The sequence below is a fragment of the Flexivirga alba genome (assembly GCF_042661025.1).
Taxonomy (GTDB): Bacteria; Actinomycetota; Actinomycetes; order Actinomycetales; family Dermatophilaceae; genus Flexivirga; species Flexivirga alba.
This window is the reverse complement of sequence record NZ_JBHSWH010000001.1, coordinates 452,730-507,248: the sequence shown is the minus strand read 5'-3', so window position 1 is coordinate 507,248 and position 54,519 is coordinate 452,730. Positions and strand designations below refer to the sequence as shown.

At 67.3% G+C, this 54,519-nt stretch carries 59 protein-coding genes and 3 pseudogenes (2 of these 62 running past the window's edge); 40 read left to right on the top strand and 22 right to left on the bottom strand.

Annotated features, from left to right (window positions below; genetic code table 11):
* The 3 genes and pseudogenes from ACFQDH_RS02530 to ACFQDH_RS02520 form a co-directional block, all read left to right on the top strand.
* Window positions 1–166 carry the end of an amidohydrolase family protein gene (locus ACFQDH_RS02530; RefSeq protein WP_382398158.1) on the top strand. The gene continues 680 nt to the left of window position 1, outside the view, so only the last 166 of its 846 coding nucleotides appear in the window; its start codon lies off the left edge, out of view; it ends in the stop codon at window positions 164–166.
* A pseudogene (locus ACFQDH_RS02525) lies at window positions 163–411 on the top strand (aldo/keto reductase); the annotation flags it as partial. The gene ACFQDH_RS02530 and the pseudogene ACFQDH_RS02525, both read left to right, overlap by 4 nt.
* A 113-nt stretch (window positions 412–524) precedes the next feature.
* Entirely contained in the window at window positions 525–1,133 is a 609-nt protein-coding gene (locus ACFQDH_RS02520; protein ID WP_382398156.1) for an aldo/keto reductase, read from the top strand.
* Window positions 1,134–1,193: 60 nt separating this feature from the next.
* Here ACFQDH_RS02520 and ACFQDH_RS02515 read toward each other — a convergent pair whose 3' ends face one another.
* On the bottom strand, window positions 1,194–3,533 hold the full coding sequence (locus ACFQDH_RS02515) for a 5'-nucleotidase C-terminal domain-containing protein (RefSeq protein WP_382398154.1): 2,340 nt from the start codon (window positions 3,531–3,533) through the stop codon (window positions 1,194–1,196).
* A 191-nt stretch (window positions 3,534–3,724) separates the two neighbouring features.
* Between ACFQDH_RS02515 and ACFQDH_RS02510 the strand changes: the two genes are divergently transcribed.
* On the top strand, window positions 3,725–4,633 hold the full coding sequence (locus tag ACFQDH_RS02510) for a carbohydrate kinase family protein (protein ID WP_382398152.1): 909 nt from the start codon (window positions 3,725–3,727) through the stop codon (window positions 4,631–4,633).
* Complete coding sequence (locus tag ACFQDH_RS02505; protein ID WP_382398150.1) at window positions 4,630–5,568, top strand: pseudouridine-5'-phosphate glycosidase; 939 nt, start codon at window positions 4,630–4,632, stop codon at window positions 5,566–5,568. The genes ACFQDH_RS02510 and ACFQDH_RS02505 overlap by 4 nt, the downstream gene beginning before the upstream one ends.
* Here ACFQDH_RS02505 and ACFQDH_RS02500 read toward each other — a convergent pair.
* Window positions 5,556–6,170, bottom strand: coding sequence for a CGNR zinc finger domain-containing protein (locus ACFQDH_RS02500; protein WP_382398148.1), 615 nt, complete (start codon window positions 6,168–6,170; stop codon window positions 5,556–5,558). The genes ACFQDH_RS02505 and ACFQDH_RS02500 overlap by 13 nt on opposite strands.
* An 83-nt stretch (window positions 6,171–6,253) precedes the next feature.
* On the opposite strand from ACFQDH_RS02500, the gene ACFQDH_RS02495 reads away from it, so the two are divergent.
* From ACFQDH_RS02495 to ACFQDH_RS02480, 4 genes are all read left to right on the top strand, one after another.
* On the top strand, window positions 6,254–6,805 hold the full coding sequence (locus ACFQDH_RS02495) for a hypothetical protein (protein ID WP_382398146.1): 552 nt from the start codon (window positions 6,254–6,256) through the stop codon (window positions 6,803–6,805).
* Between the two features lie 73 nt (window positions 6,806–6,878).
* On the top strand, window positions 6,879–7,640 hold the full coding sequence (locus ACFQDH_RS02490) for a class I SAM-dependent methyltransferase (protein WP_382398144.1): 762 nt from the start codon (window positions 6,879–6,881) through the stop codon (window positions 7,638–7,640).
* Window positions 7,641–7,688: 48 nt separating this feature from the next.
* Window positions 7,689–7,913, top strand: coding sequence for a hypothetical protein (locus tag ACFQDH_RS02485; RefSeq protein WP_382398142.1), 225 nt, complete (start codon window positions 7,689–7,691; stop codon window positions 7,911–7,913).
* Window positions 7,885–8,976 carry a serine hydrolase domain-containing protein gene (locus ACFQDH_RS02480; RefSeq protein WP_382398140.1) on the top strand — a complete coding sequence of 364 codons (1,092 nt, stop codon included), beginning with the start codon at window positions 7,885–7,887 and terminating at the stop codon, window positions 8,974–8,976. The genes ACFQDH_RS02485 and ACFQDH_RS02480 overlap by 29 nt, the downstream gene beginning before the upstream one ends.
* 25 nt (window positions 8,977–9,001) lie before the next feature.
* Here ACFQDH_RS02480 and ACFQDH_RS02475 read toward each other — a convergent pair whose 3' ends face one another.
* Window positions 9,002–10,249 carry a hypothetical protein gene (locus tag ACFQDH_RS02475; RefSeq protein ID WP_382398138.1) on the bottom strand — a complete coding sequence of 416 codons (1,248 nt, stop codon included), beginning with the start codon at window positions 10,247–10,249 and terminating at the stop codon, window positions 9,002–9,004.
* 70 nt (window positions 10,250–10,319) lie between these two features.
* Window positions 10,320–11,186, bottom strand: coding sequence for an alpha/beta fold hydrolase (locus ACFQDH_RS02470; RefSeq protein ID WP_382398136.1), 867 nt, complete (start codon window positions 11,184–11,186; stop codon window positions 10,320–10,322).
* Window positions 11,187–11,286: 100 nt separating this feature from the next.
* Here ACFQDH_RS02470 and ACFQDH_RS02465 point away from each other — a divergent pair, with 100 nt between their 5' ends.
* From ACFQDH_RS02465 to ACFQDH_RS02455, 3 genes are all read left to right on the top strand, one after another.
* Window positions 11,287–11,910 carry a GntR family transcriptional regulator gene (locus tag ACFQDH_RS02465; protein ID WP_382398134.1) on the top strand — a complete coding sequence of 208 codons (624 nt, stop codon included), beginning with the start codon at window positions 11,287–11,289 and terminating at the stop codon, window positions 11,908–11,910.
* Window positions 11,907–13,262, top strand: a complete 1,356-nt coding sequence (locus ACFQDH_RS02460) for an MFS transporter (protein WP_382398132.1) — start codon at window positions 11,907–11,909, stop codon at window positions 13,260–13,262. Before ACFQDH_RS02465 ends, ACFQDH_RS02460 begins: the two co-directional genes overlap by 4 nt.
* Window positions 13,263–13,673: 411 nt before the next feature.
* Window positions 13,674–14,366 carry a hypothetical protein gene (locus tag ACFQDH_RS02455; RefSeq protein ID WP_382398130.1) on the top strand — a complete coding sequence of 231 codons (693 nt, stop codon included), beginning with the start codon at window positions 13,674–13,676 and terminating at the stop codon, window positions 14,364–14,366.
* 145 nt (window positions 14,367–14,511) lie between these two features.
* Here the strand turns inward: ACFQDH_RS02455 and ACFQDH_RS02450 are convergent, their stop codons facing one another.
* Window positions 14,512–15,036 carry an inorganic diphosphatase gene (locus tag ACFQDH_RS02450; RefSeq protein WP_382398129.1) on the bottom strand — a complete coding sequence of 175 codons (525 nt, stop codon included), beginning with the start codon at window positions 15,034–15,036 and terminating at the stop codon, window positions 14,512–14,514.
* A 339-nt stretch (window positions 15,037–15,375) separates the two neighbouring features.
* Between ACFQDH_RS02450 and ACFQDH_RS02445 the strand changes: the two genes are divergently transcribed.
* The 11 genes from ACFQDH_RS02445 (at window position 15,376) to ACFQDH_RS02395 (ending at window position 26,311) form a co-directional block, all read left to right on the top strand.
* Window positions 15,376–16,635, top strand: coding sequence for a D-alanyl-D-alanine carboxypeptidase/D-alanyl-D-alanine-endopeptidase (locus tag ACFQDH_RS02445; protein WP_382398128.1), 1,260 nt, complete (start codon window positions 15,376–15,378; stop codon window positions 16,633–16,635).
* Between the two features lie 110 nt (window positions 16,636–16,745).
* Window positions 16,746–17,570: a class I SAM-dependent methyltransferase gene (locus ACFQDH_RS02440; protein WP_382398127.1), complete on the top strand. Its 825-nt coding sequence runs from the start codon at window positions 16,746–16,748 to the stop codon at window positions 17,568–17,570.
* A 15-nt stretch (window positions 17,571–17,585) separates the two neighbouring features.
* Window positions 17,586–18,629, top strand: coding sequence for a zinc-dependent metalloprotease (locus ACFQDH_RS02435; RefSeq protein ID WP_382398126.1), 1,044 nt, complete (start codon window positions 17,586–17,588; stop codon window positions 18,627–18,629).
* A 9-nt stretch (window positions 18,630–18,638) separates the two neighbouring features.
* Window positions 18,639–19,700: a tRNA lysidine(34) synthetase TilS gene (gene tilS, locus ACFQDH_RS02430; RefSeq protein ID WP_382398125.1), complete on the top strand. Its 1,062-nt coding sequence runs from the start codon at window positions 18,639–18,641 to the stop codon at window positions 19,698–19,700.
* 4 nt (window positions 19,701–19,704) lie between these two features.
* Window positions 19,705–20,256, top strand: a complete 552-nt coding sequence (gene hpt / locus ACFQDH_RS02425) for a hypoxanthine phosphoribosyltransferase (RefSeq protein WP_382398124.1) — start codon at window positions 19,705–19,707, stop codon at window positions 20,254–20,256.
* Window positions 20,257–20,448: 192 nt separating this feature from the next.
* Entirely contained in the window at window positions 20,449–22,482 is a 2,034-nt protein-coding gene (gene ftsH / locus ACFQDH_RS02420) for an ATP-dependent zinc metalloprotease FtsH (RefSeq protein WP_382404798.1), read from the top strand.
* A complete protein-coding gene (gene folE / locus ACFQDH_RS02415) occupies window positions 22,460–23,047 on the top strand; it encodes a GTP cyclohydrolase I FolE (RefSeq protein ID WP_382398122.1) in 588 nt (195 codons plus the stop codon). Before ftsH ends, folE begins: the two co-directional genes overlap by 23 nt.
* Window positions 23,047–23,898, top strand: coding sequence for a dihydropteroate synthase (folP, locus tag ACFQDH_RS02410; protein ID WP_382398120.1), 852 nt, complete (start codon window positions 23,047–23,049; stop codon window positions 23,896–23,898). Before folE ends, folP begins: the two co-directional genes overlap by 1 nt.
* Window positions 23,891–24,784, top strand: a complete 894-nt coding sequence (gene folK, locus ACFQDH_RS02405) for a 2-amino-4-hydroxy-6-hydroxymethyldihydropteridine diphosphokinase (protein WP_382398118.1) — start codon at window positions 23,891–23,893, stop codon at window positions 24,782–24,784. Before folP ends, folK begins: the two co-directional genes overlap by 8 nt.
* A complete protein-coding gene (locus tag ACFQDH_RS02400; protein ID WP_382398116.1) occupies window positions 24,778–25,269 on the top strand; it encodes a DUF3180 domain-containing protein in 492 nt (163 codons plus the stop codon). Before folK ends, ACFQDH_RS02400 begins: the two co-directional genes overlap by 7 nt.
* Window positions 25,270–25,297: 28 nt before the next feature.
* Window positions 25,298–26,311 (top strand): GNAT family N-acetyltransferase, encoded by a 1,014-nt coding sequence (locus ACFQDH_RS02395; RefSeq protein WP_382398114.1) that lies wholly within the window; start codon window positions 25,298–25,300, stop codon window positions 26,309–26,311.
* A 130-nt stretch (window positions 26,312–26,441) separates the two neighbouring features.
* On the opposite strand, the gene ACFQDH_RS02390 is transcribed toward ACFQDH_RS02395, so the two are convergent.
* The gene (locus tag ACFQDH_RS02390; protein WP_382398112.1) at window positions 26,442–26,771 is read right to left on the bottom strand and encodes a VOC family protein; all 330 of its coding nucleotides are present in this window, start codon (window positions 26,769–26,771) and stop codon (window positions 26,442–26,444) included.
* A 115-nt stretch (window positions 26,772–26,886) separates the two neighbouring features.
* On the opposite strand from ACFQDH_RS02390, the gene ACFQDH_RS02385 reads away from it, so the two are divergent.
* Complete coding sequence (locus tag ACFQDH_RS02385; protein WP_382398110.1) at window positions 26,887–27,735, top strand: sigma-70 family RNA polymerase sigma factor; 849 nt, start codon at window positions 26,887–26,889, stop codon at window positions 27,733–27,735.
* Window positions 27,736–27,809: 74 nt separating this feature from the next.
* Here the strand turns inward: ACFQDH_RS02385 and ACFQDH_RS02380 are convergent, their stop codons facing one another.
* Together ACFQDH_RS02380 and ACFQDH_RS02375 are read right to left on the bottom strand one after the other, a co-directional pair.
* A complete protein-coding gene (locus ACFQDH_RS02380; protein WP_382398108.1) occupies window positions 27,810–28,709 on the bottom strand; it encodes a DUF6801 domain-containing protein in 900 nt (299 codons plus the stop codon).
* A 158-nt stretch (window positions 28,710–28,867) separates the two neighbouring features.
* Window positions 28,868–29,698 carry a DUF6801 domain-containing protein gene (locus ACFQDH_RS02375; RefSeq protein WP_382398106.1) on the bottom strand — a complete coding sequence of 277 codons (831 nt, stop codon included), beginning with the start codon at window positions 29,696–29,698 and terminating at the stop codon, window positions 28,868–28,870.
* A 187-nt stretch (window positions 29,699–29,885) separates the two neighbouring features.
* On the opposite strand from ACFQDH_RS02375, the gene ACFQDH_RS02370 reads away from it, so the two are divergent.
* A complete protein-coding gene (locus ACFQDH_RS02370; RefSeq protein WP_382398104.1) occupies window positions 29,886–30,635 on the top strand; it encodes a sugar isomerase domain-containing protein in 750 nt (249 codons plus the stop codon).
* Window positions 30,636–30,645: 10 nt separating this feature from the next.
* Here ACFQDH_RS02370 and ACFQDH_RS02365 read toward each other — a convergent pair whose 3' ends face one another.
* Window positions 30,646–31,806 carry an NADH-quinone oxidoreductase subunit D gene (locus ACFQDH_RS02365; protein WP_382398102.1) on the bottom strand — a complete coding sequence of 387 codons (1,161 nt, stop codon included), beginning with the start codon at window positions 31,804–31,806 and terminating at the stop codon, window positions 30,646–30,648.
* Window positions 31,807–31,830: 24 nt separating this feature from the next.
* On the bottom strand, window positions 31,831–32,823 hold the full coding sequence (locus ACFQDH_RS02360; RefSeq protein WP_382398100.1) for an EamA family transporter: 993 nt from the start codon (window positions 32,821–32,823) through the stop codon (window positions 31,831–31,833).
* A 99-nt stretch (window positions 32,824–32,922) separates the two neighbouring features.
* On the opposite strand from ACFQDH_RS02360, the gene ACFQDH_RS02355 reads away from it, so the two are divergent.
* The 3 genes from ACFQDH_RS02355 (at window position 32,923) to ACFQDH_RS02345 (ending at window position 35,607) form a co-directional block, all read left to right on the top strand.
* Complete coding sequence (locus ACFQDH_RS02355; protein ID WP_382398098.1) at window positions 32,923–33,495, top strand: CGNR zinc finger domain-containing protein; 573 nt, start codon at window positions 32,923–32,925, stop codon at window positions 33,493–33,495.
* Between the two features lie 196 nt (window positions 33,496–33,691).
* Window positions 33,692–34,537 (top strand): DUF8017 domain-containing protein, encoded by an 846-nt coding sequence (locus ACFQDH_RS02350; protein ID WP_382398096.1) that lies wholly within the window; start codon window positions 33,692–33,694, stop codon window positions 34,535–34,537.
* A gap of 44 nt (window positions 34,538–34,581) precedes the next feature.
* Window positions 34,582–35,607 (top strand): DUF8017 domain-containing protein, encoded by a 1,026-nt coding sequence (locus tag ACFQDH_RS02345; protein ID WP_382398094.1) that lies wholly within the window; start codon window positions 34,582–34,584, stop codon window positions 35,605–35,607.
* Window positions 35,608–35,613: 6 nt separating this feature from the next.
* Here the strand turns inward: ACFQDH_RS02345 and ACFQDH_RS02340 are convergent, their stop codons facing one another.
* Together ACFQDH_RS02340 and ACFQDH_RS02335 are read right to left on the bottom strand one after the other, a co-directional pair.
* Window positions 35,614–36,198, bottom strand: coding sequence for an SAM-dependent methyltransferase (locus ACFQDH_RS02340; RefSeq protein WP_382398092.1), 585 nt, complete (start codon window positions 36,196–36,198; stop codon window positions 35,614–35,616).
* Window positions 36,195–36,563, bottom strand: coding sequence for a hypothetical protein (locus ACFQDH_RS02335; protein WP_382398090.1), 369 nt, complete (start codon window positions 36,561–36,563; stop codon window positions 36,195–36,197). Before ACFQDH_RS02335 ends, ACFQDH_RS02340 begins: the two co-directional genes overlap by 4 nt.
* 63 nt (window positions 36,564–36,626) lie before the next feature.
* Here ACFQDH_RS02335 and ACFQDH_RS02330 point away from each other — a divergent pair.
* The 6 genes and pseudogenes from ACFQDH_RS02330 to ACFQDH_RS02305 all read left to right on the top strand — a co-directional run bounded on the left by ACFQDH_RS02330 (window position 36,627) and on the right by ACFQDH_RS02305 (window position 41,105).
* Window positions 36,627–37,516 (top strand): annotated as a pseudogene (locus tag ACFQDH_RS02330) (Rossmann-like and DUF2520 domain-containing protein).
* Window positions 37,517–37,524: 8 nt separating this feature from the next.
* Window positions 37,525–38,382, top strand: a complete 858-nt coding sequence (gene panC, locus ACFQDH_RS02325) for a pantoate--beta-alanine ligase (protein ID WP_382398088.1) — start codon at window positions 37,525–37,527, stop codon at window positions 38,380–38,382.
* A gap of 71 nt (window positions 38,383–38,453) precedes the next feature.
* The gene (locus tag ACFQDH_RS02320) at window positions 38,454–39,953 is read left to right on the top strand and encodes an AlkA N-terminal domain-containing protein (protein WP_382398086.1); all 1,500 of its coding nucleotides are present in this window, start codon (window positions 38,454–38,456) and stop codon (window positions 39,951–39,953) included.
* On the top strand, window positions 39,950–40,456 hold the full coding sequence (locus ACFQDH_RS02315) for a methylated-DNA--[protein]-cysteine S-methyltransferase (RefSeq protein WP_382398084.1): 507 nt from the start codon (window positions 39,950–39,952) through the stop codon (window positions 40,454–40,456). Before ACFQDH_RS02320 ends, ACFQDH_RS02315 begins: the two co-directional genes overlap by 4 nt.
* Before the next feature lie 9 nt (window positions 40,457–40,465).
* Window positions 40,466–40,651, top strand: a complete 186-nt coding sequence (locus tag ACFQDH_RS02310) for a hypothetical protein (protein WP_382398082.1) — start codon at window positions 40,466–40,468, stop codon at window positions 40,649–40,651.
* Window positions 40,652–40,781: 130 nt separating this feature from the next.
* Complete coding sequence (locus ACFQDH_RS02305; RefSeq protein ID WP_382398080.1) at window positions 40,782–41,105, top strand: histone-like nucleoid-structuring protein Lsr2; 324 nt, start codon at window positions 40,782–40,784, stop codon at window positions 41,103–41,105.
* Between the two features lie 93 nt (window positions 41,106–41,198).
* Here the strand turns inward: ACFQDH_RS02305 and ligD (ACFQDH_RS02300) are convergent, their stop codons facing one another.
* Window positions 41,199–42,122 carry a non-homologous end-joining DNA ligase gene (gene ligD / locus ACFQDH_RS02300; protein WP_382398078.1) on the bottom strand — a complete coding sequence of 308 codons (924 nt, stop codon included), beginning with the start codon at window positions 42,120–42,122 and terminating at the stop codon, window positions 41,199–41,201.
* Entirely contained in the window at window positions 42,103–43,149 is a 1,047-nt protein-coding gene (gene ligD / locus ACFQDH_RS02295; RefSeq protein WP_382398076.1) for a non-homologous end-joining DNA ligase, read from the bottom strand. Before ligD (ACFQDH_RS02295) ends, ligD (ACFQDH_RS02300) begins: the two co-directional genes overlap by 20 nt.
* A gap of 82 nt (window positions 43,150–43,231) precedes the next feature.
* On the opposite strand from ligD (ACFQDH_RS02295), the gene ku reads away from it, so the two are divergent.
* The 6 genes from ku to ACFQDH_RS02265 all read left to right on the top strand — a co-directional run bounded on the left by ku (window position 43,232) and on the right by ACFQDH_RS02265 (window position 48,580).
* Window positions 43,232–44,188: a non-homologous end joining protein Ku gene (gene ku, locus ACFQDH_RS02290; RefSeq protein ID WP_382398074.1), complete on the top strand. Its 957-nt coding sequence runs from the start codon at window positions 43,232–43,234 to the stop codon at window positions 44,186–44,188.
* 215 nt (window positions 44,189–44,403) lie between these two features.
* A complete protein-coding gene (locus tag ACFQDH_RS02285; RefSeq protein WP_382398073.1) occupies window positions 44,404–46,935 on the top strand; it encodes an ATP-dependent Clp protease ATP-binding subunit in 2,532 nt (843 codons plus the stop codon).
* A 133-nt stretch (window positions 46,936–47,068) separates the two neighbouring features.
* Complete coding sequence (locus ACFQDH_RS02280; RefSeq protein ID WP_382398071.1) at window positions 47,069–47,581, top strand: amino-acid N-acetyltransferase; 513 nt, start codon at window positions 47,069–47,071, stop codon at window positions 47,579–47,581.
* Window positions 47,582–47,618: 37 nt separating this feature from the next.
* Entirely contained in the window at window positions 47,619–47,819 is a 201-nt protein-coding gene (locus ACFQDH_RS02275; protein WP_382398069.1) for a COG4315 family predicted lipoprotein, read from the top strand.
* A gap of 2 nt (window positions 47,820–47,821) precedes the next feature.
* Complete coding sequence (locus ACFQDH_RS02270; RefSeq protein WP_382398067.1) at window positions 47,822–48,133, top strand: hypothetical protein; 312 nt, start codon at window positions 47,822–47,824, stop codon at window positions 48,131–48,133.
* Window positions 48,134–48,223: 90 nt separating this feature from the next.
* Complete coding sequence (locus ACFQDH_RS02265) at window positions 48,224–48,580, top strand: UBP-type zinc finger domain-containing protein (protein ID WP_382398065.1); 357 nt, start codon at window positions 48,224–48,226, stop codon at window positions 48,578–48,580.
* Window positions 48,581–48,583: 3 nt separating this feature from the next.
* Here the strand turns inward: ACFQDH_RS02265 and ACFQDH_RS02260 are convergent, their stop codons facing one another.
* From ACFQDH_RS02260 to ACFQDH_RS02225, 8 genes and pseudogenes are all read right to left on the bottom strand, one after another.
* Window positions 48,584–49,552, bottom strand: a complete 969-nt coding sequence (locus ACFQDH_RS02260) for an ABC transporter ATP-binding protein (protein WP_382398063.1) — start codon at window positions 49,550–49,552, stop codon at window positions 48,584–48,586.
* 2 nt (window positions 49,553–49,554) lie between these two features.
* Window positions 49,555–50,385 carry an ABC transporter permease gene (locus tag ACFQDH_RS02255; protein ID WP_382398061.1) on the bottom strand — a complete coding sequence of 277 codons (831 nt, stop codon included), beginning with the start codon at window positions 50,383–50,385 and terminating at the stop codon, window positions 49,555–49,557.
* The gene (locus ACFQDH_RS02250) at window positions 50,382–51,113 is read right to left on the bottom strand and encodes an ABC transporter permease (RefSeq protein WP_382398059.1); all 732 of its coding nucleotides are present in this window, start codon (window positions 51,111–51,113) and stop codon (window positions 50,382–50,384) included. Before ACFQDH_RS02250 ends, ACFQDH_RS02255 begins: the two co-directional genes overlap by 4 nt.
* A gap of 274 nt (window positions 51,114–51,387) precedes the next feature.
* Window positions 51,388–51,570: a hypothetical protein gene (locus ACFQDH_RS02245; protein WP_382398057.1), complete on the bottom strand. Its 183-nt coding sequence runs from the start codon at window positions 51,568–51,570 to the stop codon at window positions 51,388–51,390.
* The gene (locus ACFQDH_RS02240; RefSeq protein WP_382398055.1) at window positions 51,557–52,384 is read right to left on the bottom strand and encodes an ABC transporter permease; all 828 of its coding nucleotides are present in this window, start codon (window positions 52,382–52,384) and stop codon (window positions 51,557–51,559) included. The genes ACFQDH_RS02245 and ACFQDH_RS02240 overlap by 14 nt, the downstream gene beginning before the upstream one ends.
* Window positions 52,381–53,323: pseudogene (locus tag ACFQDH_RS02235) on the bottom strand (ABC transporter ATP-binding protein). Before ACFQDH_RS02235 ends, ACFQDH_RS02240 begins: the two are co-directional and overlap by 4 nt.
* A 137-nt stretch (window positions 53,324–53,460) precedes the next feature.
* Window positions 53,461–54,273 carry a DUF4386 domain-containing protein gene (locus tag ACFQDH_RS02230; RefSeq protein ID WP_382398053.1) on the bottom strand — a complete coding sequence of 271 codons (813 nt, stop codon included), beginning with the start codon at window positions 54,271–54,273 and terminating at the stop codon, window positions 53,461–53,463.
* 62 nt (window positions 54,274–54,335) lie between these two features.
* Window positions 54,336–54,519: the end of a DUF4389 domain-containing protein gene (locus ACFQDH_RS02225; protein ID WP_382398051.1), read on the bottom strand. 539 nt of this gene lie beyond the right edge of the window; only the last 184 of its 723 coding nucleotides appear in the window; its start codon lies beyond the right edge, outside the window; its stop codon occupies window positions 54,336–54,338.

Below are 54,519 nucleotides of genomic sequence, written 5' to 3'. Positions count from 1 at the left end.
GGGCCGCACGATGTTCGGATCCGACTGGCCGGTCTGCTTGCTCGCGGGCAGCTATGACGAAACGATCGAGACCGCAACGCAGTTCACCGACCAGCTTTCGCCGGCCGAGGCCGCGGACGTGTTCGGCGAGACGGCGAAGCGAGTCTACCGGCTGGAGGTCGCATGAGACCTGTGTTCACCATGGCCGGTGCCACCGCTGCCACCGGTGGCGTCCTCGGCCTCGGCTGCGCACCGATCGGCAACCTCTACGAACGTGTCGACGACGACACCGCTCGGGCCACGGTGGATGCCGCCTGGGACGCCGGGATCCGCTACTTCGACACGGCGCCGCACTACGGGCTGGGGCTGTCCGAGCGCCGCCTTGGCGCGGCGCTCGCGGGTCGTCCGCGGGCGTCATACCAGCTGTCGACGAAGGTCGGCCGGTTGCTCGTGCCGAACCCAGAGCCCACTGAATCCGATCTGTCGGCAGGGGGTTCGACGTCCCGGGTGACGTCACTCGCCTCCGCGACTACTCACGCGGCGGCGTGCGAACCTCCATCGAGGAGTCGCTGCAACGGCTCGACACGGACCACCTCGACATCGCCTACATCCACGATCCCGAGGACTTCATGGATCAGGCCCTGGCCACGGCGATTCCCGCACTCATCGAGCTTCGTGAAGAGGGCGTGGTCAACTCGATCGGCGTTGGCATGAACTCCGTCGAGCCACTGCGCCGCTTCGTGCGGGAAACGGACATCGACGTGCTGATGGTCGCCGGTCGGTGGACTCTGCTGGACCGCACTGCGCGGGAGCTCCTGGACGAAGCCGCCGCTGGTGGCGTTTCGATCGCCGTGGCCGGCGCGTTCAACTCCGGTCTCCTGGCGACGAATTCGCCTGCCGACGATGCCACGTTCGACTACTTGCCCGCCAGTCAAGCCTTGGTCGCACGGGCTCGATCGATGGCGGCGGCCGCCACGGCGGCTGGGGCATCGCTCCCGGCGGCGGCGTTGCAGTTCGGCCTGCGACGCCCGGAGGTCGCCGCAGTGGTGGTCGGCCTGCGTTCACCCGGTGAGGTGCGTGCCGCACGCGCGAACTGGGACTGTCCGATCCCTGAGCAGCTCTGGCTGCAACTCGACAAGATCGCCGCGGGGTAGACGGACTGATGCCCCAGCGCCGGCGGTGGATCCGCCGGGGCTGGGGCATCGGTGGCGGTGCTACTCGACGACCGTGACGACGACCGGGTCAGAGGTCGCCACGCCATCCGACGCGGTGTAGCGAGCGGTGATGCTGTGCTCACCGACTGCGGCGTCCTTCGGCAGCCGGTAGTCGGCCTTGCCGGCACCGTTGGTGGCGACCGTGGCGACCAGCTTGCCGTTGTCGTAGAACTCGACCGAGACCTTCTTGGCCTTGCCCTGCTCAGGCGTGACCTGCGCGGTCACCTTGATGCCATTGCCCTTGCCGTAGTGCTGCACGGTGCCCTGTGCGTCGAGGCTGACCGTGGTCGAACTCACCGGCACAGCCTCGACCGGCACGCTCACCTGGGTCGTCGTGCCCGTGGTGTCGCCGGTGACGGTGAGCGCCGCAGTGCCGGCCGGAATGCCGTCCGGCAGAGTGAAACTCACGCTCGCAGTGCCGGTTTCGTCAGCCTTGTCGCCTGCGGTAACGGTGCTGTCCACCGGGAAGGAGCCGAGTGCGGTGTCACCCAGCTTGACCGTTACCGAGCTGTCCTTCGCGGTGCCCGTCGACATCGACAGCGAGGACAGGCCGAACGCAACCGTGTCACCCGCCTTGTACGACGCGGGCGCGCCGTCCGGGAAGTGCACGCCCACCGAGCGCTGCGAGTTGTCAACCGGCAGAGCGGCATTCGCAGCCTTGGCGGCCATGTAGTCGACCATGCCCTGCAGGTCGGTTTGGCCGGTGTCCTTCTTGGCGGTGCCGTTGGCCAGCTCGAAGAAGTTGTCACCGCCGGTTGCGAGGAACGAGTTGACCGTGACCGAGTAGGTGGCGCTGTCGTCGATCGGCGCGCCATTCAGCCACATCTGCTGGATGTGCCCGTTGATCGCACCGGCCGGGTCGTAGGTGTAGGTGAAGCCCTGCGAGATGCCCAGCCGCAGGAACGGCCGTGACGCGCCCGCCGGCTGCCACTGCTGCTCCAGGACCTGCTTGATCTGCGCACCGGTCAGGTTCATGTTGACCAGCGTGTTGGCGAACGGCTGCACGGTCGCTGCCTGCCGGTAGGTCAACACCGTCGGATAGCCGGCGTCGTTGTTGCCCACCATGTCGGCGCGAAGGCCGCCGGGGTTCATGAAGGCGATCTGTGCGGACCCGGTCGTAGACGACTCGGTCGCCCAGCGCTGCGCCTCGGCGACCAGGTTGCCCAGGGTGGACTCGCCGCCGCGGTTCTCGACGGCGGCGGAGTCCTTGGCCCGGTTGAACGGCGCCGCGATGTTGCCCAGCGGCTGCTTGCCGAGGACGTCCGCGTTCGCGACGGCCTTCGAGACGATCTGGCCGACCGCGCCGTCCGGTGTGTAGTTCGCGACCCAGATCTTCTTCGTGGGGTCGTCCGAGTTCGGGTCGTCGACCTCCTTGGTCAACGCCAGCGTGTTGGACTCGACTCCCGTCACCTGACCGGTCGGCGATACGGAGAAGTTCAACTGGTCCAGGTTGTAGCCGTACTGGCCGGCGGAGACGACCGGACGTTGGGTCACCTGACGCCCCGCCCAGCCGGGCACGTTGACCAGGCAGTTGTAGGTCAGGTGTGTGTGGCCGGAGATGACCGCGTCGACGTTGTCGTCGAGGCCGGTCACGACCTTGCCGAAGTCGTTGGCCGGGTCGGTGACGGAGGAGCAGTTGCTGTTGGGAGCACCCTCGTGCACCAGCATCACGACCAGCTGGGCGCCCTCGTTCTGCTTCAGGTTGTCGGCAGCGGTGTTGACCGCGCCGGCGATGTCGGTGATGTTCAGGTCAGCGATGCCGCCAGGAGACACCAGCTCGGGCAGGTGCTCGGTCACCGCCCCGACGAAGCCGACCGTGACGCCATTCAGCGTCTTGGTCCAGCTGGGTGCCAGGGCGTTGGAGCCGTCCTTCAGTTTCACGTTGGCGCCCAGGTACTTCCACTGCGCCCCGCCATACGGGTTGGTGCTCGCGTCGTATGGCGCCATCACGCGGTTCACCAGGTCGTTGTAGCCCTGGTCGAACTCGTGGTTGCCCACGGCAGACACCTCGAGGCCGGATGCGTTCAACGCGTCGATGGTCGGCTTGTCGTGCGCGATGAACGACTCGAACGTTGATGCGCCGATCAGGTCGCCGGCTGCGGCGAAGACTGTGTTGGGCTGCGTCGCGCGCAAGTTGTTCACGGCCCCGGCGAGGACCGCAGCGCCGGCCTCTTGGCCGTTGGCCTGGATGCGGCCGTGGAAGTCGTTGATGCCCAGGATCTGCACCTGGGTGTCACCGACCGCTGCGTCCGCGTGGCTCGACGTCGCCAGCGTCATACCGCTTGCCATGGCCAAGGCACCGACCACCGCGGTCCCTAGTCGGAATGCTCTCTTCGTCACGCCTGTCTCCTGCCGATCGTTGGACTCGGCAGTGACGCCCATACCACGTGTCTCTGCCAGAACTCGGAAGAGTAGTTCAACGAACGCTGTGAGCACCCCGGAATGGCGACAACCGATCTCGAGGTTCACCCGGCCGATGGCTGCCGTTCCCCTGGTCGAGTGCGGCGCCTGACCCCTGGCAGACTGCTCCCATGGGAACGGTCCTGGTCGTAGGTGGGGCCAACGTCGACGTCGTCGCCCAGTCGACGGCGCGCTTCACGAACGGCACGAGCAATCCGGGCCATGCCTACTCCAGCGCCGGCGGTGTCGGTCGCAACATCGCGGCCAACCTGGGGCACCTCGGAGTGCCGACGACACTCATCACCGCGTTCGGCAACGACACCTTCGGTGCGCGTCTGTATGACGAAACCGCTGCTGCCTCAGTCGATCTCACTCATTCGGTGGAGTTGGAGATGCCCAGCGGGAGCTATCTGGCGATGCTCGACGCCGACGGCGAGCTGGTCGGTGCCGTGGCGGACATGGCAGCTGCGGAGTCGCTCCGCGTGGAGCATGTGCCGCAGGACGTGGTCGCTTCCGCCTCGTATGTCGTGCTCGACGCCAACCTCTCCGCCGACGTACTCGAGCACGTATGCCGCACCGCTGCCGCGACCGGAGTGCCCGTCGTCATCGACCCGGTGTCGGTGCCGAAGGCCGACCGGCTGGCGCGCGTGCTCAAGGCCTGGCCGGTCCACACGATCACCCCGACCCGCGCCGAGCTGGTCACGCTGAGCGGCGAGAACGACCTGGAAGCGGGGGTCGCTGCCCTGCACAGCCTTGGGGTCGGTCGCGTGTGGGTACGTGAAGGTGCAAGTGGCTCAACGCTTTTCGGGCAACGGTTGAGCACCCATGTGCCCGCCATCGTCGCCGAAGTGCGCAATGTGACGGGCGCAGGTGATGCGATGGCGGCGGCATACGTCCAGGCACTGGTCGCAGGGATCGATGACGTGACCGCGGCTCGGCGCGGCGCCGCCGCGGCATACCTGACCATCACCAGTGAGCACACCGTCCGGCCGGACCTGTCTCCGGCGCTGATCGAACAGGTCCTGAAGGAGCATGAATGAACACCCCGCACCCCCGTTTGCAACTGACCGACGAAGTGCGCGATGCGCTCGCCGAGGGGCGCCCGGTTGTTGCACTGGAGAGCACGATCATCAGCCACGGGATGCCCTACCCGGACAACGTGACGATGGCGCGCGAGGTCGAAGCGCTCATCCGCGAGCAGGGTGTGGTGCCGGCGACGATCGCGGTCCTCGACGGCGTCCCGCGCATCGGATTGACCGATAGCGATCTCGAAATGCTAGGAAAGGCAGGCGAATCCGTCACTAAGGCAAGCGTTCGTGACCTCGCCTACGTCATCGCCAAGAGTGTCCACGGAGCGACGACGGTGGCTGCGACCATGCGGCTCGCTTCGTTGGCCGGCATCCGTGTCTTCGCCACCGGCGGCCTCGGCGGCGTGCACCGCGGCGCAGCGACCTCGATGGACCTGTCCGCGGACCTGACCGAGTTGTCCCGCACCCCGGTCGCCGTCATCTCCGCAGGTGTGAAGTCGATCCTCGACATCGGGCTGACGCTGGAGGCGATGGAGACGCTGTCCATCCCGGTCGTCGGCTACCAGACCGACGAATTCCCTTCGTTCTACTCACGATCCAGCGGGTATGACGTGCCGATGCGCGCTGACAGCCCCGAGGAGCTCGCCGCGATCATGGCGACCCAATGGGACCTCGGAGTGACGGCCGGCTTCGACATCGCCAACCCGATCCCGGAGGCGGACGAGATCCCGGCCGAGGAGATCTCCGGCATCATCACGCAGGCCCTCGCCGACATGGATCGGCTCGGCATCACCGGCAAGGACACCACGCCATACCTGCTCGGGCGAGTCGTGGAGCTGACCGGCGGCGCGTCGCTCACCGCCAACATCGCGCTGGTCAAGAACAACGCGCTGCTCGGCGCGCAGCTGGCGACTGCATACGCGAACCTCGCGGCTCAGTCGCGCTGACGTTGCGCGAATGCGGCCTGCTTGGCGCGGTTGCCACAGACAGACATCTGGCACCAGCGGCGGCGCCGTGAGGTGTTGAGGAAGAGCCAGCCGCAGTCCTCGCCCGGGCACGCAGTGATGAGTTCACGCCGGTCGTCGGTGAGCAAGGCGCCAGCTTCGATGAGGAACGCGTCGAGCGGGTCCTTGAGCGTGCCGTGCCCGCTGAATTCCCATTGGGCCGAGTCGATGTCGACCACGAAACGCTGTCGAGAGTGCGCCGCGCTGATCGCGTCGGCCAGGCGGTGTCGAGCGGCAGCGCTGGGCGATTCGGTGAACGCGGAGTAGAGGTCCGCCCGGAGCTTCCGTGTTCGGTCAAGTGTGTGCTCGACGCCGCCGGGGTCCTTCGCCGCGTGCTGGCGCAATGCGTCGCCGGTGTCTGCGGAGATGACGCCCGTGGTCACTGCGAGCAGCGCGAGCGCGTCATACGAACGCAGGTATTCGCCCCGCGGATCGGGAGGCCCGTGCCAACCGGCACGGGTGTTGCAGAGCTCGAGCGCCGGGTGCCCGCTCAGTGGCTTGGGCAGGACGACGCCGTCGACTTCGATCGTCCAGGGGGTTGACACGTGCACCATCTAACCAGTTCTATGCGATAACCAGTTAATCAAAGTCAGTGGTTAGGGGTATGGCGATGCGAATGTCACGAGGCGTGACGGCAACGATCGGAGCGGCGGCGCTCGCTGTGGGAGTGGTGCAAGCGGGGCCGGCAAGTGCGACGCCACGAGCGGCCGGGGACGGCATGGGCTGGCACTGGGTGCAGGAGGGATGGAAGCCTGCACTACAAGGTGACCAGGTCCTCCCGGCGGCCCGCTATTGCGGCACGTTCGACCTGAAGCTTTCCGCGGTCAGCCAAGACGTCCGTGGCAAGGTGCTGTCGCGTTGGGACAACGGCAACCCGAAGGACACCTACTACACCGGCCCGCTGACGACCCGGGCAGAGAACCTTACGACCGGCAAGGCGAAGAACTACGACATGGGCGGTGACGCCTGGGAGACCGACTATCCGACCGGCTACTACCAGACCTACCGGATGATCGGACCGGTCGGGATGGGTATGCCGCTCGGGGCGTCGAAGGGCCTGCCGCCGAGCGTCTACGTGATGAACGGCTATCACGTCGTGCAGTTCAACGCCGACGACAGCCAGCGCACCCTCACGGTGTCGGTCGGGACGGAAACCAACATCTGCGCCGCGGTGCGCTGACACACGTTGCATGCCGTACGACACCGCATGCAACAACTCCGGCCGCGCCGGCCGTGCGGCGTAACGTCCGTGTATGTCGTTCGACGTGTCCGCAGACGCCTACGGGCGGTTCATGGGCCGCTTCTCCGAGCGGCTGGCGGTGCCGTTCGTTGCGTGGTCGCAGGTGCGGCCGGGCCTGACGGCGTTGGACGTCGGCTGCGGCCCCGGCGCGCTCACAGCACATCTGGTCGAGGCGCTGGGTGCGGACAACGTGCGAGCGATCGACCCGTCGCCGTCGTTCGTCGCCGCGGCCCGCGAACGATTCCCGGGCATGGACATCCAGCAGTCGTCGGCCGCGTCGATCCCGTTGCCGGACAACGCCGTCGACCGCTCGATGGCACAGCTGGTCGTCAACTTCATGCCCGATCCGATCGCCGGTCTACGGGAGATGGCTCGAGTCACCCGGCCGGGCGGGCTGGTCGCGGCCTGTGTCTGGGACCTGGGGCCGCGGGGGCGCGCCCCGATTTCGCTCCTCTGGAAGGCGGTGCACGACCTCGACAGCACGTCGAGCGGTGAGGCATCGATGCCCGGGACTCGCGAGGGACAGTTGGCGATGCTCGCCGAAGACGCCGGGCTGACCGAGATCCAAGACGGCGAGCTGACCGTCAGTGCTCCCTTCCTCGATTTCGAGGATTGGTGGGAGCCCTACACGCGTGGCGTCGGTCCGGCCGGCCAGTACATCGCCGGGTTGGATGACGCCGGTCGCAAGCGGCTGCGGGATCGCTGCCGGGAGCTGTTGCCGGACCGTCCGTTCGAGATCAGCGCAACGGCCTGGTGCGTCCGGGGATCGGCCTGAGCCGGACCAGGCAGGGTCCCTGCCAGGAGGACCGTGCACAATGGATGGGTGATTGCCATCCTGTCCACGAAGCTCGACCAGAACAACGGGCATCCCATCGGGATGGGCGTCACTTTTTTAGGCATCTGTATCTTCATGATCGTCCTCTTCGCCCTGATCATCTGGGTCGGCAAGCAGCGCGACAAGCGCCGTGGCCCGAGGGAGGCTCCGCAGCTTCCCCTGTTGATCAAGAAGGACGAGGAGCGTGAGCGGCGCCGTAACGCCGGTCGCTGAGGCGATCGAGGCACTTGAGGCCGCGCGCGCTCGAGGGGAGATCCCCGGTGCCGTGGGCTTGCTCGCCATCGGCGACGAGATCCTCACGACATACGCCACGGGCTTCGCTGTCTTGTATGACGACTCCGGCGCTCTGCTGCCGGTCGACGACCGCGTCCCGATGCAGCCCGACACCGTCTTCGACGTTGCGTCGCTGACCAAACTCTTCACCGCGACCGTTGCGATGCAGCAGGTTGAGGCGGGCCTGCTCGACCTGGAAGCACCCGTCGACGGCTACCTGCCCGACTTCGCGGAGGGCGGCAAAGGCGGCATCACCGTGCGCCAATTGCTCACGCACACCAGCGGATTGGAGTGGTGGCTGCCACTCTGGCGTGACTGGGCGACTCGGGGTGCTCGCATCCACGCGGCGTTGACCCAGCCGCCGGCGACGGCGCCCGGGGAGACGTTCGTCTACAGCGACCTCAACCTCATCACCCTCGGCGTCATCCTCGAGCAACTCGGTGGGGCGCCGCTCGATGTGCTCGTCCGCGACGGCATTACTGCTCCGCTGCGCATGCGGGACACCGGTTTCATCACTCAGTTGGGACACGTTGCGCCCGGCCGTTTCGCCGCTACCGAGATCGAGGACGACGCCGGACGTGGAATGGTCCGCGGTGCGGTCCACGACGAGAACGCCTGGTCGCTCGGTGGGGTCGCCGGGCACGCGGGTGTCTTCTCCACGGCCAGCAACCTGCTGCGTTTCGCTCAGGTCTTCACCGGCGACGACCCGCGAATTCTGAGTGAGGACAGCGTGATTGCCATGACCACGAACCTCAACCCGGACCTCCCCGACGACTCGCACGGCATCGGGTTCGAGATCGACCAGTCGCGTTACATGGGCGAGCTGAGCGGTCCGCGCACCATCGGCCACACCGGATTCACCGGGACCTCGCTGGTCGCGGACCTGGCGGGCGGCGCCACCGCCATACTCCTGACGAATGCGGTGCACCCGCACCGCCCGAAGACGTCCATCAACGCACTCCGCGCGCGGTGGGCTACCGGGGTGGCGCGCTCACTGCGTTGACCGGCACGCCGTGGTCGAGCACCAGTCAGCGTGGGCCCCGGGCAACGCCCGGATTCTGCGACCCGGGCAGGCTCGTGGCGAGGTAGTCGAGCACATCGCTCGAGGCAGGGGCCGGGGCGAAGCTCAGGCCGTTCCAGGACACGTCGTCGCCGAAGTCCCACATGGCGGTGCCGATGTAGCGCGGGTCGTGCACCGCGCCGCTGAGTCGGATCGCTGCGACGGCGGCCTGCGTGTAGCTGAGCATCGGATATCCGGTTGCTCCGGATGCGTCAGGCTCGCAGCTGCCGACGGCATCCGGTCCCTCGGTGCACGTCGTGAACTCGTGCGCGGACGCGGAGGCTGGGATGCCGAATCCGTATCGGATGTGCAGCCGGTTGGCCCACTGCTTGGTGTTGCCGGCTTCCCGCCTGGCCGCCGAGGTGTAGTCGTCCAGATTGTTCAAGGTGCCTGCTGGTGCGTCGCTCAGGTCGTAGAGCGAGTCCATCAGGTAGCCGTTGCCGTATGTCGAGAGGATGTCGCCGACGTTCGCCGCCGACTCGGTGCCCGGCCGAATGGCCTCGGCGAAGGTGAACACGGAGTAGAACCGGCCGCGGGGATGGTCGACCTCGACGCAGCCGTACGGGTCGTCCGCCGGGTTGCCGGCGTGCTGACCGGCGAAGTCCTTCGCCAGTTGGAGATAGAAGAAGTACTGGCCGTTCTTGGTCGACACGTCGAACGGCTCGAGATCGAACTGAATGCCGTCGACGTGCGGGTCGGCGCACGCCTGCGCGGCGACCTTGTCGGCGAACTCGGCCGCCAGACTCGGGCTCAGCTCGTTGAAGCCCTGCAGGTAGCCGTTGGCGTCGGTGCGACCGTCGATGATCGGGGAGATGGTGAAGGAGCCCGGGTCGGCGGCAGCGAAGGCGTCGTAGTAGGCGGCCGTCCTCGCGGGACCACCGCCGGCCTCGGTGTAGAAGGAGTAGAGATCTCCGGCGGTGCAGCGAGTGCCGTCGTTGTCGGGGCAATACATCTCCATGTCGGTCCCGTAGCTGTACACCTGGTTGAGTGCGTGGCCGGCGCCCGCTCGTGCGTTGTATGCCGAGATCGCGTCGACCCAGGTGCCCGGCTGCGCTGTGTCGTAGACCCAGGCGGAGTTGGCCTTCGGTGGGAAGGCATCGTTGTGCGCGGCACTTGCCGTGGCCGGGGTCAGCACGCTCAGCCCCACGGCAAGGGCTCCGGCAGCGCCCACGGCGAGTGCTCGGTTGAGTCGGCTGGTTCGGCGTAGATCCGCCATGTGGGCGCTCCTCAGGTCGTCGGCTGACTCAGACCTAGCAGAACCGGCGTTGCCTCACAAGGGCCTGCGCTCACTCCGTCGACTGCACGCGACGCAGGACCGCCTCGGCAACCTCGGGCGCATTGACCTCGGGAAGCCAGTGCCCGGCGCCCTCCACCTCGATGAATTCATAAGGACCGGAGACGAATTCGGCCGACTTCTCGGCCGCCTCACGGCCGAGCGCGAAGTCGCGAGTGCCCCACACGTAGCTCATCGGCACGGTGATCTTGCCCCTCTTGGCTTCGTGCCCTGCGCCGGCGCGCTTGCGACGCGGAAGCGCAGCCCGCAATTGGCCGGCAGCCATCGACCGGTACCAACCCAGCGGGCCGGTCAGCGACTGCGGCGTGCTGAAGCGGTCGGCATACTTCTGGGCGTCCTCGGGTGACATACCTGTCTTGACGTACATCTCCGGCAGCTGCCGAAGCACGCCGCGCTCGGCGATCCAAGGGACCTGGAAGAGCGCCATGTAGCTGCTCTTGCGCCACTGATCGCTGTGCCGCATGGCCCACAACAGAGCCTCGGGGTGCGGTGTGGAGAGCGTGGTCGCCGAGGCGATGCGATCGGCATGTGCCTGGGCCAGCTGCCAGATCACCGCGCCGCCCCAGTCGTGGCCAACGACATGCGCGGTGTCCGCCCCAGCGGCATCGATCAACGAGATGACGTCCTGCGCGAGCTGCGACAACGGGTATGCCGTGCGCTTCTTCGGCGTCGCGCCGGGAGAGTAGCCGCGCTGGTCCGGCGCGATCACCCGGTAGCCGGCGTCGACCAGTAGCGGCGTCACCTTCTGCCAGGCCTGGCGATCCTGCGGAAATCCGTGCAACAAGACGATGAGCGGTGCGTCGCTCGGACCGGAGTCGGTGACGTCGAAGGTCAGCTGTCCGCGGCGATATGTCTGCATTACCCGACGGTAGCCCAAGCCTCGGCCGGATGAATGTCGTGAAGGTCACGTGCGAACGACGTGGCCTCGCAACCGCTGTTGCATCTAAGATAGATACAACATGAGTGCAAGCGACAAGGCATACGAACACGTGAAGAGCGGCATCCTCACCGGTGACATCGCTCCGGGCAGCTTCCTGACGGAGGGTCAGCTCGCGGAGGAGGTCGGCATCTCACGCACGCCCGTCCGTGAGGCGCTGCTGCGACTGCAGGCAGAGGGCATGATCGAGCTCTTCCCGAAGAAGGGTGCGCTCGTCATCGCGCCGACTCCGCAGGAGATGCGTGAAGTCTTCGAGGCGCGCGCGTTGATCGAGGAGTGGGCGGCCGGCCAGATGTGGTCTCGCCGCGAGGAAGCCCTGCCCGCGTTGCGCGGCAAGCTCGACGAGATGTCGGCTGCGATGAAGGTGGATGACGTCAGCACTTTCAGCGCCGCGGACCGCGCGTTCCATGAGGTCATCGTCGAGTCGGCCGGCAACTCGGTCATCGCCCGCCAGTACTCCCACCTGCGCGACCGGCAGATCGTGATCGTCGCCGGCAACCTGCGCGGCGACAAGCCGCGGATGACCAAATCGCTGCGTCAGCACCGGGAATTGCTCCGCCTGCTCGAGTCTGGCAGCAAGGCCCAGTTCGTGCACGCCTGCAGCGATCACGTCGCGTATGCCGGAACTCTGGCGGGCACCCGATGAACGCGCCCGCAACTGACACCGGCCACCTGCCCAGCGTCGTCGAATCTCGTTCTGCCGAATGGCCGTTGGGCGGCCGCCGCGCCTGGATAGTCTTCGTCACCGCGCTACTGGTCTACATCCTGGCAATCTTCCATCGCACCTCGCTCGGCGTTGCCGGCGTGATGGCGGCCGAACGATTCCACATCAGCTCGGCGCAACTCGCGACCTTTGTCATGGTCCAGCTCTTCGTGTATGCCGTGATGCAGGTGCCGGTCGGTGCCCTCCTCGACCGCTTCGGCTCCAAGGTCCTACTCATCGCCGGCGTGACCACCATGACCATCGCGCAGTGCGGGTTCGCCTTCGCCCACACATTCGCATTGGGTGTGCTGGCAAGGGTTTTCGTCGGCATGGGCGACGCAATGGTCTTCGTGTCGCTGCTACGTGTGGTGGCGCTGTGGTTCCCACCCGCACGTTCCCCGATCATGACCCAGCTCGTCGGTGTCTTCGGTCAGTTCGGTGCCATCGCGGCGGCCGGTCCACTGTCCGCGGCGCTGCACGGCATGGGCTGGACGAAGTCCTACTTGCTGGCATCATCGGTCGGCATCGTCCTGGGCGTCGCGCTGGTCCTGTTCGTGCGCGACTCGCCATACACGAGCAAGGAGCGGACCGAGATCAAGCTGCGCGCCGTCGCGCGTGCGGTGTCCAGTGCCTGGCGCGAGCCGGGCACTCGGCTCGGGTTGTGGTGCCACTTCACCTCGCAGTTCAGCGCGACGGTGTTCAGCCTGATGTGGGGCTTCCCGTTCCTCACCAAGGGCGAGGGGCTGTCCTCGGGCACGGCGAGCCTGCTGCTGGAGATCATGGTTGTCGCGACGGTGACCGCGAGCCCACTGTTCGGCGCGTTCACCGCGCGCTACCCCTACAACCGCTCGACCCTCGTCCTCAGCACGGTTGCTGCGATCATGACGATGTGGGCCGTCGTGCTGCTCTGGCCGGGGCGGGCACCGCTGCCAGTGCTGGTCCTGCTGGTGGTCGTCACGGCCATCGGCGGCCCGGGCTCGATGATCGGTTTCGACCTGGCGCGGACCTTCAACCCGACCCACCGCATCGGCTCGGCGTCCGGCATCGTCAACGTCGGCGGCTTCACCGCGACTCTGCTGTCGGTCTTCGTCATCGGCGTCATCCTCGACCACGCGGCGCCCGGAGGCGCGGGGCACTACGACATGCACGCGTTCCGGGTCGCCATGTCGTTCCAGTACGTCATGTGGGCGTTCGGCATCGTCCAGATCGTGCGCCTGCGCCGGCGAACCCGTCGCCTAGTGTACAACTCGGACGGCTACGACCACCTGAAAGTGGGCGTGCGCTCTATCCGTTGAGTTCCATCGATCGAGCGGCATACCGACGCATTGAGCGGCATGCCGAATCAACGCGATTCGGTCTGCCGCTCAATGCGGTTGTGTGCCGGTCAATCAGGAATGACCTGGGATGCCTCTCGGTAAAGGCGGGGCCGGTGGGTTGGTGATCGCACCTTTCGCCGGCCCTGCGATCCGTGCGACAGGCTCAACGATGTAGGCACCGTAGAAGGTGCGCCCCGCCGCACCTCCTGCTGGCCCTAAAAGTTCATGTGCCCAGCTCGGCGGCATGGGGACCGCAGATGGTGCGGAACACGCCGCGCACGCTGTGCAGGACGGACCGCCCTGGGCACCTTCCGAGGATCGACAGACGGGCGTAGGTTGCTCCCCATGACGGTGCAGGGGGCCGTGGCTCCGAAGGTGGGTCGCCCAGCCATGAGGCGGGTCAGTCGCTGGTGGATCGCGCGGATGGCGTTGCTGGTGGTCGTTCTCGTCGTTGTCGGCGCGGCCTGGTTCGGAGGGGCGCGGGACACGTCATACAACAGCTTGCGCGGGGACATCGCCGCAGGGCGGACCGATCGTGTCGAGGTCACCGGCGGGCTACCGGCGGGCGCCAAAGGAACCGCCATGGTCACCTACCGCTGGCGGGCCGGCGGGTACTGGCATGTCGCAGACGCGACCGAGGCGAGCGGCCCGGACGCGACCAGTGGCATGTCGACGACCTCGGACACCTCGACCGTCCTGTATGGCGATGTGGCCTCTCAACTACGAGCGATCGCGCCGCACCGAGACCTCCAGGTGGTCCGGACCGGCAGCGAGATCAAGGGTTACAGCCAGATTGCCGGATGGCGGGTCCCTGACTGGACGGTCCCCGTCTCCATCCTCATCTGGTTGGGCGTCCTCGTCGTGCTGGTCAACGGACCGGAACCGCGCGTCGCCACCCGCTGGGCATGGTTCTGGCTGCTCATCTGTCCGCTGTCGCCGCTCGCACTCGTCGCGTTTCTCATCGTCAGCCGGTCGCTGCGACCGACCGACGAGTCGACCGGTCCGCTCGGTAAGCGACTCACCGGCGGCTGGGCGTTCCTGCTCGCCTTCGTCGTCCTGGGTGGCGTCACTCTGCGCCTCTGAGCCGCGTCTCCCTCTCGATTGAGCGGCATGACGAAGCATTGAGCGGCATACGGAATCAGTGCGATTCGGTATGCCGCTCAATGCGGTTGTGCGCCGGTCAATCAGGGGTTGGCGTGTGCCGGTTGACCTCGCCGAGGAGCGCCGGTCAGTGCTGGCCCGGGGAGACCCAACGAGCGGTGTCGACGCCCTGGTCCTTCGCGCGCTGCAGAGCATCGGCGACGATCTTCTCGGCGTCCTCGCGGCCGGCCCAGTGCGAGCCTTCCTCGACGCTCTTGCCCGGCTCGAGCACCTTGTAGGTCTCGAAGAAGTGCTTGATCTCGTCCAGCAGGAACTTGTTGACGTCGCTCACGTCCTGGATGTCGTCCCAGCGCGGGTCGCCGGCGATCACCGCCAGGATCTTGTCGTCGCCACCGGCCTCGTCGACCATCTTGAAGACGCCGACCGGACGTGCCTCGACGACCGCGCCCGGGACGACCGACTCGGTGATCAGCAGCAGGGCGTCCAGCGGGTCGCCGTCCTCGCCGAGCGTGTGCTCGATGTAGCCGTAGTCCGTGGGGTACTGCATCGACGTGAACAGCCGGCGGTCCAGGCGCAACCGCCCGGTCTCGTGATCGATCTCGTACTTGTTTCGGCTGCCCTGCGGCACCTCGATGGTGACGTCGAACTCCATGACGGCTTTGTCCCTTCGCGTGGAAGCTTATTCTGAACAAGCACAGCGAGCTTGGGCTGCGTCGGCATTGGCGGCAGCTTGCTGACGCTCGTGCCGGCGCAGAATGAGCCCTCTGGGTCGTTGTGCTTGACTGACGCCTAGTTTGGCGCACCGACGGGCGTGCAGTGGCGGTAGGGGTTGCATGAGTAGGAAGATCGCAGCGGTCGCTGCCGCTGTCGTCGTGCTCGCCGTCGGCTACGAAGCGCTCGATGTGTATGACGTCGTGCCCGGGCCCCTCACCCGTTCGGCCGCCGCGGCAACCCCGTTCCCGAGCCCGGGAAGACCAAGGTCGGACCGTCCGTGGCACCGCCGACCCCTGCATCGGCGACACCGTTGGCCGCCAGTGATGGCCCCGAGCAGGTGCCCGCGAAGGTCCAGGCACAGGTCGCTGCCGCGATGAAGAAGCCCGACCTCGCCAAGAAGCTCGGTGTCGAGATCCTGGACGCCAAGACCGGTCAGGTCCTGCTGAAGCAGAACGAAAACGCAGCAATGACACCGGCATCCGTCACCAAGCTGCTCTCTGCGTGGGTCGTCTCCAACACTCTCGACCTGGACAAGCCGCTGACGACCAAGGTGGTCAACGGGGCTTCGGCCGGCAAGATCGTCCTGGTCGCCGGCGGTGACACTGCGCTGAACCCCGGCAAGGGTGACCCCGACCACGTCAACGGTCACGCCGGTCTCGCGGACCTCGCGGCGCAGGTCGCCACCTCCCTCAAGAAGGCCGGCACGACCAGGGTGAGCGTCGGCGTGGACACGTCATACGCACCGGGGCCGTTGACCGCGAAGCACTGGGATCCGGGCGTCGTGGCGGCCGGCTACGCCGCGCGCATCGCGCAACTCGGCCTGTCGACCCAGCGCGCCACCGACCCGGCTCGCCCGACGCCGGCCGATCCGGTCGCGGCGACGCAGCAGGCGTTCGTCAAGGACCTGCAGGCAAAGGGCATCACCGCAACTGTGGGCGCGAAGGTCACCGCAACTGACCAAGCCACGGTGCTCGGCAAGGTCGAGTCGTCCCCGCTGCTGGACGTCCTCGGCAACGCCCTGCAGACCAGCGACAACGCGATGATCGAGTCACTCACCCGCCAGGCCGCCTTTCACAAAGGTGTCGGGGGCTCGACCGCGGATGTCACGGCGTTCGTCGAGAAGACGCTGAAGGACGCAGGTTTCAACCTGCAGGGCGTCAAGCTCGCCGACGTCTCCGGGCTCTCCGACGGCACGACGATCCCGCCGCGCGTGCTGGCCGACGTGCTGCTGTCGGGCACCAGCGGCAAGAACAAGCCGTTCGCCGAGACCCTCACCCGGCTCAGCGTGGGCGGCTACAACGGCACGCTGGACAACCGGTTCCTGAAGCCGTCGAACATTTCGGCCGCCGGCGATGTCCGGGCCAAGACCGGATCGCTCACCGACGTCGCGTCCCTCGCCGGGACGGTCATCACCAAGGACGACCGTGTGCTGGTCTTCGCCGTGATCAGTAACGCGGCGAAGTCCTGGGGCCCCTACGGCACCCGCGCCGCGATCGACGACTTCGTGGCCGCGCTGCAGAAGTGCGGCTGTTCATAGTGCGGCGCGTGCAAAGTTGCTGGACAGTCGCTTCGCGCCTGACCAGCAACTTTGCCCACATCCGTACCTGATCTATTTCTGACCAACGGCATTAGTGAGGGCGGATCGCCTTGTCTGACAGCAGTTTTCCGGTTTCACGGCAGCAATGGCTCGACTCGGAGGAGTCGCTTCGGGTCAGACTGCGCCAGGAGCTGCTGCGCCGCCAGCTCGAGGCGCACCTGAGGGAGCGGACCGGCACGGTGCTCGACCTCGGCGCCGGGCAGGGCCGCAAGTCGCTGGAGCTGGCCGAACGTGGCCACACCGTGACCGCGGCCGAGCCGGACGACGACATGCGTGCTGTCTTGCACCAGCGGATCGCCGAGGCCGCGCCCGAGGTGCGCGAGCGGATCACCGTGTTACCGGCGGGTTTCGGCGACCTCGATGAGCTGGCCGGCCGCACCTTTGACGCCGTACTCGCGCTCGGCGTGCTGATGTATCTCCCGTCGGGCACCGCGGCCGTCGCCGAGGCTGCTGCCCTGGTCGCGCCCGGCGGCATACTCTCCATCGCCGTACGTCTCGACGTCTCCGCTGTATGGCGCCCGGCGCGTCGGCAGGACTGGCCTGCCGCACTCGCGGCGTTGGAGCAGTGGGAGCGGGACAAGGCTGCGGGCACGGATCTGCGCTACACCAACGAGATCGGTGCGCCCGCCCGGGCCGACTCCTTCGACCGTCTGGTCGCTGCTGCCAACGACGTCGGGCTGCAGTTGGAGCAGTGGTACGGCATACGCATCGCCTACGACCTGGCGGACGAGGAGCCGGTGTCCCCGACCGACCCGGCCGAACTGACGGCATTACTCGCCGTCGAGGAACGCCTCGGCGCGATGGACCCGTTCCGGCAACTCGGCCAGCTGGCGCACCTGGTCTTCCGGCGTCCGAAGCTTGCGGAGCACCGCTGACATACGCTCGTGACCATGTCTGAGGTGTATGTCGACTGGGCCCTGGCCAAGCGCGCGGGCCGCCGGTGGGTGTCCGACGGCCCGAGCACCACGCCGGCAGAAGCAGCCGACGTCGTGGCCGAGCTGCGCGACGCCGCGCATCGCGCGCTGCAACCGGTCGCCGACACCGCCCGACTCGACGCGACGGCAGGCGCCAAGTCGCCGGTGTATGTCGTGGACCGCGCCGCCTGGATCGACGTCAACGTCGAGTCGATGGCTGCGCTGCTCAACCCCGTCGTCGACGCGCTGACCGCGAAGCGGAAGGCCGGCCCGCGCGCCCGGGCTGTTGGTGCCAAGGTCACCGGCACCGAGACCGGTGCGCTGATGGGCTTCGTCGCGAGCAAGGTCCTCGGTCAGTTCGACCTCGCACCGGACGGGCAGCCCAGCCTGTTGCTGGTCGCGCCCAACATCGTCAGCGCCGAGCGTGAGCTGGGGGTCGACCCGTCCGACTTCCGGCTCTGGGTCTGCCTGCACGAGGAGACCCACCGGGTGCAATTCACGGCGGTGCCGTGGCTCCGCGAGCACCTCATCGACCGGATCCGCGCGCTCGCCGTCGACATGGTGCCCGACCCCGAGATGCTGCAGCAGCGGCTGCAGGCCGCAGCCAAAGCGCTGCCAGGGCTGCTGCGTGAGGGCAGCGGCGGTCTGACCGACCTGATCGGCAATGCCGAACAGCGCGCCGAGCTCGCGAACGTCACCGCGATCATGTCGCTCCTCGAAGGCCACGCCGACGTCGTCATGGACGACGTCGGACCGCAGATCGTGCCCACCGTCGAGGAGATCCGTCGCAAGTTCAACGCGCGCCGCAAGGGCAGCGTCGGACCCGATCGCATCATCCGCCGGCTGCTCGGTCTGGAGGCCAAGATGCGGCAATACCGCGACGGCGCCGCCTTCTGCCGCGCCGTCCAGGAGCAGATCGGCATTGACGGCTTCAACGCCGTCTGGGCCGGACCGGAGAACCTCCCCACCGCCGACGAGATCTACGCCCCGGCGACCTGGGTCGCCCGGGTGCATGGCTGAGGAACCCGCATGACAGGCCCGCATCCCGCTGTTGCCGCGTGCCGGCGGCAGGTGCGGAGCGCGCTCTCCGACGCCGAGCTTGCCCCGGGAAGCACTGTGGTCATTGCGGTTTCGGGTGGTGCCGACTCGTTGGCGCTCGCTGCAGCGGTTGCGTTCGAGGCACCGAAGTTGCGGATCCGGACCGTCGCCGTCACCGTCGATCATCAGCTGCAGGACGGCTCTGCCGACGTCGCGTTGCGTGCCGCCGAGCAGTGTCGGGACCTCGGCGTCGACCACGCAGAGGTGCGCACCGTCGACGTCGCCGCAGCCGGGGACGGCCCTGAGTCGGCCGCCCGAACGGCCCGGTATGCCGCCCTGGAGGCGGCCGCTGCGTCATACGACGCCGGTGCGGTGCTGCTCGGCCACACCCGCGACGACCAGGCCGAGACGGTGTTGCTCGCGTTGGCCCGCGGCTCCGGGCCACGGGCCCTCACCGGTATGGCGCCTCAAGCGGGTCGAGTAGCGAGGGACGAGCGTATCGAGACCGGCCGGGGTTTCGAGACGGCCTCCGCTAGCGCTCCGGCCTCCTCAACCACCTTTTTGCGGCCGCTGCTCGACGTGACGCGCGAGGAGACACACGCGGCCTGCGCCGCACTGCGGCTGGAGCCGTGGCACGACCCGCACAACGACGATCCCCGCTACCTGCGGGTGCGGGTGCGCAAGGCGCTCGCCGACCTCGAGACCGACATCGGACCGGGCGTCGTCGCCGGTCTGGCACGCACGGCGTCGCTGGTTCGGGACGACCTCGATTACCTGGACGACCAGGCGATCCAGCTGGCCGACGGTCTCGGCGAATCCCCATGGCGGGCCGACGAATTGGCCATCCTCGCCATACCCCTTCGAACGAGGGTATGGCGCGAGGTGCTGCGCCGGGCAGGCTCGCCGGCAGCTTCGCTGAGCAAGGTCCACATCGACGCGGTCGACGCACTGGTCACCGCTTGGCACGGGCAGCAGCCGATCCACATCCCAGGTGCGCTGCAGGTCCGGCGTGGTGCCGGGCTGATCCACGTGGAGGGGCGTCGGGTTCAATAGGGCCATGGATTCCAGCCATATGGGCAATGACCTGGAGCACGTCCTCTATACCGAGAAGCAGATTCATGCTCGGCTCGAGGAACTCGCGGCCGACATCTGGCGCGATTACCACGACAAGGATGTGCTGCTGGTCGGTGTGTTGAAGGGCGCGATCCTGGTGATGGCGGACCTGATGCGAGCGCTGCCCGGATCGGCTCCGATGGACTGGATGGCGGTGTCGTCATACGGCTCGGGCACCAAGTCCAGCGGCGTGGTGCGCATCCTGAAGGACCTCGACACCGACATCTCCGGCCGGCACGTGCTGATCGTCGAGGACATCATCGACTCGGGCCTGACGCTCAACTGGATCCGCGCCAACCTCACCTCGCGGGAGCCGGCGTCGCTGGAGATCTGCACGCTGCTGCGCAAGCCGGAAGCTGCCAAGGTGGAGATCAACTGCAAATACGTCGGTTTCGACATACCCAATGAATTCGTCGTCGGTTACGGGCTCGACTATGACGAGCGCTACCGCAACCTGCGCGACATCGGCACCCTCGCCCCGCACGTCTACAGCTGACCAGGCGGCTGACACGCGAGTGGGTCGCACCTGGCGGGTGTGACAGCTGATACGGAACACCACCCGCCGCTCGCGCGTTGATCCAGCCGGGACACCGAAAAGTAGCTTTGCTACCGGCGGTGTACCGTCTACTGGTCTGTCATGGGCTCCGCCCAACTCAAGCAGGAGGATCGGGGCACGCCCCGCAGGTACATGAACTTCAAGCGCGTTCTTCGCAGCCCTGGGCTCTGGGTCATCCTCGTCGTGCTGATCGGCGTGCTCTGGCTCGCTGTCGGCAATGTCGGCGGCTATCAGAGCATCGACACCTCGCAGGCCGAGAAACTCATCTCGTCCAAGCAGGTCGACTCAGCCACGCTGACTCCCGACTCGATCAAGCTGACCCTGAAGGATCCGACCACGGTCGGTGACAAGAAGGGCCTGACCAAGGTCGAGGCCAACTACGTCGACCCGCGTGGCGACCAGTTGGTCAACCTGCTGTCGAAGAACCCGCCGTCCGGCGGCTACACCGACGACCCGCAGAAGCAGAGCGTCTGGCTGTCGATCCTGATCAGCATGGCGCCCTTCGTGCTGTTCATCCTGATCTTCTGGTTCCTCATGAGCCAGATGCAGGGCGGCGGCTCCAGGGTCATGCAGTTCGGCAAGTCCAAGGCGAAGCTGGCGACCAAGGACATGCCGAAGGTCACTTTCGCCGATGTTGCCGGCGCGGACGAAGCGGTCGAGGAGCTCCACGAGATCAAGGAGTTCCTGGAGGCACCGAAGAAGTTCCTCGACGTCGGCGCCAAGATCCCGAAGGGCGTCCTGCTCTACGGCCCTCCCGGCACCGGTAAGACCCTGCTCGCTCGTGCGGTCGCCGGTGAGGCGGGCGTGCCGTTCTACTCGATCTCCGGCTCGGACTTCGTCGAGATGTTCGTCGGTGTCGGTGCCAGCCGGGTGCGTGACCTCTTCGAGCAGGCCAAGTCCAACGCGCCTGCGATCATCTTCGTTGACGAGATCGACGCTGTCGGTCGCCACCGCGGTGCCGGCCTGGGCGGCGGGCACGACGAGCGTGAGCAGACCCTCAACCAGTTGCTGGTCGAGATGGACGGCTTCGACGTCAAGACCAACGTCATCCTGATCGCGGCTACCAACCGCCCCGACATCCTCGACCCGGCGTTGCTGCGGCCGGGTCGGTTCGACCGGCAGATCGCGGTGGACGCACCCGACATGGGCGGTCGCCACCACATCCTGCAGGTGCACTCCAAGGGCAAGCCGATGTCGGGCGACATCGACCTGCTGGCCGTCGCGCGTAGGACGCCGGGCTTCTCCGGTGCTGACCTCGCCAACGTGCTGAACGAAGCCGCACTGCTGACCGCGCGCTCCAACGCGCAGGTCATCGACAACCGTGCGTTGGACGAGGCGATCGACCGGGTCATGGCCGGCCCGCAGAAGCGCACCCGCGTGATGAGCGCGAAGGAGCGCAAGATCACGGCATACCACGAGGGTGGTCACGCTCTGGTCGCCGCGGCGCTCAACCACACCGACCCGGTGCACAAGATCACCATCCTGCCGCGCGGTCGGGCACTCGGTTACACGATGGTGCTTCCGATCGACGACAAATACTCCACGACCCGCAACGAGCTACTCGACCAGCTGGCCTACGCGCTCGGCGGCCGTGTCGCGGAAGAGATCGTCTTCCACGACCCGAGCACCGGGGCGTCCAACGACATCGAGAAGGCGACCGGGCTGGCCCGCAAGATGGTCACCCAGTTCGGGATGAGCGAGCGCGTCGGCGCGATCAAGCTCGGCTCGGGCAACTCCGAGGTCTTCCTCGGCCGCGACATGGGCCACGAGCGTGATTACTCCGAGGAGCTCGCAGGGGTCGTCGACGAGGAGGTGCGTCGGCTGATCGAGGCCGCGCACGACGAGGCGTGGCACGCGCTCAACGACAACCGCGACACCCTTGACGGCCTCGTGCTGGAGCTGCTCGAGAAGGAAACGCTCGACGCGCACCAGCTGGAGGTCGTCTTCAAGGACGTCAACAAACGCCCGCCCCGCAAGGTCTGGCTGTCCAGCGACCGCCGGAACGTCAGTGATCGCCCGCCGGTGCTGACACCGGCCGAGCGCAAGGCGATCGCCAACGGCGTCGACCTGCAGAAGGTAGAGGATCAGCAGCAGGCGGAAGTCCACCCGCCTGAGGCGATCGTCGAGGTGCCGGACGGCGGCTATGTCGACCCCACCCAGGATTGACCTTGAGCGAGCAGCAGCCGCAGTGCGCGAGCTGCTGCTCGCGGTCGGTGAGGACCCCGACCGCGAAGGCCTGCGGGACACCCCGGACCGGGTGGCGCGTGCGTATGCCGAGACCTTCGCCGGCATGTGGCAGACCCCGGAGGAAGCGCTCAGCCGCACCTTCGCCGTCGACCACTCCGAGCTCGTCATCGTGCGCGACATCGAGGTCTACTCGACCTGCGAGCACCACTTGGTGCCGTTCCACGGGGTAGCGCACGTCGGTTACATCCCGGCCGCCGACGGGCGGGTCACCGGCCTGTCCAAGATCGCCCGGCTGGTCGACGTCTTCGCCAAGCGGCCGCAGGTCCAGGAGCGACTGACCACCCAGATCGCCGACGCCCTGGTCGATCACCTGCAGGCGCAGGGTGTGCTGGTCGTCGTGGAGTGCGAGCATCTGTGTATGTCGATGCGCGGCGTACGCAAGCCAGGAGCCATGACCATCACGTCCGCGGTGCGTGGGCAGCTGACCAACGCCGCGACGAGGTCCGAGGCGATGAGTCTGATCAACGCCCAGAGCCGACGCTGATGGCTGCGGCGAGCATGCTGCCGCAGCGACCCGCCGATCGTCCTCTGGTCATGGGGGTCGTCAACGTCACCCCGGACTCGTTCTCCGACGGCGGGCTGTTCTTCGACGCGACCGCTGCCGTTGCGCACGGTCGCGAGTTGGTCGACCAGGGCGCCGACATCATCGACATCGGCGGCGAATCCACCCGTCCGGGCGCCGAGCGACCCACCGTGCAGGAAGAGATTCGTCGCGTCATACCCGTGGTCGAGGGCCTCGTCGACACCGGAGCCTGGATCTCGGTCGACACGATGCGGTCCGAAGTCGCGCAGGCCGCGGTCGATGTCGGCGCGCGGATCATCAACGACGTGAGCGGGGGACTGGCGGACCCGCAGATGACGTTCGTCGCGGCCCGGACCGGCGTCGGCTTCGTGGTCATGCACTGGCGCGGTCACAGCCACGACATGCAGACCCGCGCCGTCTACGACGACGTCACCGCAGATGTATGCCGAGAGTTGGCCGACCAGGTCGGCGCGGCGCTCGACGCCGGAGTGCGGCGTGAGCAGATCGTGATCGACCCGGGCCTCGGATTCGCCAAGACGGGTGAGCAGAACTGGGTTCTGCTGCAACACCTTTCGGCGTTCCAGGACATGCAGCTGCCGGTCTTGGTCGGTGCGTCGCGCAAGTCGTTCCTGGCGCGAGTCGGCAGTCGCGCCGGTGGCCCGGTGCCGGCGGAGCAACGCGATTTCGCCACGGCTGCCGTGTCGGTCGTGCTGGCGCAGGCGGATGTCTGGGCGATCCGGGTGCACGACGTGCGATCGACCTTCGCGGCCTGTGACGTCGTCTCCCACTTGCGAGAGGCCGCGCATGACTGACCGCATCACCCTCACCCAGCTCGCGGTGACCACACCGCACGGAGTGCTCGCGCACGAGAAGCGTGAGCCGCAAAGGTTTTTCGTCGACATCGCCATCGAATGCGACCTGTCGATGGCTGGGGCGAGCGACGACCTCGGGCAGACGATCAGCTACGCCGACGTCGCGCAGGATGCCGAGCGGATCCTGCTGCAGCCCCCGGTGGACCTGATCGAGTCGCTGGCCGAGCAGATCGCCGCGTCGGTGCTTGCGCATCCTGCGGCCGAAGCGGTCGAAGTGACCGTGCACAAGCCGGATGCGCCTGCGGGCGTGGACTTCTCGTCGATCGGGTTGACCGGTCCGGCGGTGACGGTCCGCCGCGAGCAACACCGCCCGGTCGTGATCGCGCTGGGCGCCAATCTCGGTGATCGGGTCGCAACCCTCGCCTCGGCGGTGCGCGCGCTGGGCCGGATCGACGGGCTCGAGCTGATCGAGGTCAGCGGACTCTTCGAGACCGACCCGGTCGGTGGTCCGCAGCAACCCGACTATCTCAACGCCGTCGCGGTCGGCAACTCTCGGCTCTCGCCGTGGACCCTGCTCGACCGCCTGCACGAGATCGAGGCGGGTCGTGGGCGGACCCGTGAGATCCGTTGGGGCGCACGCACTTTGGACCTCGACCTGATCCAGGTCGGCGACCCGGCGGCGGACACCGACCTGCACTTCGACTCAGGGAAGCTCACCCTGCCGCACCCGCGGGCGCACGAGCGGGCCTTCGTGCTGGCTCCTTGGGCGGCGGCGGACCCGCAGGCTCGGTTGCGCGTCGGGCGGAAAGTCGTGCCCGTCGCCGAGCTGTTGCGTGTGGCGGACTCGTCCGGCATACACATCGGCCCGCAGTGGCGGCCATGGTGAACGAGTCCGGGGTCACCTGGCGGCACGCGGCCGGAGTCGGTGTCGTGGTGCTGCTCGTCTGTTACGGCCTGCTGCGCTGGACCACCGCCCAAGGGCATGGTCTGCCGCACATGTCGTGGTTCATCCTGGTCACGCTGGTGCTGCTCTCGGTCGCGGTGCTCGCGGCCGGCTGGGAGGTGCGTGACTACCTGCACGGCACCTCGATGCGTCCGCCGTCGCCGCAGAAGGCGCGCCGGGCCCTCGTCGCCGCGCAGGCGGCGGTGCTGGCCGGCGCGATGTTCGCCGGGTGGTTCGGGGCGTTCGCGCTGATCGAGCTGGGTCGATTGGACGCCAGCAGCGCGCTCGGCGGGATGATCCAGGCGATCGTTCTCTGCGCCGGCTCGATCGGTGCCGTCGTGGTCGGCCTGGTGGTGCAGGGCTGGTGCCGGATCCCGAAGGACAAGGACGACGATGACGCACCGGGCGGTGGAACGCTTCGAGCGTGAGAATGCGGAGTGCGCTTGACTGTATGCCGTGAGCGAACCGATCCTGCCCATGCCCGACGTGCCGTCCGGTTTCGTGGCGAGTGTGCCCGACACCCCTGACGTCTCGGACATCATCGACGTGCTTGCGGCACACCAGCTCGCCGCACAGGGCAGCAGTTCGGTCGATCCGGGGATGGTCGCCTCCAACGTCGCCGGCGTCGGCTCGTGGACGCGGCGGCAGACGCTGGTGCGCGACGACAACGGCTTGGCGATCGCGTGGGCCGTCGTGCACGACCGTGCCGCCGGCCGCACCGTTGTAGAGATCACCGCACGGCCGGGAGCGTCCGACGAGCTCGCCGCCGCCCTCTTCGCCTGGGCGACGGACGAGGCCCGCACGATGATGCGCGTGCGCGGGTTGACGGTGACGCAGCTGGATTCGGGCGCGTATGCCGGAGACGCTCGACAGCAACGGTGGCTGACCGCAGCCGGTTTCGGGCTGGCACGCACCTGGTTGGAGATGAAGCGTCCGGTCACACCGGGCGACGCTGACCTGCCCGCGCCGCGCGAGGGCGTGACGGTGCGCCGCATCGGACTGCATGACGACGGCACCCCGGTCGCTGCCGACCTGCAGGCCGTGCACCTGGTGCTGGAGGAGTCCTTTGCGGACCACTTCAACTCCTACCGGGAGAGCTTCCCGGAGTTCGTGCAGCGGCTGCGCGAGGACCCCGGACACCGTTGGAACCATTGGTGGTTGGCCGAGGTCGAGAGCGACGACGGCTTGTTGCCAGGAGGGGCCGTCGTCGGCACGGTGCTCCCGCCCGACGCGTCCGGTGCCCCAGGCAGCTACATCGACTACATCGGCGTGCATCGGCGGTCACGTGGACGGGGTGTCGCAAAGGCGTTGCTGCGCACCGTGATCGGCGATGCGCTGGCCACCGGTAGCAACCGCGTGGGGTTGGAAGTGGACGCCGACTCGCCGACCGGTGCCGATGGGCTCTACACCTCGATGGGCTGGGTCACGTCATACAAGACGCAGAGCTGGCACCGAGATCTCGAGGCCTGACCGCTAAGCACCGCCCCCTCATGCCGAGAGGACAGGCGATGTATCGAGAGGACAGGCGATTCGCGCGTTTTCGCCGCGAATCGCCTGTCCGTTCGGCCATTGCCTGTCCTCTCGGTCGGGTTGGTCGCGGTCAGGGGGCGTCGTGGGTGAGGCCGAACTGCGCGCCGGAGGCGTCCCGCACGACGGCGACTCGGCGGCCGCCGCCGACCTGCTTCGGCTCATCGACAACACTCCCGCCTGCGTCACTGATCAGCTGGATCGCGGCCTCCAGGTCGTCGACGTGCAGGTGCGGCTGCACGGTGGTGCTGCCCGGGACGAGGCCGATCTGCTGGCCGTCGACATCGAAGCCGACGTAGTAGTCCGAGTCGGCGTTCGGTTGCACGCCGAGCAGCTTGATGTAGAGCTCGCGCGATGCTGCGAGGTCGGTGGTCGGCAGCAGAACAGTCTGGAAGTTGCCCATTGCGGGTCCTCTTTCCTTGGAGTGTGGAAGCGCATCTTTCGTGCGCCACTGGTATGACGACCGACGCTCCGGAAGTGTGACCGCCGGCAGGCCAGGATGTGATGAACTTGCGGGCATGGGTGTCGGAGTGGACGGTCAGACCGCCGGGTTCGAGGCGGAGCGCCCGCGGCTCTTGCGTATCGCGGAGCGAGTGCTCGGCGACCACGCGGAAGCCGAGGACGTCGTCCAGAATGCTTGGATCCGGTTGGCACGCAACGAAACTCCGATCGACAACCTGCCGGGCTGGCTGACCACGGTGACCACGCGTCTGTGCCTGGATCGGTTGCGCAGCAAGCTTCCGGTGCCGGAGGAAGACCTCGAGCTCGGCCTGGACGAAACAGTGCCCGACCCGGCCGACGACGTGATGCTCATCGACAGCGTCGGCACCGCGCTGCAGGTGGTGCTGGACCGACTCAGCCCGTCTGAACGGGTCGCGTTCGTGCTGCATGACAGTTTCGCGGTGGACTTCCCGGCGATCGCCACGATCCTCGACACCTCCCCGGCAGCGGCCCGGAAGCTGGCCTCGCGGGCGCGCCGCAAGGTGACCGACCGAGCGTCTGGCGACCGACCGGCTGAGCGATCCGACCACACTGCGGTCGTGGATGCCTTCCTGCACGCAGCCAAGGGAGGTGACCTCGACACGTTGCTCGGGCTGCTCGCGCCGGACGTCGTCCTCGAAGGTGCCGACGCGGCAGCACTGGCCCTCGGCACGCGACGACTGGTCGGACGCGAGGACGTGGTCGGCCTGACGAACGGTGGCATGAAGACGGCGTTCCCCGTCTTCATCGCAGATCGTCCAGGTGTCGCCTGGCTGCATCGCGGCGAATTCAAGGTGGCGTTCGACTTCGTGATCGAGGACGGACTGGTCCGCCGCATCGAGCTGCGCGCTGATCAGGAAGTGTTGGCGACAGTCCGAAAACGCTGACGCACCAACCCATCCGACATACAAAGGGTGCCGCCTCCCGAAGGAGAGGCGGCACCCTTGGTATGTCGAACGGACTACTTGTTGCTCAGTCGGCGGCGGAGGCCGAAGCCGAGCGCGCCGACACCCGCGGCAGCAACAGCTGCGCCGCCGAGGACGCCGCCGTTGAGGCCGCTGCCGGACGATCCACCGTCAGTGATGATCGGCGGGCCGGTGACGCCGGTCGACGTGGCCGTTCCAGTCGCAGTGCTGGTAGCCGTGCCGGTGCCGGTCGCAGTGGACGTCGGTGTGCCGGTGTCGGTCGGAGTTGACGTGGGGCTGGACGACGGGCTGGTGGGCGGTGTGCCCACAGCGATCGTGCCGAGGGTGGTGTTCTGGCCAGCCTTCAGGGTGCATGTCACCGGGATGACCAGGTCCTTCGTGGTCCCCTTGTACGTCTGGATGGTTGCCTTGAAATCGCCGACCTTGACGGTGATGGTTCCTGTTGAACTTGCTGCGACCTCTGCTGCTCCGTCGCCGGTCGCGGCTGTTTGCAGCGCTCCGGTAGTCGGCACCGGCGTGTTCGGGATCGTCAAGTGTGCGGTGCGGGCTCCGGGGCTGGCCACGGCGCCGGAGACGCTGTAGCCGGCGTCGCTGGTGCCGTCGACGGCTGTCTCGCTCAGGGCGCGCAGCGTGTCTGTCGCTGTGGTGGACGACGTGACCTGCGCGGTGATTGTCGGCGCGGGCAGTGTCGCACCCGGTGCGACCTGGGTCGGCAGGTTGCTGGTGACCGTTGCGGTCCAGACCCCTTGGTCCAGGACATTGCCGAAAACGTTTGCGGTGCAGGTGTATTGCAATGCCTTGGACGTCGCTGCGTTCGCCGCAGGCGCGCTGAGTCCGGCGGTGATTGCAATGGTGCCGGCGACGATGCCGACCGTGCCGAGTCCGGCGAGTGCGCGCCGCGATGTCGCGGCGGGGCCGCGCTTGGTGCGTGCCATGGGTCCTCCGTGTGAGTGTGCCTCGGAATAGCTGCCCGATCCCGAGCGCGCCAACTTACCGACAGGTAAGCGATGCTCACAGTAGCCGCGAGTGACCTGGTTCACTACCTGTTTGGCCAGACTCGCCGACGCAAATTGGTCAGTTGTATGACGTGGGGCTACTTCCGGCCCACCCGGAGGCGCCGAGCCGCTCCGGCGCCGAGCACTGCGACGCCTGCGGCGGCCACGCCGGCGCCGATCAGAATGCCGGTGTCATTGCCATTCGAGGTGCCACCGTCGGTGATGATTGGCGGACCGGTGGTCGCCGACGTGCTGGACGGGGAGGACGACGGGCTGGTGCTCGACGACGGCGAGGCGGCGGTCACGTCGACGCTGGCGACCGTGGCGTCCTGGCCGGCGGCGAGAGTGCAGTCGATCTCGACCGGCACGCCGGAGTCGGTAGTCAGGGACGCCTTGAAGTCGCCCGCGGTCACCGTCGCGGTGCCCGGCTTGTCGCCGGCGTGCTCAGGGGCGGCTGCGCCCTTGGCCTCGGTGACGACGGGACCGGTCGCCGGCAGCGTCGTCGTGGGGACGGTCAACGTGCTCGAGCGGTCGCCCGGTGAGGCGACGGCGCCGCTGACGGCATACGAGAATTTCACCGACCCGGACCATGAGTTGACGGCGAGTGCTCGGAACTGGGTCGCGGCGTCGTCGCCCGCGGTGACCGAAGCGTCGAAGTGCGTGCTGGTGAACGATGCCCCGGCCGGTGCCGTGGCGGGGTAGTCGGTCTGGACGCTGACCGACCACGGATCGGAGAACGTCAGGCCGATCGCGGGAGCCGAGCAGGTGTAGGCGAGCTTGGTGGTCGTCGCGGCGTGGGCGGGTCCAGACACGGCGATGCCAGTGATGGTCAATCCGGCTGCCACGCCGAGCGCGCCGCAGGCGCCGAGCACCCGCTGCGTCCCGTGTCGTCGGCTTGCACCCTGCTCATGCCCGGTCGATCGGCTCATGGTGACTCCTCGCAAGCTGTCCGGCCCGCGCGACGGCACCCGGGTCCGGGTCAACCTTGACCTCTTTGCGGGGGTGCTGCAACCGGAACGGTGAAACCGCGGGGGTCGCAGGGTCGTTCGAAGCCGGCGCCGTACGATCGGATCGTCCCGTCCGGGGCGCACACCTCGTCAAATCGGGAGCCACTCGATGAGCCACGCCGCTGACTTCCTGGGTCAGACCACTACCCGCCTGGAGCGCATCGCCGCGCTTGCCGAAGACGGTGGTCTGGACGCCGCGATCGCGTTGTTGACGGACTCGATCGCGGCGGGTGGCGTCGTGCACGTTTTCGGCACCGGGCACTCCGAGGCATTCGCGATGGAGCTGGCCGGGCGCGCCGGTGGCCTGATCCCCACCAACAAGATCGCACTGCGCGATCTCGTCCTTCGCGGTGACGAGGACCGGTCGTTGCTGGGCAGCAGTTTGCTCGAGCGGGACCCGCAGATCGCCGAGAAACTCTGGGCGCTCGTGCCCGCGTCGCCCGGGGACGTCATCGTCATCGCGTCGAACTCCGGCGTCAACGGCTCGATCGTCGGATTCGCTGTGCAGGCAAAGGAACACGGCTACCCGGTCATCGCCGTGACAAGCCTGCAGCACACCGCGGCCGTCGAGCCGAAGCACCCGAGCGGGAAGCGCCTGTCCGAGATCGCCGACGTGGTCATCGACAACCTCGCGCCATACGGCGACTCGACGCTGGAGGTCGGTGGCATCGGCGCCGGCGCGGTCTCGTCGCTGACCGCCGCGTTCATCGCGCAACTGCTCACCATCGGCACCATCGAGAAGCTCGGCCAGCAGGCCGCCGAGCCGCCGGTCTACATCTCGGCGAACGTCCCCGGCGGCCACGAGCGCAACCAGAAGCTCGAGGCCGTGTATGGCGACCGGCTCATCCGAGGGTCGTGAGGTCGTTCGGCTACTTGTCGATGTCGCCCACGACGAAGAACATCGAGCCCAAGATCGCGACCATGTCGGCCAGCAGAGTGCCGGGCAGCAGCTCGCTGAGCACCTGAATGTTGTTGAACGACGCCGATCGCAGCTTCAGTCGCCATGGCGTCTTGTCGCCGCGCGACACGAGGTAGTAGCCGTTGAAGCCGAGCGGGTTCTCGGTCGCCAGATAGTCCGAACCCTCCGGCACTTTGAGCACCTTGGGCAGCTTGACGTTGACCGGGCCGGCCGGCAGTGCAGCGATCCGGTCGACACAGGCCTGCGCGATGTCCAGCGACACGTGCACCTGCTCGAGCAGGACTTCCAGTCGGGCCAGGCAGTCGCCGTCGGTGCGGGTGACCACGCGGCCGGGGCCGCCGGGGGCGAAGAGTTCGGCATACGACAGGTAAGGCTGGTCGCGTCGCAGGTCGAGGTCGACGCCCGAAGCCCGGGCGATCGGCCCGGTAATCCCGTATGACGCAATGGTTTTCGCGTCGAGCACGCCGACCCCGCGGGTCCGCCCGCGCAGGATCTCGTTGCCGACGAGCAGGCTCTCCAGGTCGGGCATCCGGCCGCGGACGAGGCGGATCGTGTCGCTGACCCTGCCCAGCCAGCCGACCGGCAGGTCGTCGCGCAGCCCGCCGACCCGGCCGAACATGTAGTGCATGCGTCCGCCGGAGATCTCCTCCATGACGTTCTGCAGGTCTTCGCGCTCGCGGAAGGAGTAGAAGATCGGGGTGATCGCACCGAGCTCCAACGGGTAGGAGCCGAGGAACATCAGGTGGTTGAGCACCCGGTTGAGCTCGGCGAGCAGGGTGCGGGTCCAGGTCGCGCGTTCGGGGACGTCCATGCCGAGCATCCGCTCGACGACGAGCGCGACCCCGATCTCGTTGCTGAAGGCGGACAGCCAGTCGTGCCGGTTGGCCAGCACCATGATCTGCCGGTAGTCGCGCACCTCGAAGAGCTTCTCGGCGCCGCGATGCATGTAACCGACGATCGGTTCGGCGCTCTTGATGCGCTCGCCGTCCAGGGTGACCCGCAGCCGGAGCACGCCGTGCGTGGCCGGATGCTGCGGCCCGATGTTGAGCACCATGTCCGCGGTCGCCAGACCACCGGCGCCGACTCCAATGGTGAGCTCGCGTTCTGGCATGCGGGCCAGTCTGCCAGTCGCGACCTAGAGCGCGGTCTCGGCACGCGGCCGTAGCTCGCCGAGGCGGACCAGGATCACGCCGCCGACAATGAGCAACCCACCCAGCAGTTGTATGACGAGAGGCAGCTGCCCGAGCAGCAGCCAGGCGAACAGCACCGAGAAGAGCACCTCGGCGAGAGCGACGAATGACGCGACGGTGCGGCCGAGGCTGCGGGCCGCGATGACACCGGTGAAGTAGGCGAACGCCGTGGAGAGCACGGCCAGTGCGCCCAGCGGCAACCAGAACGGCAGCTGGTGTCCGACGAAGGTCGTCTCGTTGGTCGATGCCCGCATGGGCAGCAGGCCGATCGTGCCGAGCGCGCCCAGGAAGACGGCGCCGGCCGCCATACCGACACCGGCAAGGGCCATCGGCGGCAGATCGTCATCGGCTCGTCCGGCGATGATGAAATAGCCCGCGGAGCCGACGGCGGCGCCGAGTCCCCACAGCACGCCGGTGAGTGACAGGTGGGCGTCGCCGAAGACGTCCAGCACGAGCATCAGGCCGGCGACACAGACGGCGGCACCGACGATGGTCGGTGTCGACGGGCGACGCCGGGTCCACACCCAGTAGCCGAGCACGAGCAGCACCGGGGAGAGGTATTCGAGCATCAGCGCGACGCCTACCGACAGGTGCTGGACCGCGTAGAAGTAGGCGAGCTGGCAGCCGGCAACCCCGGTCAAGCCGTAGAGCATGATCGCCACCGCCTTGCGCCGGACCAGGTGCCACCTGCCGTGCAGCGACCAGATCGTCGGCGGTGCCAGCACCAGCGCGGCCAGTCCGATGCGGGCGGTCACCGCTGCTCCGGGCGACCAGCCGGCTTTCAGCAGGGCCGTCGCGAAACTGCCCGAGGTGCTGAAGGCCGCGGCGGACAGCAGGGCGATCCCGATGGTGCCGACGCCGGGTCCGGCGTGCGGGAGGGAGGCCGGGGCCTCCAAGTCGGAGGGAACGCCGGTCGTCGTCAGGACGTCCGTGGTCATGTGGGCCTCCCCGTGGGTCATCGAGAACGTAACGAGCAAACCGTCATGTTGCTCATGACAGTGCACTGATCGTAGGGTGTGCCGCAGACAGGAGTCAAAGTGCTTTTTGCTCATGACACGGAAGTGGCGCTGGTCGATGCCGCGGCGCTGGTCAACACCGCCTGCGAGGACCCGGATCCGCTGTCGGACCGGGCGTCATACCTCGAGTTCGTCGAGGGCTGCGACTGGAGCGGCCCGATCAGCGGTGACGACACTGAGCGTATGGCGGTCCGGGCGCTCCGGCCAGTGCTGCGCGAGTTCTGGACCGTCGACGAGACCGGCATCGTCCAGCGCGTCAACGAACTGCTGCGCCGGGAGTCGGCCCTGCCGCAACTCGTCAAACATGGCAGCTGGGACTGGCACCTGCACGCGACGCCGAATGACGCACCGCTCGCGACTCGGTGGAGCGTGGAGACGGCGATGGCGATGGTCGACCTCGTGCGTGCGGGCGAGCTGCGTCGTCTGCGGCAGTGTGCGGCGCCCGACTGCGACGCTGTGCTGGTCGACCTCTCACGCAACCGTTCCAAGCGCTACTGCGACTTGGGCTGCGGAAACCGGCTCAACGTCGCGGCATACCGCGCCCGTCTCACATCGGGGTCCGCCCACTCGCCGGAAGGTAATCTGCAGCCGTGAGCAACCAAGGGGATGGCCGCCCGCCGGAGAGCAACGGCGGGCAACAGGGGAGACCGGCGGCCAGTGGACCGGTGGCCAGCAGCCGTGGTCCGGTGGGCAGCAGTGGAGTGGTCAGCAGCCGTGGGCCACCGGTGGGCAGGATGGGCAGCCGCCGTCGTGGTCGACCGGGCAGACCGGGCCGAATGTCGGTCCGACGATGAACAACCCGCAGAGTTCTTATTACGACCGGTTCTCCGAGGCGTCCGGTGAGGGTCTCAAGGTTCCGCAGGGCGGCGGTGGCGGTGGTCGGGGCAAGGTCCTGATCGGGCTGGCCGCCGCGCTTGTCGTGGTCGTGGCTGCGGTCGCGATCTTCGCGCTTACTCGTGGTGACAGTTCCCCGACGAAGGCGGTCGGTTCGAGCTCGACCAGCGCCCTGCCACCGGTCCAGGCGACGACCTGGGTCAACCCAACGCTGGCCGCCGGTGCGAGAGCGCTCAAGGCCGGCTGGCAGTCGCAGACCGCTCAAGGTGCACCCGGCATATTCGACGTCCCGACGGACAAGGCCTGGAAGCTCGAGGCGACGTCATACAACATCGGGTATGCGAACCCGAAGACCGGGAATCCCTTGATTCTCGCGTGGGCGCCGGCGCGGTACAACGTCGGATATTGCTCTGCCAAGAAGACGGACGAAGTCGCCTGGGTTGGCTTGATGAATGTCGGCAAGCGGGATCCGTCAGATGCGGGACCGGATGTCGCGCAGAAGTTCGCCGACGCCATCGCGATGAAGAAGGATGGGTCGAAGGCGAAGGAAGGGCAGCTGTCTGCGGCCAAGCAGATCAAGGTCGACCAAGGCACGATCCCCGCACTGCAATACACGATCACGACCGCCGTCGGTGACCCGGACGGCTGTGACAAGGGCAAGGACTACGAGATCCGAACGGTGACCTTCTCGGCGGGCGGCACGTCCTACCAATTGGTGTCCGTGGGCGTGGCCGACGGCTCGAAGGGTCTGTCCGGGCAACTGCTTGACGAGGTCATCTCGACATTCCGACCCAACAGCTGACTTCGCGAACGATTCCACGACGACGAGATAGGTAGCCTTCAGCCGTGAGCGACCAAGGGAACGAGCAGTGGCCGCAGGAGGGTTCCGGGGCGAATACCGGCGGTCAATGGTCCGGTGGGCAGCAACAGTGGGCAGGCGGGCAGCAGCCGTGGGCCACCGGTGGGCAGGATGGGCAGCCGCCGTCGTGGTCGACCGGGCAGACCGGGCCGAATGTCGGTCCGACGATGAACAACCCGCAGAGTTCTTATTACGACCGGTTCTCCGAGGCGTCCGGTGAGGGTCTCAAGGTTCCGCAGGGCGGCGGTGGCGGTGGTCGGGGCAAGGTCCTGATCGGGCTGGCCGCGGCGCTGGTGCTGATCGTCGCCGCCGTCGCGATCTTCGCGTTCACCCGTGGTGACAGTTCCCCGAAGAATGCCGTCGGTTCGAGCTCGACCAGCGCCCTGCCACCGGTCCAGGCGACGACCTGGGTCAACCCGACGCTGGCCGTCGGCGCGCGTGCCCTCAAGGCCGGCTGGCAGTCGCAACAGGCCGACGACCCGCGTGGCGTCTACGACGTGCCGAAGACCGCCGACTGGAAGCTCGAGTCCAGCGACACGTTGTTCGGTTATGCGGATCCAAAATCCGGCAAGCCGCTGGTCATCAGCAAGGCGCCGGCGCTGTATGGCGTCGGGTTCTGCTCCGCAGACAAGAAGGATGACTCCGGCTGGCTCGGACTCGTCAACGTCGGCAAGCGCGACCCGTCGGACGCCGGCCCGGACGTCGCCCAGAAGTTCGCCGACGCCATCGCGAAGAAGAAGGACGGCTCGAAGGCGAAGGAAGGCCAGCTCTCGGCGGCCAAGCAGATCAAGGTCAACCAGGGCACGATTCCCGCGTTGCAGTACACGATCACCACGGCGACCGGCGATCCGGATGGCTGCGACAAGGGCAAGCAGTACGAGGTTCGGACCGTGACCTTCTCCTCGGGCGGGAAGTCTTATCAGTTGGTTTCCGTGCGCATGCTGGATGGCCCGAAGACCCTGTCCGCCGACACGGTGGACGAAATCGTCACCACCTTCCGCCCGAGCAACTGATCCTCGTCAGTGGTCGATCGTGGTGATCGCCCACCAGAAGTCACCGAGCCCGGAGGTCGCGGTGAGCTGGGCGTAACTGCCACGCTCGGCCAGGCCCTCGAGGTATGCCGGAGGGTCTTCCCGGGCCAGTGCGATCGCGGGAGCCTCCGGCCGTAGCCCGAGCTGGTCGAAAAGCGCGCGTTGCCGCACGAGTTCGCCAGCCCCGAGGGTGTCCATCGCCACGTGCGCGGTGATGTCGGTGCTGCCATCGGGTCGCGGCGGGCACTGGACCCCGTCGCGGTAGCCGGTCAGCGTGCCCCAGCGAGGGCGGTCGGCGCGCAGGTGGCCATAGTCGACGAGAGCGAGCAACCCGCTGTCGATCCGGGACAAGAGGTCCCTGTATGCCGCGTCGCGCGTGCTGCCGATCTCGGCACGGTCCCCCTCAGTCTCCCCAGGTCGCCAATTCTGTTGCAACCATTGCAAGTCCGTACCTACGACGGGACCCGCGAGACGCTCTTCGCTGCTGGGGTCGACCTCGACGGTTCGCCATACGGCGCCGTCATACTCGGCGATCGTGCAGGGCACCACGTCGAGCCATTCATGCGCGATCACGAGGGTGTCTCGCAGGTCGCGCAACGCGGACGGCAAGTCAGCGCCGCCGGGGAGACCAGCCAGTCGATACTCCCGGGCAGATCACCAGGGCGACCGACGACATCGACCCCGGTCAACTGCAGCGTCGGCGCGATCGCGGCCACCTCCGCGAGGAGTTCGCCGCGGCCGGCGCCGACATCGACCAGTCGGGTGCAGCCGCTTCGCTCGGCGAGTATGACGAGAGCCCCGGCCAACAAGCGCCCGCCGCCGGGAATGCCCTGTGCCGAGGTGGCGAAGTGTCCGGCGGGGCCGGAGGTCTGCCGGTAGAAGCCGTCTGGCCCATAGAGCGCGTTGTGCCACGCCGCTTGCCAGGATTGCCACACCACAGAGCCCAATGCTAGAGGGACCGCGCCTGACGCAGTCCGACACTGTCGGCTAGCGTCTTCCGCGTGAATCAACTACAGCGGCCGACCCTACGGGTGGGAGTCGTCGGCGCCGGCCGGGTCGGGTCGGTGTTGGGCGCGGCGCTGCGTGCTGCCGGTCATGAAGTCGTCGCGGTGAGCGCGGTGAGCGATGCTTCGCGCGAGCGTGCTGCGACGTTGCTGCCGGGTGTGCCCGTGCGCGACGTCCCGGAGGTCGTCGCTGCGGCCGATGTCGTCCTGCTCGCCGTGCCCGACGATGCCATCGGCTCGCTGGTCGCCGGGCTGGCGGCCAACGGTGCGTGGGACGGTGGCCGGGTTGCCGTGCACACCAGTGGATTTCGCGGTCTCGACGTCCTGCAGCCGGTCGTCGATGTCGGTGGCGATGCCGTGGTGCTGCACCCGGTCATGACGTTCACCGGAGTGCCCGCTGACGTCGACCGCATCGTCGGGACGCCGATCGCGGTGACCGCCTCGATGGGAGCGGACCTACTGGCCGATGCGTTGGCGCTCGACCTCGGCGGCGAGCCGTTCCGGCTGGCCGACGAGGACCGTGCGACCTACCACGCGGCGCTTTCGCACGCCGCCAATCACCTGACCACGATCGTCGCGCAGTCCAGCCAACTGTTGCGCGGCATCGGCATCGACGACCCGGCCACGCTGCTGCGACCTTGCTGGAAGCAGCCCTGGAGAACAGCCTGCAGCGCGGTGACCGTGCGCTGACCGGGCCGGTCGCCCGCGGCGACGTCGGCACCGTGTCGGCGCACTTGCAAGCGCTCGCGGACCAGCCCGAGGACATCCGACGCGCTTACCGGGCGCTCGCGGCTGCCACCACGACCCGGGTGGCTGCGCGGCGAGCGATGCCCGCCGAGTCCGTGCAACCCATGCTTGATCTGTTCGCCAAGGAAGAGGAAAAATGATCACCCCGATGACGACACAACCGGTGGTCGCGCATTCCCGGGAAGACCTTCTCCACGCGCGGAAGTCACTAAAAGGCACGATTGCCACCGTTATGACGATGGGCGCGCTGCACGAGGGTCATGCCGAATTGATCCGCACCGCAAAGAAATCCGCCGACCACGTCGTCGTGACGATCTTCCTCAACCCCCTGCAGTTTGCCGTCGGTGAGGACTTGTCGCGCTATCCGCAGACCTTCGACGACGACCTGCTGATCTGCGAGCGAGAGGGTGTCTCGGTCGTCTTCGCGCCGACCCCGGACGTCGTCTATCCGAATGGCGATCCGGGCGTCCGTGTTTCGGCCGGCAAGCTCGGCGAGGTCCTCGAGGGTGCCTCTCGGGCCGGTCACTTCGACGGGGTGCTGACCGTCGTGGCAAAGCTGCTGCACCTGGTGCAGCCCGACTTCGCCTTCTACGGCCAGAAGGATGCGCAGCAGCTGCTGCTGATCCGGCGGATGGCGCGCGACCTGGACTTCCCGGTGGAGGTCATCGCCGTCCCCACCGTCCGCGAGGCCGATGGGCTGGCGCTGAGCAGCCGCAACACCTACCTCAGTCCGTCGGATCGTGAAGTGGCACTGAGTCTTTCGCGCGCACTGCAAGCCGGCGCCGAGCAGGTCATGAACGGCCCGGCCGCGGTACGCCGAGCCGCCCGGGACGTGCTGGTGAAGGAGCCACTCGCGCTGGTGGACTATCTCGTCCTGGTGCATCCGGAGACGCTGGAACAGGTTCCCGAGTGGTACCGCGGCACGGCGCTGCTGGCCGTGGCCGCCAAGGTGGGCACCACCCGGCTGATCGACAACGAACCCCTCGAGATCGGCCCGAGCGCCTAGGCCGACTAGCAGAAAACCGACGTGTCGGTTTTCTGCTAGTCATTGTCGGTGGTGCGGAGCAGACTGGACGCATGCTCACCGACCCACAGACCTGTATGACGGCCGTGCGGTCCCGCGATGCCCGCTTCGACGGCTGGTTCGTCACGGGGGTCCGCACCACCGGCATCTACTGCCGCCCGAGTTGCCCGGCGACACCGCCGAAGGCGCGCAACATCACCTTCTACCCGAGCGCGGCCGCCGCGCAGGCGAACGGATTCCGGGCGTGCAAGCGGTGCCGCCCCGATGCCAGTCCCGGCTCGCCGGAGTGGAACGCCCGCGCAGATCTGGTGGCGCGTGCCATGCGACTGATCGCCGACGGTGTCGTCGACCGCGAAGGCGTTCACGGGTTGAGCCGCCGACTGGGCTACAGCACCCGGCAGATCGAGCGGCAGATCCGCGCCGAGCTCGGGGCTTCGCCGCTCGCGCTCGCCCGGGCACAACGGGCGCAGACCGCACGAGTGCTGATCGAGACCACGGCCCTGCCGCTGACCCAGGTCGCCCACGCATCCGGGTTCGGGAGCATCCGGTCGTTCAACGACACCGTGCGTGCGGTCTTCGCCATGGCACCGCGCGAACTCCGTTCGAAGACAAGGCTTTCCGCCGGTCACGTGAGTGCCGGCAATGCGTGGCACCACCTGCAGTTGCGGCTGCCGTTCCGCCGGCCGCTGCGCGTGGACAATCTCTTCGGACACTTGGTAGCGACCGCCGTCCCCGGAGTGGAGGAATGGCGTGACGGTGCCTACCGGCGCACCATGCAACTGCCGCACGGGCCTGCCGTCGTGGCCCTGCGCCCGGACGACGGGTTCGTCGCCGCCCGCGTCTGGCTGCGTGACCTCGCGGATCTGCCGGTTGCGATCAGCCGCTGCCGCTGGCTGCTGGACCTGGATGCCGACCCGGAGGCGATCGACGCCCACCTGGCCGCCGACCCGATGCTCGCCCCGCTGGTCGCCGGCGCGCCCGGACGACGGGTCCCGCGCACCGTCGACGGCGTCGAACTCGCCCTGCGGCTGGTGCTCGGCCAGCAGATCTCCACCCGGGCCGCTCGCACCCACGCGGCCCGGCTGGTCCAGGCGTATGGCGAGCCGATCGACGACCCGGATGGCGGCCTCACCGCGACCTTCCCGGAGGCAGCGGTGCTTGCGACCGCGTCCGACGAAACGCTGGCGATGCCGCAGAGCAGGCGAGCGACCCTGCGAGGTCTGGCGGCCGCACTGGCCGACGGCGCGATCGACGTGTCGACCAGTGCAAACTGGGACGACACCCGCCGAGACCTGTTGGCATTGCCCGGAATTGGACCCTGGACGGTCGAGGGCGTTGCGATGCGGGCGCTCGGCGACCCGGACGCCTTCCTCGCCACGGATCTCGGTGTCCGCCAGGCGATGTCACGGCTCGGCATACCCGACAGCGGACGAGCCGCACATACCGCGAGCGAGCCGTGGCGACCCTGGCGTGCCTACGCCGTGCAGCACCTCTGGGCCAGCGGACCACACGAGATCAACCAACTTCCGGAGCAGGCAAGGAAACCCGCATGAGCACCAAGCGTCACCTCATCCTCGATTCGACCCCGATCGATCCGATCACCCTGATCGCCGAGGGCGACGAGCTGATCGCGGTCTACATGGAGGTCCACCAGCACGCTCCCGACCCCGCTGAGTATGGCGAGCGCGTCGACAGTGATCCGCTGCTGAACGAAGCCGCCCGCCAACTGACCGAATACTTCGCCGGTGACCGGACCGAGTTCGATCTGCCGTTGCGTCCGATCGGCACCGATTTCCAGCAGCGGGTATGGCGCGCACTGTGCGACATACCTTTCGGCCAGACATGGAGTTATCGCGAGGTCGCCGAGCACATCGGCAGCCCGACCGCCAGTCGCGCGGTCGGTCTGGCCAACGGACGCAACCCGATATCGATCGTGATCCCGTGCCATCGGGTGATCGGCGCCAACGGAAGTATGACGGGCTACGGCGGCGGCATCGAGCGCAAGCGGTGGCTGCTGTCGCACGAGGCCGGTGCTGCGGAGGGCGCCCTCTTTTAAGGGCTTACCATGGGTGCTGTGTGGCCCTACATCGAGACTCTGATCCCGTCCATCGGGTTGCTCTATCTGCTCTACGTGATCCTCAAGCACATCATGGAAGCCGATCGGCGCGAGCGGATTGCGCACGCCCAGTGGGAGCGTTCGGAAGCCGACGCCGCTGCTGCCGTCACTGAAGTTCCCGATCACCAGAAGTGATTTGGCCGGCCGGCAAGACAAACACCGCGGCCGACAATGAATTCCCCCGCCTTTTGTTGTGCTGATTTCGCACACCCTGTGTTAGCGTGTTTCCGATCTTTACGAAATCCGCCTGGTAGGAGTAAACGTAATGGCTCAGCGTGTCCAGATTTTGCTCGAGGATGACCTGGATGGGTCCGAGGCGAGCGAGACCGTCAATTTCTCCCTTGACGGCAAGTCCTACGAGATCGACCTTTCCGCAGCCAATTCCGCCCAACTGCGCGACGACTTCGCCAAGTGGACCGGCCATGCACGTCCGGTCCGCGGCCGCGGTCGGATCACGCCGGGCCGCGCCACGGGTCGCACCGATCTCAACAAAGTCCGTGAATGGGGCCGTAAGAACGGCTTCAAGGTGAGTGACCGCGGTCGTGTCTCGGCCGAGGTGCAGGAAGCCTACGCGCGGGCCAACGCCTGACTCTCGCTCTTCACCGACGCCGCCCGGCGCGCAGTTCTTGCGCTCCGGGCGGCGTCGTTGTTGTGTCGAAGAGCCGGCGCAGGAACGGCGAGTTCAGTCGTGGGGTGCCAGCCCATCGGCGAACAAGTCACCGTGTTGTTGCAGCCTTTCAATCACATCGTCGAACAATATTTGCTGCAACATGTCCGGTGCCCGGGCGCCGTCCTCGATCTCGTTCCACGTGCGTGGTGCCGCGGCGGTCGGCCGGTCTTTGCCGCGCAGTGAATAGGGCGCGATCGTGGTCTTTGCGGCGGTGTTCTGCGACCAATCGAGCAGCACCTTTCCTGGTCGCTTCGACTTGGTCATCTTCCACACCACCAGATTGGGATGTTCCCGGGTTAGCTGTTGGGCCAGTTCGCGGGCAGCGTCCCGCACCGCGACGCTGCTTTGGCTCCCGTCCAGGGCGGCATACACCTGCATGCCCTTGCTGCCCGAGGTCACCGGCACGCAGCGGTCCAGTCCGATGTCGGCCAGCCGGTCGCGCACGATGAGCGCTAGCTGCGCGCACTCGGTGAGCCCGGCCGGTGCTCCGGGGTCGAGGTCGATCACCAGTCGGTCCGGCGCCACCGGCTGATCGTCGACCAGCCGCCACTGTGGGACGTGGAACTCCAGAGAGGCGAGGTTGACGAGGTACATCAACTCTGCGAGTTCGCCGATCACCGGATAGACGACCTCGTCACCGGTGCCCCGGGAGCCGGACGACGGCAACGCCACCCGCGACAGCCATGACGGTGCGCCGGGCGGGAGATTCTTCTCGAAGAACGACAGGTCGGAGACGCCGTGCGGCCAGCGGATTCGAGTGGCCGGGCGGTCGGCGAGCACCGCGAGCAGCGGCTGTGCGACCTGCGTGTAGTAGTGCAGCACCTCACCCTTGGTGGTCTCCGTGCCGGGATAGAGGATCTTGTCGAGATTGCCGAGCTTCAGTCGCCGGCCACCGACCTCGGTGGTGATCTGCCCGTCAGCCATCGCGATCCCCACGAAGTTCTCCCCCGCTTCGCTCCTCCGATACTTCGCGGAGGCCCCGCATCCCTCTGCCACCGCTTCCCGGAGGGTCCGTTGTGTCCGTGCCGCTCAGATCCTCCGGCCGCAGATCATGGCGTATGCCGCGCCAACTCGGCTGGCGCAACTGACCGCCGTCGGAGATGCCGAGGAACTCCACGTCGGCCACCAGATCGGGACGCACCCACCGGATCGCGCCGCGACCGGGCTCGACGGGTGGATTCTCGTCGAACGGTGAACCCGCAGAACCGATCTCGCGTAGTTGGGCCAGCAGCTGTGCACCGCGCGCGCCGGCCAACCCGGAGCCGACCCGGCCGCGGTAGAGCAGCGGACCCTCGGGGGTCGGCGTGGCCAGGTAGATCGAGCCGAGCACGCGGTCGTTGTCCCGCTCGGGCAGCCACCCGCACACCACGAACGAGTCGGTGCGCCGGTGCACGATCTTGCGCCAGTCGGGACTACGACGCCCCGGCCGGTATGGCGAACCGGCTCGCTTCGACACCACGCCCTCCAGCCCCTTGGCGGCGGTCGCTTCGGCCAGCTGAGCACCGTCGGTGAAGGTCGGCGGCACCTGGACGAAGCGGGTCGCCAGGTCCAGGCCTTCCAGCAGCTGGCGACGCTGCCGCAGAGGCATTGTCAGGGTGGACCGGTCCATCGCCTGCAGCACGTCGAAGACCAGGAACGTCGCCGGCGCCGCAGCCGCGAGCCGTGCCGCCATCGACCCGTCCGAGACGTTGAAGCGCTCGGCGAGCGCCGCGAATGACGGCACACCTTCGGACAGGATCACCACTTCGCCGTCGAGGAGGAGGTCGTCATACCCCTGCAGTCCGGCCTCGGGGGTGACCAGCTCGGGGAAGGCAACGGTGATGTCGCGCTCGGTGCGGGAGGTGAGCCGCACCGACGAGCCGGACACGTGCGCCAGCACCCGCATGCCGTCCCATTTCACCTCGTGCAGCCAGTCCTCGCCCTCGGGCACGGTGTCCGCGGGGGTCGCGAGCATGGGGCGCATGGCGTCAATCTTGCCCTGAACTCCAGCGCAACAGGAGGCGCATCGCTTGCTGCCTGTCACACCGACACAGCACAATCGTGGAATGCGGGCAATTTGGAAGGGCGCTGTCTCCTTCGGTCTGGTCAATGTGCCGGTGCGGCTCTATTCCGCGACCGAGAACCACGACGTGCAGTTTCGGCAGGTGCACCGCGAGGACGGCGGGCGCATCAAATACCAACGCGTGTGCTCGATCGACGGCGAGCAGGTCTCGTATGACGACATCGCCAAGGGTTTCGAGACCGAGGACGGCCAGATGGTCGTGCTGACCGACGACGACCTGGCGCAGCTGCCGGTCAGCAGCAGCAAGGAGATCGCGGTCGACAAGTTCGTCCCGAGCTCCCAGATCGACGCCATGCTGCTGGACAAGAGCTACTTTCTGGAGCCCGACAAGGGTTCGGCCAAGCCCTATGTCCTGCTGCGAGATGCCCTGCGCTCGACCGACCGGGTCGCCCTGGTGACGGTGTCGATCCGCACCCGTTCCACGGTCGCGCTGCTACGAGTGCGCGACAACGTCATCGTGCTGCAGACGATGCTGTGGCCGGACGAGATCCGCAGCGCCGATTTCGGCGTGCTGGACGAAGCGAACGACATCGAGCCCAAATCGGCCGAGCTGGCGATGGCCGGGATGCTCGTCGACTCGCTGTCCGGTGACTACGACCCCGCCGATTACCGCGACGACTACGAGCAGGCAGTCAAGGAAGTCGTCCGGGCCAAGCTCGACGGCAACGAGGTCACCGCCCTGCCGGAGCAGGAGGACGAGGGCGGCGAGGTGCTCGACCTGCTGGCCGCGTTGCAGCAGAGCGTCAATCGCGCCAAGAAGTCCCGCGGAGAGCCCGTCGACGAGGAACCGAAGGCTGCCGCGAAGGCCGAGTCGAGCGCTACGAAGAAGGCCACCGCCAAGAAGGCGGCTGCGAAGAAGACGTCATCGACGAAGAAGGCGACCTCGAAGAAGGCGGCTGCGAAGAAGACCACCAAGAAGCAGGCCAAGAAGGCCGGCTAGCTACTGGCGCGCTCGCGCCGGCGCAGTCGCCGGGTCTTGTCCGCTCTGTGCGAACAACGGGCCAGACCTGCCTCCGGTGGAACATGCTGGCCGCCGCCGGCGTTGTCCGCACCAAGACCTGCTGCAGCTCTGCTGACCGCTCTGTGATCAAATCTGGCGGCATCAGTTGCTGCGGTTAGCATCGATGGTAGCGAGAGCTACCCGAGGAGTTAGAGATGTTCGAACGGTTCACCGACCGCGCGCGGCGAGTTGTGGTGCTCGCTCAGGAAGAAGCGCGCATGCTCAACCACAACTACATCGGCACGGAGCACATTCTGCTCGGGCTGATCCACGAGGGCGAAGGTGTGGCCGCGAAAGCGCTGGAGAGCCTGGGCATCTCCCTGGACGCCGTGCGTGAGCAGGTGCAGGAGATCATCGGCCCCAGCCAGCAGACCCAGTCCGGGCACATCCCGTTCACCCCGCGCGCCAAGAAGGTTCTCGAGCTTTCCCTGCGCGAGGGACTGCAGCTCGGCCACAGCTACATCGGCACCGAGCACATCCTGCTCGGCCTGATCCGCGAGGGCGAAGGCGTCGCCGCGCAGGTCCTGGTCAAGATGGGTGCCGACCTGTCCCGTGTCCGCCAGCAGGTCATCCAGCTGGTGTCGGGTTACCAGGGCAAGGAGCCGCAGGGCGCCGGCGTGGGCCAGCCCGGCCAGGAGAGCGGCACTCCTGCCGGCTCGCTGGTCCTCGACCAGTTCGGGCGCAACCTCACCCAGGCCGCTCGCGAGGGCAAGCTCGACCCGGTCATCGGCCGGGACAAAGAGATCGAGCGCGTCATGCAGGTGCTGTCCCGACGCACCAAGAACAACCCGGTGCTCATCGGCGAGCCCGGCGTCGGCAAGACCGCCGTCGTCGAAGGTCTTGCCCAGGATGTCGTGCGCGGTGACGTGCCCGAGACCCTGAAGGACAAGCAGATCTACACGCTCGACCTGGGGTCACTGGTCGCGGGCAGCCGCTACCGCGGTGACTTCGAGGAGCGACTTCGCAAGGTGCTCAAGGAGATTCGCACCCGCGGCGACATCGTCCTGTTCATCGACGAGATCCACACGCTGGTCGGTGCCGGCGCGGCCGAGGGCGCGATCGACGCTGCTTCGATCCTCAAGCCGATGCTGGCTCGTGGTGAGTTGCAGACCATCGGTGCGACGACGCTGGACGAATACCGGAAGCACATCGAGAAGGACGCCGCGCTCGAGCGCCGGTTCCAGCCGATCCAGGTGATGGAGCCGACGATCCCGCACGCGATCGAGATCCTGAAGGGCCTGCGCGACCGCTACGAAGCGCACCACCGGGTGACGATCACCGACGCGGCACTGGTGGGCGCGGTCAACATGGCCGACCGCTACATCAACGACCGTCACCTGCCGGACAAGGCGATCGACCTGATCGACGAGGCGGGGGCGCGGTTGCGCATCCGCCGGATGACCGCTCCGCCGGACCTGCGTGAGTATGACGAGAAGATCGCCCACGTCCGTCGTGAGAAGGAATCGGCGATCGACGGTCAGGACTTCGAGAAGGCCGCGTCGCTGCGCGACGACGAGAAGAAGCTGATCCAGGCCAAGGAGCACCGCGAGAAGGAGTGGAAGGCAGGCGACATCGACGTCGTCGCGGAGGTCGACGAAGAGTTGATCGCCGAAGTCCTGGCTGCTTCGACCGGCATCCCGGTCTTCAAGCTGACCGAAGAGGAGTCCAGCCGCCTGCTGCGGATGGAGGACGAGCTGCACAAGCGCGTCATCGGCAACGACGACGCCATCAAGGGTTTGTCCCAGGCGATCCGCCGTACCCGCGCCGGTCTGAAGGACCCACGTCGCCCCGGCGGCTCGTTCATCTTCGCCGGTCCGACCGGTGTCGGTAAGACCGAGCTGGCCAAGTCGCTCGCCGAGTTCCTCTTCGGCGACGAAGATGCCCTGATCACCCTCGACATGTCGGAGTTCTCCGAGAAGCACACTGTTTCAAGGCTTTTCGGCTCGCCTCCCGGCTACGTCGGTTACGAAGAGGGTGGCCAGCTCACCGAGAAGGTGCGGCGCAAGCCGTTCTCGGTGGTGCTCTTCGACGAGGTCGAGAAGGCACACCCGGACATCTTCAACTCGCTGTTGCAGATCCTGGAGGACGGTCGCCTGACCGACAGCCAGGGCCGGGTGGTCGACTTCAAGAACACCGTGATCATCATGACCACCAACCTCGGCACGCGCGACATCTCCAAGGGCGTCTCGCTCGGCTTCGCGTCGGGCAACGATGCTTCGACCGGCTACGAGAAGATGAAGTCCAAGGTCAACGACGAGCTGAAGCAGCACTTCCGCCCGGAGTTCCTCAACCGTGTCGACGACACGATCGTCTTCCCGCAGCTGACCCAGGAGCAGATCGTCGAGATCGTCGACCTGCGGGTCGCGGACCTGGACGAGCGCCTCAAGGACAAGGACATGGCGATCGAGCTCACGCCGGCCGCCAAGAAGGTCCTCGCCGAGCGCGGCTACGACCCGGCCCTGGGTGCGCGACCGCTGCGTCGTGCGATCCAGCGCGAGGTCGAGGACGTGCTGTCCGAGAAGATCCTCTACGGCGAGATCGGCGCCGGAGAGATCGTGCTGGTCGACGTCGACGGCGAGGGCAAGGACGCGAAGTTCACCTTCGTCGGCAGCCCGAAGCCGCAGGCTCCGGACTCGTTGCCCGTCGAGGCTGCCGGTAGCGGCGGGGTAGATCTCGGCAAGGACTGACTCATCCTGCGGATCGAGTAGCGGAGGAGCGCAGCGGGGGAGCGTATCGAGATCAGGACGTATGACGTGAGGGCCGGGCGGTTTCGCCCGGCCCTTCGTCATACCCACTTCGCTCCTGCGGAATGATGGTCGTATGACGCTGCGTGATCCTGCCTTGCACATCCGTCCGGCCCTCGCCACGGACGTGCGCGGGATCCGAGAGCTCACCAAGCCGTATGTCGAATCGCGTGCGATCGCGCCCAAGGCGTCGGTCGCTTATTACGAGGGTGTGCAGGAGTTCCTGGTCGTCGAGCGCGAAGACCGGCTGGTCGGCTGCGGCGCGTTGCACGTGATGTGGGAGGACGTGGCGGAGGTGCGCACCCTGGCGGTCGCGGCCGAGGAGAAAGGGCAGGGCATCGGTAGCACGTTGCTCGAGTCGTTGCTCGATCGTGCGCGCGAGCTCGCGGTGCGTCGGGTCTTCTGCCTGACTTTTGAGGTGGATTTCTTTGCGGCACACGGCTTTTCAGAGATTGACGGTGACCCGGTCGCACCCGATGTCTTCGCCGAGATGCTGCAGTCGTATGACGAGGGCGTCGCGGAGTTCCTCGATCTCGATCGGGTCAAGCCGAACACTCTCGGCAATCACCGGATGCTCCTCACCCTCTGACGGGATTGGCTGCCGTGAACCATCCGCGAAACTCGGCATGACGAAGCGGTCGGACGGTAGCGAGCAGCTCACCGTGGCGGGTCACCCGGTCTACACGTTCGTGGGCGACAAGGCGTCCGGGCAGACCAATGGCCAGAACCTCAACCTCAACGGGGGACTTTGGTATGCCGTGTCGCCGGCCGGAACGGAAATCGAGGGGACGTCGAGCACGTCCGCTCGTGGCGGATACGGCTACTGATCATGGGAACTGCCCTCTTTGCGGCGATCCGGCTGGTGGCGCTGCTGGCCGCCGCCTGGGTGCGGCTCAACCCGCGGCGATGGTCGTTCCTGCTCGCAGGCCTCGTGGCGGCCGTTGCGGCGGTCGCCGTGATCACCCACGACCTATGTCGACTTCGGCGCTGTCGGTCCGTTGCCCGACCTGTATCACCCACGTGGGCGGCGCCGGGCAAGACGCCGTCCTCAGTGGCGGAGGTGTGCAGCACGGTGCTGGCGATCGTGGGAATCTGCGCGGCGAGTGTGGCTCGTCGGCGCAGCGATCGGCTGGCCCGGTAGATGCGCCGTACGACGTCCTCGATGTCGGGCTCTTCGAGCGACACGGCAACCGGCTTCGCTTTGGGCGCGGGGCGGGCTAGCGTTTCACGGGTGAGTGATTCCACGGACGGTCAGCTCGACGTCGATGTCTCGCCCAGCGGGACCGGTTGCCAGGAGTGTGAAGCGGCTCGCGGCTGGTGGGTGCACCTACGCCGCTGTGCGGCCTGCGGGCACGTCGGGTGCTGTGACTCCTCGCCGGCGCAGCACGCGACGAAACACGCGACCGACACCGGCCATCGGATCGTGCAGAGCTTCGAGCCGGGCGAGGACTGGTTCTTCGACTACGGTTCGGCTGAGTTCGTCGCCGGCCCGCCACTGGCCGCGCCGACGAGTCATCCCGCCGGCCATGGTGCTCCGGCGCCCAAGGACCGGGTGCCCGCCAACTGGATGGAGCTCATCCACCGCTGACGGCTACCGGCTGGCGCGGTAGATGCGCCGTACGACGTCCTCGATGTCCGGCTCCTCGATGGACAGGTCGCGCAGCTGTGCCTGCTCACCGACAGCGGCGAGAACCGTTGCAGCGGTAGTCATCTCGGAGTCGAACGCCAGGCGCTGGCGAGCCCCGGCGACCTCACTGCCCAGGTGGGTGGTGTGCGGTATGCCGGTCAGATCCGGCGTGGCATCGGCGAAGTCCAGCACCAGGGTCCGCTCGGCGCCGGCCGCACGAGCGAGTCCGTCCAGGCTGCCGTCATACACCGCACAACCGTGGTCGACGACGAGCACGCGCTCGCAGAGCCGCTCGATGTCGCCCATGTCGTGGGTGGTGAGCAACAGGGTCGTTCCGTGCTCGCGCCGCTCGGTGATCAGGAACTCGCGCAGCCGTTGCTTGGACAGCACGTCGAGACCGATCGTCGGCTCGTCGAGGATCACCAGACGTGGCCGGTGCAGCAGGGCGGCGGCCACCTCGGCGCGCATCCGCTGGCCGAGCGAGAGCTGACGCACTGGTGTCGCGAGGAACTCGCTGAGCTCGAGTTGCTCGATGAGTTCGTCGGTTCGGGCGCGGGCGTCCGCGCCGGGCAGCCGGTGGATCGCGGCGAGTATGTCGAAGGACTCCCGCACCGGCAGGTCCCACCACAGCTGTGAGCGCTGCCCGAAGACGACGCCGACCTGCGCAGCGAGTCGGCGGCGCTCGCGGTGCGGGTCGATGCCGCAGGTCCGCACCGTGCCGCTGGTCGGGACCAGGATCCCGACGAGCATCTTGATGGTGGTCGACTTCCCGGCGCCGTTCGCGCCGATGTAGCCGACCGACTCACCGGGGCGGACCTGTAGCCGCAACTCGTCCACGGCCCGCAGTGTTTGCCGATGTATGACGTCACGGCCCTTCCCACGACGGGTGAATTCGCGTGTCAGTCCATCGGTTTCGATGATCAGCTCAGTCATTCTCAGCCACCCCCTCCTTGGTAATGACGCACGCCGAAGCGCCACATGATCAGTGCAAAGCCCCACATCCACACCGCGGCGATCGGCGTGCACCAGGCGAGCCAGTTCGGCATACCCGCCGGGCCAGGCAGGTCCAGCAACCGCAATGCCGGGACGTAGGCCGCCAGCGCCATCGGGAAGACGAAGCCGAAGAGCGCCTTGAGCGGCATCGACCACACCGCCGCGGGTTGCGTCGACGCGTAGCGCCCGCCATACACGAACGCGTTGGTGAACTCGGCGCCCTGGATCAGGAAGAACTGCATGCCGGCGGCCCAGATGTACATCGCCGAGAAGATCGCGATTGCGCAGACGATGGTCAGCACCAGTAGGGCGACGTGTGCCCCGGACCAGTGGATGTCGTTGATGGACAGCCCGATCACCAACGATCCCAGACCGATGCCGGCACGCGTCAGCCGACGCAGCGAGATGTCGCTGGTCATCAACTGCAGCAGGAGCGGTTGCGGTCGCAGGTAGAAGACGTCGAGCGTGCCTTCGCGGATGTACTTCGGCAACGTGTCGCAGTGGCCGACGAACATGTCAGCGATCGAGTAGCACATGTCGGCGAGGCCGAAGACGAGCAGCACCTGCTTGAAGTCCAGGCCGCCGAGGACACTCACCTGGTGGAAGAGCAGCCAGACCTCGGCCAGCTCGATGAGGCCGACCAGTCCTGAGCTGGCGAGGTCGATGATGAAGTTGCTGCGATAGCTGCGCTGAGACCGCATCCGGGAAGCGAGCACGGCTCGATAGCCGTCGAGTTGTGTTGGTATCGAGGTGGTTTCGGCGAAATTTGTCATCCGCCTTGCACCTCCAGCTTGCGTTGTCCCGCAGTCGTCATCAGGTGACCGACGAGGAAGGTTCCGGCCAGCCAGGCCAGTTGCACGCAGACCAGCCCGTATGCCGCGCCGCCGCTCGTTCGGCCGGTCAGGATGTCGATCGGATACATCATCATCGACGGGCAAGGCGTTGCCTCGGCGATCACCAACAGCCAGTCGGGGAAGAGTGCGATCGGCACGAACAGGCCGGCGAAGAAGCCGGAGAGGACCATGTAGAGGATCTGGATGCCACGTGTCTCGATCAACCAAAACCCTGCGACAGCAACGAGATACACGGTCGAGAAGGAGATGGTGATGCCGATGATCAGGCTCACCGCTCCCAGCACGTACGAGGTGGGCGAGCTCGGCATCGTCATACCGACAACCAGGGCGCCGATGGCCACGCTCGGCACACCGCGGGGGATCAGGGCGAAGACGGCTTTGCCGACTTCCGTTGCGATCGTTGCCAGTTGGACGTTGACCGGGCGGAGGAAGTCGATCGCGACATCGCCGTTCTTGATCCGAGCCGCGAAGTCGAGGCGCCCGTGCAGGTTGACCGAGCCGAGCATGCCCTGCGAGACCCAGATGTAGGCGCTCATGCTGCCGACGTCATACCCCTGCACTGTGCCACCGGCCGCACGCACGGTGGCGAAGAGCATCGCGACCTTCAGGAAACCGAATGTCAGGTTGGCGACGAGGCCGCCGAACATCGCCAGACGGTAAGCGGCTTGCTCACGGAAGCCGGCTGTGAAGAGGCGGCTGTAAGGGTAGATCGTCGCCGCACGCACAAACGCAAGAACTTACCGACGAAGTGCCGTGCTGGCAACCTCAAGGTCCGCTTGATCGGCTAAGTGGCTACGTAGGTGAGTTTCGAGGCATCCGGGCAGTTGGCGCTATGGGTGAAGTTGCCTGGCGAGCGCGGCCTGACGCCCGCAGCCACCGTCGTCCGGTAGCCGATCGCACTACGGTCGCGCGCCGATCGAGTTACTCAACCAACTCGTCGAGCGTTGTGCTCGCATCCAGCCGCCCCGCGATGGGGAACCTCCGCGAGTCGTACCGGTCGGCCGCCAGGCAGAGGGAGGTCGCGCGGCCGATGCCCCCGGAAGCGCCGGTGACCAGCACGGTCTTGCCGGCCATCGGTTCGCGGCCGCGATCATGCGTCGACACTGCGCAACCGCCAGGCGGCGAGTCCGATCAGGACGACCGCGTAGGCGCACATCACGGCGAAGCCGGTCCACGGGGCCAAGGGGTGCGCGACACCATAGGTGCCGTCGATCAACATGCCGCCAGCGTTGGAGGGCAGGTACTGGACAAAGCTGCCTGACCACGATGCGGGCAACAACATGGTCAGGGGCGGGATCACGAAGAACACCGCGACGAAGGTGGAGATCGCGGCGGCGGTGTTACGCAGCAGTGCCCCCAACGCCAGCGCGGTCAGCGCGGCCACGCTCAGGTACAGCGCGGCGCCGAAGATCGAGCGCAGCGCGCCTGGGTCGGACAGCGACGCGTTCAGGTGCTTACCGCTGAGCATGGCTTGGCCGACGGCAAATGCCGCGACGCTACTGGCCAGCATGGTCGCGAACACTGCGGCGGTGCATATCGTGAGCTTGGCCCACAGCACCGGCAGTCGGGCGGGCACGACTGCCAGCGAGGCTCGGATCGCGCCGGTGCTGTATTCGCCGGTGATGACCAGGACGCCGAGGACTCCGATGGCCAGCTGGGCGAAAAAGGTGCCGGTCAGGCTGACGGAGATCGCGGTCTGGCCGGGGTCGAAGCCCTTGGCCTGGCCGGCTTGGATGCCCGCGAACAGGGCGCCGAGTCCGATCATGAAGACGACAGCGAGCAGCAGGGTGTACAGGGTCGAGCGGAGTGAGCGGAACTTGGTCCACTCCGAGTGGACTACCCGCAGCTGGGTCACCCGAAGCCCGCGGTGGTCGGGGCTGATCGCCGGCGCGCGGTCCGGCGTGAGCGTGGCGGTCATGCCGCCACCGCCCCGGCTCCGGCTGGGCCGCCGGTGTTGTCGGTGGAGCGGTATTCCACCGAGTCGCTGGTCAGTTCCATGAACGCCTGTTCCAGTGAGGCCTGTTGGGCGGCCAGCTCGTAGATGGGCAGGTGGGCCTGCCATGCGATGGTGCCGATGTGTTGGGCCGTCAACCCGTCGACCTGCAGGACGTCGGGCTCTTCGTTCGAGATCGTGACATCGGGGGCGAGCAGCAGCTCACGCAGCCGAGGTGCCTCCGGTGTGCGGACCGTGATGGTGCTGGTCGAGGCGCGGGCGACGAATTCGGCGACGCTGGTGTCGGCGATGAGTCGGCCTCGGCCGATCACGACTAGCCGGGTCGCGGTCTGTGCCATCTCGCTCATCAGGTGTGAGGACACGAACACCGTGTGGCCGTCGGCTGCCAGCTTCTTGAGCATGGTGCGCATCCACAGCACTCCTTCGGGGTCCAGTCCGTTGGCCGGCTCGTCCAGGACCACGGTCGCGGGGTTGCCCAGCAACGCCGACGCCACTCCGAGGCGCTGGCCCATGCCGAGGAGAAGCCGCCGGTGCGGGTTCCGGCCACCCCCGCAGACCGACGAGGTCGATCACCTCGTCGACGCGATGCCCGCGAATGCCGTTGGTCTGCGCCAGCGCGAGCAGATGGTTGCGGGCTGACCGGCCGGTGTGCACGGCCTTGGCCTCGAGTAGCACGCCGAGTTCGCCCATTGGGGCTCGGGCGGACCGGTAGCGGCCGCCGTTGACGAACACCGAGCCGGTGGTTGGCGAGTCCAAGCCTGCGATCAGGCGCATCGTGGTCGACTTCCCGGCGCCGTTGGGGCCCAAGAAGCCGGTGACGATGCCGGGCTGGACCACGAAGGTCAATCCGTCCACTGCCAGCTTGTCGCCGTACCGCTTGCTGAGGTTCTCTACTTCGATCATCGTCTTGCCTTCCATGTCTGGTCTCGCGCAGCGTTGTCGTACCGGAAGTGCTGGCCTTGGCACTCGGTCCCGGGCCGACAGGGCCGGACCATTGCGCCAGTGCGGTATCGGCCGCCTCCTGGCCGTGGTGTCGATAGTCAGGCGTGGACGGTGTCGTCGGCGGACGGGGTCCCGGGAACGTTGATGCATTCCGCAATCGGAGTGGGTTTGAAGCCGTTGACGATCAGATAAATGCCAAGCGACAGTTCCCAGACGAACTCCGGGATCGTCGCAATGAACTGCGCCGCCCCGCCCTCGCTGATGACACCGAACAGCACAGCAGTCCCCGAGATGCAGATCAGCGGACCGCCGACGAGCCCCAGCACGGCCATCCGTCGAGGCACGAGGCCTGAGCGGTACATCAGGTAGCCCAGGATCAGTCCGTTGCCGATGCCGACCACGAAGCCGGGTCCGAGTAGGAACGTCCAATCCTTGATCGCGACAAGCGATCGACCAATCGTGATGAGCGCGTCCTGGTTCCCGCCGGTGCCAGCCAGGTCCTGGTGCAAGGTCACGACCGCCAGCAGGCTGAGGATGCCGACGGCGATGAAGACGCATTCAATGATCCGAGCCGTGACGTAGCCGAGCGCGAGCGCCTCGTGCTGCCGTTTGAGGATCGGAAACAGCACCACAGCGCTGCCGATGTTCGCGACGATCAGCAGCAGTTCCAGGAACGCTCCCAGCAGCACCTGGGTGTCGCCGCCGCCGCCGGTGATGTAGCCGACGTGGTTGAGGACGGGTTGGTAGAGGAGCAGCGCGGGGATCGAGGTGACGAACGTGATCACGAAGAGCACGCCGGCGATCAGGGCGGTCCTTCGCTGCGAGCGGCCTGCCGGTAGATGAAGCCCGGACGAGAAGTGCTGCGCGGCGCCCGGCTTCGGTGGTGGTTGTGGCAACGAGGAAAGCGACATGACGGGCTCCCTTTGATCTGGGTGAACGCGGATACTCCGGAGGGATCGAGGCGCGCTAGTGGTTACGAGAACTCGGGCGCCGGTGTGGGCACGATGGCGTCGTCTGTGGCGTCCGGGGTGGGGTCCTGGCCTCCCAGGTCCAAGCGGAACGGCGGGTAGGTGTCGGTCATCAGCGCCGCATACGCAGCCACGCGGTACACCCAGCGGTTCATGCCGAGAACGAAGTCGAAGATGCCCTTCGGGTAG

Excerpts from the sequence above, each read along its gene's own strand:
- ACFQDH_RS02510 (WP_382398152.1), top strand. The coding sequence starts at position 3,725 with ATGGGAACGGTCCTGGTCGTAGGTGGGGCCAACGTCGACGTCGTCGCC.
- ACFQDH_RS02505 (WP_382398150.1), top strand. The coding sequence starts at position 4,630 with ATGAACACCCCGCACCCCCGTTTGCAACTGACCGACGAAGTGCGCGAT.
- ACFQDH_RS02490 (WP_382398144.1), top strand. The coding sequence starts at position 6,879 with ATGTCGTTCGACGTGTCCGCAGACGCCTACGGGCGGTTCATGGGCCGC.
- ACFQDH_RS02475 (WP_382398138.1), bottom strand. The coding sequence starts at position 10,249 with ATGGCGGATCTACGCCGAACCAGCCGACTCAACCGAGCACTCGCCGTG.
- ACFQDH_RS02470 (WP_382398136.1), bottom strand. The coding sequence starts at position 11,186 with ATGCAGACATATCGCCGCGGACAGCTGACCTTCGACGTCACCGACTCC.
- ACFQDH_RS02465 (WP_382398134.1), top strand. The coding sequence starts at position 11,287 with ATGAGTGCAAGCGACAAGGCATACGAACACGTGAAGAGCGGCATCCTC.
- ACFQDH_RS02460 (WP_382398132.1), top strand. The coding sequence starts at position 11,907 with ATGAACGCGCCCGCAACTGACACCGGCCACCTGCCCAGCGTCGTCGAA.
- ACFQDH_RS02455 (WP_382398130.1), top strand. The coding sequence starts at position 13,674 with ATGAGGCGGGTCAGTCGCTGGTGGATCGCGCGGATGGCGTTGCTGGTG.
- ACFQDH_RS02450 (WP_382398129.1), bottom strand. The coding sequence starts at position 15,036 with ATGGAGTTCGACGTCACCATCGAGGTGCCGCAGGGCAGCCGAAACAAG.
- ACFQDH_RS02435 (WP_382398126.1), top strand. The coding sequence starts at position 17,586 with ATGTCTGAGGTGTATGTCGACTGGGCCCTGGCCAAGCGCGCGGGCCGC.
- tilS (WP_382398125.1), top strand. The coding sequence starts at position 18,639 with ATGACAGGCCCGCATCCCGCTGTTGCCGCGTGCCGGCGGCAGGTGCGG.
- hpt (WP_382398124.1), top strand. The coding sequence starts at position 19,705 with ATGGATTCCAGCCATATGGGCAATGACCTGGAGCACGTCCTCTATACC.
- ftsH (WP_382404798.1), top strand. The coding sequence starts at position 20,449 with ATGAACTTCAAGCGCGTTCTTCGCAGCCCTGGGCTCTGGGTCATCCTC.
- folE (WP_382398122.1), top strand. The coding sequence starts at position 22,460 with ATGTCGACCCCACCCAGGATTGACCTTGAGCGAGCAGCAGCCGCAGTG.
- folP (WP_382398120.1), top strand. The coding sequence starts at position 23,047 with ATGGCTGCGGCGAGCATGCTGCCGCAGCGACCCGCCGATCGTCCTCTG.
- folK (WP_382398118.1), top strand. The coding sequence starts at position 23,891 with ATGACTGACCGCATCACCCTCACCCAGCTCGCGGTGACCACACCGCAC.
- ACFQDH_RS02400 (WP_382398116.1), top strand. The coding sequence starts at position 24,778 with ATGGTGAACGAGTCCGGGGTCACCTGGCGGCACGCGGCCGGAGTCGGT.
- ACFQDH_RS02390 (WP_382398112.1), bottom strand. The coding sequence starts at position 26,771 with ATGGGCAACTTCCAGACTGTTCTGCTGCCGACCACCGACCTCGCAGCA.
- ACFQDH_RS02385 (WP_382398110.1), top strand. The coding sequence starts at position 26,887 with ATGGGTGTCGGAGTGGACGGTCAGACCGCCGGGTTCGAGGCGGAGCGC.
- ACFQDH_RS02380 (WP_382398108.1), bottom strand. The coding sequence starts at position 28,709 with ATGGCACGCACCAAGCGCGGCCCCGCCGCGACATCGCGGCGCGCACTC.
- ACFQDH_RS02375 (WP_382398106.1), bottom strand. The coding sequence starts at position 29,698 with ATGAGCCGATCGACCGGGCATGAGCAGGGTGCAAGCCGACGACACGGG.
- ACFQDH_RS02370 (WP_382398104.1), top strand. The coding sequence starts at position 29,886 with ATGAGCCACGCCGCTGACTTCCTGGGTCAGACCACTACCCGCCTGGAG.
- ACFQDH_RS02365 (WP_382398102.1), bottom strand. The coding sequence starts at position 31,806 with ATGCCAGAACGCGAGCTCACCATTGGAGTCGGCGCCGGTGGTCTGGCG.
- ACFQDH_RS02360 (WP_382398100.1), bottom strand. The coding sequence starts at position 32,823 with ATGACCACGGACGTCCTGACGACGACCGGCGTTCCCTCCGACTTGGAG.
- ACFQDH_RS02350 (WP_382398096.1), top strand. The coding sequence starts at position 33,692 with ATGAACAACCCGCAGAGTTCTTATTACGACCGGTTCTCCGAGGCGTCC.
- panC (WP_382398088.1), top strand. The coding sequence starts at position 37,525 with ATGACGACACAACCGGTGGTCGCGCATTCCCGGGAAGACCTTCTCCAC.
- ACFQDH_RS02320 (WP_382398086.1), top strand. The coding sequence starts at position 38,454 with ATGCTCACCGACCCACAGACCTGTATGACGGCCGTGCGGTCCCGCGAT.
- ACFQDH_RS02315 (WP_382398084.1), top strand. The coding sequence starts at position 39,950 with ATGAGCACCAAGCGTCACCTCATCCTCGATTCGACCCCGATCGATCCG.
- ACFQDH_RS02310 (WP_382398082.1), top strand. The coding sequence starts at position 40,466 with ATGGGTGCTGTGTGGCCCTACATCGAGACTCTGATCCCGTCCATCGGG.
- ACFQDH_RS02305 (WP_382398080.1), top strand. The coding sequence starts at position 40,782 with ATGGCTCAGCGTGTCCAGATTTTGCTCGAGGATGACCTGGATGGGTCC.
- ligD (WP_382398076.1), bottom strand. The coding sequence starts at position 43,149 with ATGCGCCCCATGCTCGCGACCCCCGCGGACACCGTGCCCGAGGGCGAG.
- ku (WP_382398074.1), top strand. The coding sequence starts at position 43,232 with ATGCGGGCAATTTGGAAGGGCGCTGTCTCCTTCGGTCTGGTCAATGTG.
- ACFQDH_RS02285 (WP_382398073.1), top strand. The coding sequence starts at position 44,404 with ATGTTCGAACGGTTCACCGACCGCGCGCGGCGAGTTGTGGTGCTCGCT.
- ACFQDH_RS02280 (WP_382398071.1), top strand. The coding sequence starts at position 47,069 with ATGACGCTGCGTGATCCTGCCTTGCACATCCGTCCGGCCCTCGCCACG.
- ACFQDH_RS02275 (WP_382398069.1), top strand. The coding sequence starts at position 47,619 with ATGACGAAGCGGTCGGACGGTAGCGAGCAGCTCACCGTGGCGGGTCAC.
- ACFQDH_RS02270 (WP_382398067.1), top strand. The coding sequence starts at position 47,822 with ATGGGAACTGCCCTCTTTGCGGCGATCCGGCTGGTGGCGCTGCTGGCC.
- ACFQDH_RS02260 (WP_382398063.1), bottom strand. The coding sequence starts at position 49,552 with ATGACTGAGCTGATCATCGAAACCGATGGACTGACACGCGAATTCACC.
- ACFQDH_RS02255 (WP_382398061.1), bottom strand. The coding sequence starts at position 50,385 with ATGACAAATTTCGCCGAAACCACCTCGATACCAACACAACTCGACGGC.
- ACFQDH_RS02250 (WP_382398059.1), bottom strand. The coding sequence starts at position 51,113 with ATGTTCGGCGGCCTCGTCGCCAACCTGACATTCGGTTTCCTGAAGGTC.
- ACFQDH_RS02240 (WP_382398055.1), bottom strand. The coding sequence starts at position 52,384 with ATGACCGCCACGCTCACGCCGGACCGCGCGCCGGCGATCAGCCCCGAC.
- ACFQDH_RS02230 (WP_382398053.1), bottom strand. The coding sequence starts at position 54,273 with ATGTCGCTTTCCTCGTTGCCACAACCACCACCGAAGCCGGGCGCCGCG.